Here is a 57,671-nt window from a genome sequence, read left to right on the forward strand (position 1 = left end):
GCACCACGCAGACCGGCATGCCCCGCCGTCGGTCGCGCACGGTCGACCCCGCCGCCGCCGCGCCGAGCGCGTCCTTCGCGTCCGGAGTCCCGAACTGCCCGGGCACTGCGACCGGCCGGACCGGCGGAGGAGCGTCCGGCGCCGGTCCGTACGCCGGTCCGTACACCGGGCCGGACGCGGGGCCACCGGCGGACGGCGTGGTGACGGGCGCGGCCGGCGCACTCACCGAGTCCGTCCGCACGGTCACCGGCCCACCTCCGCCACCACCACCCGCACCGCCACCGCCACCGCCGTGCGCGGAGGCCGCGGGCGCCTGGAGCGGGTAGTCCCCGTCCGCCCGGACCGCCGGCCCGCCGCCCTGCCGGACCGGCGCGACCGCGGACGGCGCGGACGGCGCGGACGACGCCGGTGGCGACCAGTCACCGCCCCCGCTCCCCGTCGCCCGGTGCTGCCCCGGCGGGCCGCCGGCGGCGGCGTACCCGCCCCCGGCCCCGCCCGCCGACGCCCCCGCCGACGCCCCGGCCGTCACGTTCGCCGCGACCGCCACGTCCGGCCCACCGACGACCGCCCCCGGATCCGCCACCGCGACCGAGGCCACCGTCACCACGCCCGGCGTCCTCGGGTCCGCCGGCCCGCCGGGCGTCCCACCCGCGCCCGGCCCCCCGGCGCCCGGCCCATCCGGTCCCCCCGGTCCCCCCGGTCCCCCCGGTCCCCCCGGTCCCTCCGGCCCGCCCGCCCCCGGCGTCAGCCCGGCGAGCGGCACCCCGCGGACCGCCTTGCCGTTCTCGTCTGTGAGCACCGGCTGCCCGTGCTCGTCGAGCCGGACGGCGAGGTCCGCCACCCCGACCACCGGCTTGCCGTCCGGCCCGGGGACGACCAGCAGCCCGGTGGCGTCGGCCACCGGTGTGCCGTCGGCGCGGAGGATGACCGGCTGCCCGTCCTGGCCGAGGACGGGCGTGCCGTGCTCGTCCACCTTGACCGTCAGCCCGGGCACGCCGACCAGCGGCTTGCCGTCCTTCCCGGCGAGCAGGACCAGCCCGGAGCCGTCCGCGCCGAGCACGCCCGGTTCGCCGAGGGCGGCGGGCAGCCCGGCGGCGAGCGGGTCGAACGCGCCGCCGCGGTACGAGGCGGCGGTGATCCCCGTCCCCTGCGCGGTGCCGAGCTTCAGCAGGGCGACGGCGGCCGGTTCCTTGAGCACGCCGGACAGGGCGTCCTTCATGGCGCGGCCGAGTTCGGCGAGCAGTCCGCCGATCTTCAGCCCGGCGGCCTCGACGGCGACGGCCGCCCCGCCCGCCGCGACCTGCTCGGTGGCGGTGTTCCTCAGCTTGGACGCGAAGCCGCCGACGGCCTTCTCCAGTCCGCCGACCACCCCGCTCCGCGCCGGGTCGCCGCCTGCCGTCGCGGCGACCTCGGCGACCTCGGCGGCCGTCTGCTTGGCCTTGGCCGCCTGCTCCTCGGCGTGCCGGAGTTCGGCGGCGAGCTGCTGCAGGGTCGCGACGATCTCGGCCTTGCAGGTGTCCACGGCGCGCGCGGCGGTGTCGAAGGCCCCGGCGACCAGCCCGACCGCGCCGTGCGCGTCGTCCAGGTGGCCCTTGTTGCCGGCGCTGAAGCTCTGCCAGTACGTGCCGAAGGCCTCGACCGCGTGGCCGGAGTTGTCGGCGGTGACCCGCCGGACGGACTCGCCGCAGCGGCGGGTGAGCCGGTCGGCCTCCTTGCCGAACTCGCGCCAGACCCCGGCGGCCCTGCGCAGGCCCTCCTCGTCGGCCTGCGGCCACTGCTGGCCGGTCCGGGCCAGCACCGGGACCAGTTCCTCGGGCAGTTTCCGGGACACGCGCTTCCCCCTTCGAGCCGGGTCCGTCAGACCGACATGTCCTTGGGGACGGCGGGAGCCGCCCCCGGGGTTGCCCCCGGCGCCGTGGAGTGCACCGCGGGCGCCACCGGCGAGGCCCCCGGCACCCCTGCAACCGCCGCCGGCCCCGGCACCGCCGCGCCTGCCGCGGCCCCCGGCACCACCGAACCTGCCGCCCCCGGCACCGCCGTCGCCCCGAACCCGCTCGCCGCCGAGTTGTCCGCGTCGGCCGTCCGCGCGGCCATGGTGTGCAGCCCGGCCCCGACCCCGGTCACCCTCCCGGCCAACCCGCGCAGCCCGCCGACGAGTTCACCGCGCGCCTGCCCGTACACGGCGGCGAAGCCGCTGCCCGGCCGGTCCGTCCCCCAGGGCGCGCCGAGCGCGGCGAGGCCCTGTTCCAGGGCGGTGACGGCTTTCGCCAGCTCGCCGCCGAGCTTCTCGAACTCCCGCCCCTCGCCGTGCAGTTCCCACGGCTTGAGGACGAACTCCCCGCCCGCGCGGCCGGACGCCCCGGTGCTGCCGCCTGCCATCCCCGTACCTCCCCGTCACGGGCCGGTGGCGGCCCGGTAGCGGTCCGTGGCGGACCGGCCGCCATCGTAGGCCCGCCTCCGGACCCGCCCGCAGGGCCCGCCGGACCTCTTCACCCCGCCTTCACGCCGTTCGGCCCCGCCGCTCAGGCCCCGCTTCGGCCCCGCTTAGGGCCCGCTTCGGGCCCCGCCACCGGTCCCGCCACCGCGCTCCCGCCGCCGAAAGCTCTACCCTTGCCGGGTGGCACCAGCAGAAACGTCCAAGAAGAAGTCCAAGGCGAAGCCCGAGGCCGCCCCCGCCCCCGCCCCCGTCGATCTCGCGATGCCGACCCTGCGGCGCGAGATCCCTCGCGACGAGGTCCCGCTCGACTTCCCCCGCGCCTGGGTCGAGTTCGCCGACCCCGCCGACGAGGAGCAGGTCTTCCGCTGCGACCTCACCTGGCTGACCTCCCGCTGGTCCTGCGTCTTCGGCCAGGGCTGCCACGGCATCCGCGAGGGCCGCGGCGAGTCGGACGGCTGCTGCACGCTCGGCGCGCACTACTCGGACGAGGACGACGAGAAGCGCGTCCTGGGGCACGCGGCCCGGCTGACCCCCGAGCTGTGGGAGAACTTCGCCGAGGGCACCGACGCCGAGGGCCGGATCACGTCCGACGGCGGCATCACCATGCTGGACGAGGACGGCGACCGCCAGACCCGCCGGGTCGGCGGCGCCTGCATCTTCGTGAACAGCCCGGACTTCGCGGGCGGGGCCGGCTGCGCGCTGCACGCGCTCGCGCTCAAGGAGGGCCGCGAGCCGCTGGAGACCAAGCCGGACGTCTGCTGGCAGCTGCCGGTCCGCCGCACCTACGACTGGATCGACCGCCCCGACGACACCCGCTACCTCCAGGTCACGATCGGCGAGTACGACCGCCGCGGCTGGGGCCCGGGCGGCCACGACCTGCACTGGTGGTGCACCGGTGCCCCGGCGGCGCACCAGGGCGCGGAGGCGGTGTACGTCAGCTACCGCCCCGAGCTCACCGAGCTGATGGGACGGAAGGGGTACGAGGTGCTGGCCCGGCTGTGCGAGGAGCGGATCGCCACCAAGGGCGACCGCAAGGTGGCCCCGCACCCGGCGGACCCGGTCAGGAAGTCCAAGAAGGACCGACCGGCGAAGGACTGACCGGCCCCACCCGCCGGCACCGGCCCACCGGTCGGCACCACCCCCGCCCGCCGGCCCCGGCCCACCCGCCGGCACCGCCCTACTTGTCGATGTCGCCGACCACGAAGAACATCGACCCCAGGATCGCCACCATGTCCGCGACCAGCGTCCCCGGCAGCAGCTCGGTCAGCACCTGGACGTTGTTGAAGGACGCCGAGCGCAGCTTGAGCCGCCACGGCGTCTTGTCGCCGCGCGAGACCAGGTAGTAGCCGTTGATCCCGAGCGGGTTCTCGGTCCACGCGTAGGTGCTGCCCTCGGGCGCCTTGAGCACCTTGGGCAGCCGCTGGTTGACCGGGCCGGGCGGCAGCGTGGCGAGCTTGTCGAGGCAGGCGTCGGCGAGGTCCAGCGAGTTGAGGGTCTGCTCCAGCAGGCACTCGAAGCGGGCCAGGCAGTCGCCCTCCTCGCGGGTGACCACGGTGAGCACCTGGCGCAGTTCCTCGGAGCCGTACGCGAGGTACGGCTCGTCGCGGCGCAGGTCGAGGTCGAGGCCGCTGGCCCGGGCGATCGGGCCGCTGACGCCGTACGCCTCGGCCTGCGCCCGGGTGAGGATGCCGACGCCGGCGGTGCGGGCGCGGAAGATCTCGTTGCCGAGGACGAGGTCCTCGAAGACCGGCAGCTGCGAGCGCACGGTGGCGACGGCGGTGCGGACCCGGCCGAGCCAGCCGGCCGGCAGGTCCTCCTTGAGGCCGCCGACCCGGTTGAACATGTAGTGCATCCGGCCGCCGGAGGCCTCCTCCAGCACGTGCTGGAGGTCTTCGCGGCCGTTGAAGGCGTGGAAGACCGGGGTGATCCCGCCGAGCTCCAGCGGGTACGAGCCGAGGAACATCAGGTGGTTGAGCACCCGGTTGAGCTCGGCGAGCAGGGTGCGGATCCACACCGCCCGCTCGGGGACCTCCATGCCGAGCATCCGCTCGACGGCCATGACGACGCCGAGCTCGTTGGAGAAGGCGGAGAGCCAGTCGTGCCGGTTGGCCAGCATGATGATCTGCCGGTAGTCCCGGGCCTCGAACAGCTTCTCGGCGCCCCGGTGCATGTAGCCGATCACCGGCTCGGCGCTCACGATGCGCTCGCCGTCGAGCAGCATCCGAAGCCGCAGCACGCCGTGGGTGGCCGGGTGCTGCGGGCCGATGTTGAGCACCATGTCGGTGGTGCCCGCCGCGCCGGTGAAGTTCTCGGCTCCCGCCCCGATGCCGACCGTGGTCTCCCTCATGCCCCCAGAGTCTGCCATCCCGGCAGGGGCGCCAGGCTCGCAGGTTCCGACATCCGGACGGCCTGTACCAGCCACCCGAACCCGCCCAGCCCGCCCGGGTCGGTCAGTTCGGCCCCCTCCCCCGCCCCGCTCAGCGCCCGCAGGTAGCCGGCCGGGTCGCTGGTGGCCAGCGCGAGCGCCGGGCGCCCGCCGCTCACACCGAGCGCGCGCAGGGCCTCCCGCTGCGTTGTCCACAGGCTGTGGAGAGCGGGCGCGGCGACGGCGTCCAGCGCGACGTGCGCGGTGACGTCGCAGGAGCCGTCCGGAACCGGGGCCACCTCCCGGCCGTCGCGGAAGCCGGCGTACGTGCCGAACGGCGGCCGCCGCCCGGCGGTGTGCCCGTAGTCGACGGCGACGGCCAGGCCGCGCTCCAGCCCGGCCACGGCCCGCGCCCAGGCGGCGTCCCGGGGGCCGCCGAACTCCACCACCTCGCCGGGCTCCGCGACCGGCCACCAGCGGGCGGCCCAGGCCGCGTCGGCCTCCGACACCGGCTCGCCGAGCCGCTGCTCCCCGGTCGCGGTGTCCACCTCGACGTAGCGCAGCACCCCGTCCTCGTCGACCTCGCCGGCGTCCAGCGGGACGTTGTCCAGCCACTCGTTGGCGAACAGCAGCCCGGTCACCCCGCGCGGCGGCTCGTCCGTCCACAGGACTGTGGACGGCAGTCCGGCCGGGCGGTCGGCGATCTCCACGCCGTACGGGCGCAGCCGCGCCAGCACCTGCGCGGGCAGCTCGGCCAGGACGCCGGTGAGCAGTTCGCCCCGCCCGGCCCCCAGGTCGACCAGGGCCAGCTCCTCCGGACGACCGAGGGCCGCGTCAACCTCCAGCAGCAGCCGGGCCACCGCACGGGCGAACCTCGGCGAGGCGTGCACGGAGGTGCGGAAGTGCCCGGCGGGGCCCTCCGGCCTGCGGTAGAAGCCCCGCCCGGGGTCGTACAGGGCTTGTTCCATGGCGGGCGCCCACCGCATCCAAGTCATGGGGTGGGACGCTACCCGGCGCCGGACCGCCCCTCCCCATCGGATCAGGTGCTTCTCCGACCTACGGAGTAGGACGGATCGCCCTACCGGCGGACCTGGGCACGCCGGGCGACTGCCTACGCTGGACACGTGCATCGACTCAACGCCTGGCTCCGCCGTCACCCCATGGTGGTCGACGCCGCCTGGGCGTCGATGGTGCTGTTCTTCGGCCTGCTGCCGAACGACGCCTCCCTCGACGAGGGCTGGCGCTCCGACGCCTCGATCCTGGTCGCGGTGCTGCTGCCGCTGCTGATGGTCTTCCGGCGGCGCTACCCCGACCTCACGGTGGCCGCCGCCGCGGGCATCGGTGTCGGCCAGGTGGTCGCGAACGTGTCGCCGGGCGGCTCCTCGATCGCCTACCTGGTCTTCGCCTACACCGGCGCCGCCTTCGGCCAGAAGTGGACCTCCCGGCTGGCCCTGGTGGCCGGCCTGGCCGCCGGGCCGCTGGTGTTCTGGCAGATGAAGCCGGTGAAGACGGTCTTCGACCGGGCGGGCGACGCGCACACCCGCCCGTACACCTTCGGCGAGGCGGCGCTGATCACGCTGCTGATGAGCACGCCGTTCATCCTCTGCTGGGCCTGGGGCCGGCTGACCAGGGTGCGCCGCGCCTACCTGACCGAGCTGGAGGACCGCGCCGCCCGGCTGGAGCGCGAGCGGGACGCCCAGTCCAAGGTGGCGGTCGCCGCCGAGCGGGCCCGGATCGCCCGCGAGCTGCACGACGTGGTCGCGCACAACGTCTCGGTGATGATCGTCCAGGCCGACGGCGCCGCGTACGTCCTGGACAACTCCCCGCAGCAGGCGAAGGAGGCGCTCGGCACGATCGCCTCCACCGGCCGCCAGGCGCTGGTCGAGATGCGCCGCCTGCTGGGCGTGCTGCGCACCTCCGACACCAAGGCCGAGGAGTACGTGCCGCAGCCGGGCGTCGAGGAGCTGCCGGAGCTGCTGGAGCAGGTCCGCACGGCCGGACTCGACGTGGACTACGCCACCTCCGGGCAGCCGCGCGAGCTGCCGCGCGGCGTCGAGCTGACCGTCTACCGGATCGTCCAGGAGGCGCTCACCAACGTCCGCAAGCACGGCGGCCCCGACGTCCACGCCCGGGTCGCGGTCGACTTCGGCGAGCGCGAGCTGGCCGTCCTGGTGGAGGACGACGGGCGCGGCAGCACCGACGAGCAGCTGGTCGCCGGCGGCGTGGACGGTCTCGGCCACGGCCTGATCGGCATGCGCGAGCGCGTCGGCATGGTCAGCGGCAGCCTCGACGTGGGCCCCCGCCCCGGCGGCGGCTTCCGGATCCGCGCCGTCCTGCCGCTCAGGACGGCCCACTAGCCCCTCCGTCCGGCCCCCGCCCCCAGCCCCCAGCCCCCGTCCAGTCCTCAGCCCCCGTCCGCCGTCCATCCCCCCAAGGAGTCCCACCTTGACCATCCGCGTGATGCTCGTCGACGACCAGGAACTGCTGCGCACCGGCTTCCGGATGATCCTCCAGTCACAGGGCGACATCGAGATCGCCGCCGAGGCGGGCGACGGCGCGCAGGCCCTGGAGCAGCTGCGGCGCACCGAGGTGGACGTGATCCTGATGGACGTCCGCATGCCGCGGCTGGACGGCGTGCAGGCGACCCGCCGGATCTGCCTGGCCGAGGACGGCAGCCCGCTGCCGAACGCCCCGCACGTGCTCATCCTCACCACCTTCGACCTGGACGAGTACGCCTTCGCCGCGCTCAAGGCCGGCGCCAGCGGCTTCCTGCTCAAGGACGTCCCGCCGACCGAGCTGGTGGCCGCGATCCGCGCGGTGCACGGCGGGGACGCGGTGGTCGCCCCGACCACCACCCGCCGGATGATCGACCGCTTCGCCGAGGTGCTGCCCACTCCGCAGAGCGCACCCGGCTCGGACGTCCTCGGCCCGCTGACCGAGCGCGAGCGGGAGGTGTTCCTGCTGGTCGCCCAGGGGCTGTCGAACGGCGAGATCGCGGCCCGGCTGGTGCTCTCCGAGGCGACCGTGAAGACCCATGTCGGCCGGATCCTGGCCAAGCTGGGCCTGCGCGACCGGGTCCAGGCCGTGGTGCTGGCGTACGAGGCCGGGCTGATCCGGGCCGGGGCCACCGACTGAGCCGCCGAGGCGGATCCGCTCCGGCGTTCGGGCGCGCCCGTAGACTGGGGCGGTACGTCCGGTACCCGTCGAGTGGACTGGAACGGTCATTCAGGACAAGGCAGGACAAGGGTGGACGTGAATCCGTCCGGCTTCGCCGACTCCGGCGAGTTCGCCCCGCTCGCCGACGGTCTCGGCGACCAGGTCTTCGGTGCTCCCGGCGACCCCGGCAACCGCCCGGCCCGGCTGGCCGTCGGCGTGGTCGGCACCGGCCGGGTCGGGCCCGCGCTGGGCGCGGCGCTGCAGCTCGCCGGGCACACCGTGGTCGCCGCCTCCGGGGTGTCCGCCACCTCCCGCCGCCGCGCCGAGGCGCTGCTGCCGGGCGTGCGGATCGTCACCCCGCCGCAGGTGCTGGCCGCCGCCGACCTGGTGCTGCTGACCGTGCCGGACGACGCGCTGGCCGATCTGGTGACCGGGCTGGCGGCCACCGGCGCGGTCCGCCCCGGACAGCTGCTCGTGCACACCTCCGGCGCGCACGGCGTCGCCGTCCTGGAACCCGCCACCCGGGCCGGGGCGCTGCCGCTGGCCCTGCACCCGGCGATGACCTTCAGCGGCACCTCGGTGGACCTGGCCCGGCTGGCCGGCTGCCCGTTCGGCGTGACCGCCCCCGAGGAGCTGCGGCCGGTCGCCGAGGCGCTGGTGGTGGAGATGGGCGGCGAGCCCGAGTGGGTGCCCGAGGAGGTCCGCCCGCTCTACCACACCGCCCTCGCCCACGGTGCGAACCACCTGGTCACCCTGGTCGCGCAGGCGATGGACCTGCTGCGCACGGCCGGTGTCGCCGAGCCCGGCCGGATGCTCGGCCCGCTGCTCGGCGCCGCCCTGGACAACAGCCTGCGCTCCGGCGACGCGGCCCTCACCGGCCCGGTCGCCCGGGGCGACTCGGGCACCGTGCGGCGCCACCTGGCGCAGCTCAGTACGGTGTCCCCGGACATCCCGGCGGCCTACCGTGCGATGGCCCGCGCCACCGCGCAGCGGGCGCTCGCCAACGGAACGATCGACGAAACGTCGGCGGCGGCGCTGCTGGACGTACTGAACGAGGAGAAGCGCTAGATGGCACGCGGCAAGCAGTCGAACAAGCCCCAGCGGACGCCCAAGGTCCACCGGGCCGTCGTGACCCGCACCGTGGACGAATTCGAGGCCGCGTTCTGGCCGGACGAGCAGCCGGTGGACAACGCCGTCGTGATGACCATGGGCGCGCTGCACGAGGGCCACGCCGCGCTGATCCGGGCCGCCCGCAAGCAGGTCGGCCGGGACGGCCGGGTCGCGGTGACGGTCTTCGTCAACCCGCTGCAGTTCGGCGCCGGCGAGGACCTGGAGCGCTACCCGCGCAGCCTCGACGAGGACGTGCGGCTGGCCGAGGAGAACGGCGCCGACGTGGTCTTCGCGCCGTCCGTCGAGGAGGTCTACCCGAACGGCGAGCCGCAGGTGCGCATGGCGGCCGGCCCGATGGGCGAGCGCTACGAGGGCGCCACCCGGCCCGGCCACTTCGACGGCGTGCTGACCGTGGTCGCCAAGCTGCTGCACATCACCGACCCGGACTTCGCCTTCTTCGGCGAGAAGGACGCCCAGCAGCTGGCGATCATCCGGCGGATGGTCGCCGACCTGGACTTCGACGTGGAGATCGTCGGCGTGCCGACCGTCCGCGAGGAGGACGGCCTGGCGCGGTCCTCGCGCAACCGCTACCTCTCGGAGCAGGAGCGCGCGCAGGCGCTCGCCCTGTCCAAGGCCCTGTTCGCCGGCCGGGACGCCGCCGCGCAGGGCCCGAAGGCCGTCCGCGAGGCCGCCGCGGCCGCCCTGGACGGCGCCGAGGGCGTCACCCCGGACTACCTCGCCCTGATCGACCCGCACGACTTCTCGGAGGCGGCGGACGACTTCCAGGGCGAGGCGGTGCTGGCCGTCGCCGCGAAGGTGGGCGCCACCCGCCTGATCGACAACGTCCACGTCATCTGCCGCTGAACCACCGGCACCACCCCCCTTCCGGCATGCACTCACAGGAGGCGTGACCCGCAATGCTCCGCACCATGCTCAAGTCCAAGATCCACCGGGCCACCGTGACCCAGGCCGACCTGCACTACGTGGGATCCGTCACGGTGGACGAGGACCTGCTCGACGCCGCCGACCTGCTCCCCGGCGAGCTGGTCCACATCGTCGACATCAACAACGGCGCCCGGCTGGAGACGTACACGATCGCCGGCCCGCGCGGCTCCGGCGTGATCGGCATCAACGGCGCCGCCGCCCGTCTGGTCCACCCGGGCGACCTGGTCATCCTCATCGCCTACGGGCAGATGGACACCGCCGAGGCCAAGGGCTACGAGCCGAAGGTCGTCTTCGTGGACGAGCGGAACCGGATCACCGGCCTGGGCGGGGACCCGGCCGAAGCCCAGGAGGGCACCGGACTGCTGCGCGGCGACGCGGCGTACGGTGGCGGCAACGGCGCGGCCGACGCCGCCTCGCGCTGAAGGAGCCACCCACCGATGTCCACGCACCGCCTCACCGCCCCGGCCCCCGGCTGGACCGCCACCACCGACGTGGTCGTGGTCGGTTCCGGGGTCGCCGGCCTCACCGTCGCGCTCAACGTCCGCAAGGCCGGCCTGCGGGCCATGGTGGTCACCAAGGCCGTGCTGGACGAGGGCTCCACCCGCTGGGCCCAGGGCGGCGTCGCGGCCGCCCTGGGCGACGGGGACACCCCCGAACAGCACCTGGACGACACCCTGGTGGCCGGCGCCGGCGTCTGTGACGAGGAGGCCGTCCGCACCCTGGTCACCGAGGGCCCGGACGCCGTCCGCCGGCTGATCGCCACCGGCGCCCTGTTCGACCGGGGCGAGGACGGCGAGATCCTGCTGACCCGCGAGGGCGGCCACCACCGCCGCCGGATCGTCCACGCGGGCGGGGACGCGACCGGCGCCGAGATATCGCGCGCCCTGGTCGCCGCCGTCCGCACCGACCCGGACATCGAGCTGATCGAGCACGCGCTCGTCCTCGACCTGCTGACCGACGCGGCGGGCCACGCCGCCGGACTGACCCTGCACGTGATGGGCGAGGGCCAGCGCGACGGCGTCGGCGCCGTCCGGGCCCGCGCGGTGGTGCTCGCCACCGGCGGCATGGGCCAGGTCTTCTCCGCCACCACCAACCCGGCGGTCTCCACCGGCGACGGCGTGGCACTGGCCCTGCGGGCCGGCGCCGCCGTCACCGACCTGGAGTTCGTCCAGTTCCACCCCACCGTGCTCTGGCTCGGTCCGGAGGCCGAGGGCCAGCAGCCGCTGGTCTCCGAGGCGGTCCGCGGCGAGGGCGCCCACCTGGTGGACGCGGACGGCGTCCGCTTCATGGTCGGACAGCACGAGCTGGCCGAGCTGGCCCCGCGCGACATCGTCGCCAAGGCGATCACCCGGCGCATGCAGGAGCAGGGCGCCCAGCACATGTTCCTGGACGGGCGGCACTTCGGCGCCGAGATGTGGGAGCAGCGCTTCCCGACCATCCTCGCCTTCTGCCGCGCCAACGGCATCGACCCGGTCACCGAGCCGATCCCGATCGCCCCGGCCGCGCACTTCGCCTCCGGCGGCGTCCGCACCGACCGGCACGGCCGCACCACCGTCCCCGGCCTGTACGCGTGCGGCGAGGTCGCCTGCACCGGCGTGCACGGCGCCAACCGGCTGGCGTCCAACTCGCTGCTGGAGGGCCTGGTCTTCGCCGAGCGGATCGCCGCCGACCTGGCCGGCCGCGACCGGTCCGGCGAACTGCCCGAGCGCGCGGTGGACGTCGCCGCCGCGCGCGCCGCGCAGCCCGTCCCGCTGCCCCCGTCCGAGGCGCGCGCCGAGATCCAGCGGCTGATGTCGCGCGGCGCGGGCATCCTGCGCTCCGCCGCCTCGATGGCCGACACCGCCGCCGGGCTCGCACTCCTCGCCGAACAGGCCTACGCCCACGTCGCCGAGGAGAAGCCGGCCGACCCCCGGGTGGAGACCTGGGAGGCCGCCAACCTGCTGCTGGTCGCCACCGCCCTGGTCGCGGCCGCCGCGCAGCGCGAGGAGACCCGCGGCTGCCACTGGCGCGAGGACTTCCCCGAGCGCGACGACGCCCACTGGCGGCGCCACCTGATCACCACCCTCGCCGCCACCGGCGGTCCCGTCAGCACCCCTGAGGAGCAGTAGAACCATGACCCACTCCCACGAGGAACTCCCCCTGGCCGACCAGGGCGGCTGCGGCGACGGCTGCGCCTGTGGCGACGGCGAGGGCTACGAGACCGGTCTTGACCCGCAGCTGGCCGAGCTGCTGGAGCAGGCCGGGCTGGACCCGGTCGAGGTCGAGGACATCGCCACCCTGGCGCTGGCCGAGGACCTGGCCGGCGGCGAGGACGTCACCTCGGTGGCGACCGTGCCCGCCGACGCCGTCGCCACCGCCGACTTCACCGCCCGTCAGGCCGGCGTGGTGGCCGGCCTGCGGGTCGCCGAGGCGGTCGTCTCGCTGGTCTGCGAGGAGGAGTTCGAGGTCGAGCGGCACGTCGAGGACGGCGACCGAGTCGAGGCCGGCCAGGTGCTGCTCTCGGTCCGCTCGCGCACCCGCGACCTGCTGACCGCCGAGCGCAGCGCGCTCAACCTGCTCTGCCACCTGTCCGGCATCGCCACCGCGACCAGCGCCTGGGCGGACGCCCTGGAGGGCACCGGCGCGGTGGTCCGGGACACCCGCAAGACGACCCCGGGCCTGCGCGCGCTGGAGAAGTTCGCGGTGCGCTGCGGCGGCGGCGCCAACCACCGGATGGCGCTCTCGGACGCCGCGCTGGTGAAGGACAACCACGTGGTCGCGGCCGGCGGCGTGGCCGAGGCCTTCCGGGCCGTCCGGGCCGCGTACCCGGAGCTGCCGGTCGAGGTCGAGGTGGACACCCTGGAGCAGATCACGCCGGTGCTGGAGGCCGGGGCCGACCTGATCCTGCTGGACAACTTCACCGTCGGGCAGCTGAAGGAGGCCGTCGCGCTGGTGGCCGGCCGGGCGAAGCTGGAAGCCTCCGGCGGACTGACCCTGGCCAGCGCGCGCGAGGTCGCCCAGACTGGTGTCGACTACCTGGCCGTGGGCGCGCTCACCCACTCCTCGCCGATCCTGGACATCGGCCTGGACCTGCGCGCCTGACCGTCCGGACCCGCGCAGCCCCGTCCCGACTCGCAGAAAGCGGCCCATGCTCCTCACCATCGACGTCGGCAACACCCAGACCACGCTCGGCCTGTTCGACGGCGAGGACGTGGTGGAACACTGGCGGATCTCCACCGATCCGCGCCGCACGGCCGATGAACTGGCGGTGCTGCTGCAGGGGTTGATGGGCAACCACACCGCGGTCAAGGAGGCCGCGGTGGAGGGCCTGGCGATCTGCTCGTCCGTCCCCGCCGTGCTCCACGAGCTCCGCGAGGTGACCCGCCGCTACTACGGCGACGTCCCCGCGGTGATCGTGGAGCCCGGCGTGAAGACCGGGGTGCACGTCCTGATGGACAACCCCAAGGAGGTCGGCGCCGACCGGATCGTCAACGCGCTGGCCGCCAACCACCTGTACGGCGGCCCGTGCATCGTGGTCGACTTCGGCACCGCGACCACCTTCGACGCCGTCAACGCGCGCGGCGACTACGTCGGCGGCGCGATCGCCCCCGGCATCGAGATCTCGGTCGAGGCGCTCGGCGTCCGCGGCGCCCAGCTGCGCAAGATCGAGCTGGCCCGCCCGCGCAACGTGATCGGCAAGAACACCGTCGAGGGCATGCAGTCCGGCATCCTCTACGGCTTCGCCGGGCAGGTCGACGGCCTGGTCGAGCGGATGGCCCGGGAGCTCTCCAAGGACCCGGACGACGTCCAGGTGATCGCCACCGGCGGTCTCGCCTCCCTGGTCCTCGGCGAGGCCGCCACCATCGACGTGCACGAGCCGTGGCTGACCCTGATCGGCCTGCGCCTGGTGTACGAGCGCAACCGCCCCGCGAGCTGAGCGGCGCTCAGCGGCCGGGGGTCGGGAGGCCCGGCAGGGCCGACGTGGCCCCCGCCACCGCGTCGGAGGGCCGCAGGGTGGTCAGGCCGGTCGGCGCGGGTGTCGGGACGGTGAGCAGAGTCGCTCCCGGCTGCGGGGTCGGGAGCGGTTTACCCGCCCGCGGGTCCTTCGGGATGGCCGCCACGACCTTCTTCCAGCGCGGGTCCTTCACCACCGCGGCGAGTCCGTCCGGCGTCAGCGGCGGGTCGGTGCGGGTGATCGGCGTGCCCTGGTCCAGCGGCTTGCGGTTCCACTCCTGGAGCAGGATCTCGTAGCCGGGCCCGGTCAACGTGGCGGACCAGGTCTTGGAGCCGGCCGGCTCGCCGGGGCGCGTCCCCGCCTGGTAGAGGGTCAGGTGCTCGCCGCCGGGGAGGTCGGTCTCGCTGCAGGCGTCGCCCGGAAGCGGGCCCAGGCAGCCGGGCTCGACGCCGTTGCGCATGATCCAGAACAGGTACTGGACCGGACCGTTCCCGTCGTCCAGCACCAGCCGCAGCTGCGGGGTGTCGCTCTCGGTCCCCCGCGCCTCGCCCACCTGGACCGTCCCCGGCGGGAGCAGTTCGGTGAGCATCCGCTGGAACTCCGGGCCGGAGACCGGCGGGCCCGCCGCCGCACCGGAGGAGGCCGAGCCGGCGGACGCCGGGCCGCTCGGCACGGGGCCGGGCCCGGGCAGCAGGCTGCCGATCCCGGCCGCGCCCACCCCGACCAGGGCCAGCGCGGCGACGCCCGCCACGGTGCCGATCCGCCGCCTGCGGCGCAGCCGGCGCCCGTACGACCAGCCGGTGTCGACCAGCCGGGTGGCCTCGGCGTCGTAGGACCCGCCCGCCCGGCCGAGGGCCTCGGTGAAGGACTGCTCGAACCGCTCGTCGGGCCCGTCGTGCTCAGCGGACATGCTGAACCTACCTCTCTACCAATCGAGTTGACGTGAGTAGTGCGGAGACGCCGCCTTGCCGCGCCGCGCCGTGCCGTGCCGGCCGGCTCAGCGCTCGGCCAGCTCGTCGAGGCTGCCGCCGAGCAACGCGCGGATCCGGCCGAGCGCCCGGAAGGACTGGGTCCGGACCGCCCCCGGGGTGAGCTGGAGGATCGCCGCGGTCTCCTCGACGCTGCGGTCCTCCCAGTAGCGCAGGACCAGCACCGCGCGGTCGCGCGGCGCGAGCCGGCCGAGCGCGTCCACCAGGGCCAGCCGCAGTTCCGGGTCGCCCTGCGGGGCCTCGCCGTCCGGCACCGCGTCGACCGGCCGCTCGCCGCTGGAGCGGCGGCCGCGGTGCGAGAGGAAGACCCGCACCAGCACGGTGTGCGCGTACCCGGCCGGGTTGTCGATCCGGCGCTTGGCCCCGAACGGGAAGGTGCGGTGCCACTGGACGTAGATCCGCCCGAACGCCTCCTGCACCAGGTCCTCGGCGAGGTGGGTGTCCCCGCCGGCGAGCAGGCAGGCCGACCGGTAGAGCGGTCTGGCGCGGGCGGCCGCGAAGGCCTGGAAGTCCTCGTCCCGCCGCCCGCCCCGGGACGCCTTCCCCTGACCGTCCGGTTGCATCCTGCCCGGCCCCCTCGCTCGTTCTCCCCTGACACCTGGATGACCAGCTGGCCCCCGGATGGCGTTACAGGTGGCGGCGAAAGGTTTTTTCACCAGGCCGAACATGGGTGGTTCGGCGCGACGTTACCGACAAATCGGATATTCCTCACGTAGTGTCAGCCCATGCCTACGCCACACGGATCGCGCGGCGGTATGGCCTTCAGCGCCGACGAAGTCCGCGTGTTGCGCCGAGCCCTCGCCCAAGCCCTGCACCCCGCCGTCCCCCTCCACCTCCGGCCCGACCGGCCGGCCCTCGCCGGGCCGGGCGCCGAACTCTGGGCGGAGGACGTCCAGGACGCCCTGCGCCTGACCGAGGCGATCGACGAGGCCGTCCAGGAGGGCGGCCGACTGCGCGCCTTCCTGCTCGCCGACCTCGGACGCTACCGCTCCGCCCTGCCCGGCAGCGCCCCCGGCTACCTGGAGCGGCTGGAGGACGCGGTGTCCGACGGGTACCTGCCCGGGCCCGAGGACCTCACCGCGCTGCGCGGGCTGAGCCGCCAGCCCTGCGGCCAGGGCGAGCGGGCCCGCCGCTCCCGGCTGGCCGGGCGCTGCCACGCGCTGGCCGAGGCCGCCGTCCGCGAACGGCTCGCCCTCCACACCGGGCAGCCCCGCCACCTGGTGGCCGTACCGAGCCCCGCCGCACCGCCGCACAGTCACCCCACCCCCGTAGGAGGACGGACCACCATGAGCAGCACCGAGTCCCGCCCGGAGCAGCCCGCCGCCGCGAAGACCCCGCCCCGTCCGCACCGGATGCCCACCCCCGCCGAGCTGTTCGGCCGCCGCCCCAAGCCCCCGGCCCGGCCCGCCCCGCCCGCCGACCTGTCCCCCGAGGAGACCGAGGACGTCGAACTCGCCACCGGCACCGGCTGAACCGGCCCATCCGCCGAACGGAGGGGAGACCGCCACCGCGGTCTCCCCTCCGTTCGTGCGCCGCCCTCCGCCGGCACGCCGGCCCATCGCCCGCAGGCCGGTCCATGTGTCGACAATGCCGTGATCCCGCCGGCCGCCGTCGATCACGTCTTCATAACCTTCACCCCGATGACCAGGCCGTTCGATCCCGTCCTGGGCGAATTGGCCACTGATCAACCGGGTTGACGACCGTTCAACAATCCCTAGGGTGCGGAGCCTCACCACTCCAACCGCGGGGGATTCACATGCTTTCGACTCGCACGCGCCGGATCCTCGGCGCGGGCACGGCCACGATCGTGGCCGCCCTGGCCGCCGGCACCGCGACCGTCCCGGCGCACGCCGCCGGCACCCAGCTCCGGATCTTCCCGACCGGCACGATCCAGATCTCGACCCAGCCGGCCCCTCAGCCCCAGTTCGGCGAGAACATCCACCTGCGGATCGGCCGGACCGGCACCGACGTCGTGACCGGCGCCAAACTCGCGTTCGACACCATCGGCATCGACGGGCTGGCCACGCTCGCCGTCCCGGGCTGCGCCACCGCGGGCAAGGTGATCACCTGCGACATCTGGCGCCTCGACCTGGAGAACATCAACATCACCAGCCACCCGTGGCTGAGCGCCGTCGCGGGCGTCCGCCCCGGTTCCACCGGCACCGTCCACGCCACCCTCAGCGCCCCCGGCGCCGAGACCGCCGAGGCCGACATCCAGGTGGAGATCGGCGGTGCCGGCTTCCGCACCAAGGAGCCCTCGGAGCAGCGTGACGTCAAGGTCGGCAGCACGCTCCCGTCGACTCTCGCCTTCGCCAACCACGGCGAGGTCGCGGCCCGGCGGGCGGTCGTCGAGGTCTACCTGACCCCGGGCCTCGACGTGGCCACCTGGCCCTCCAACTGCGAGTACGCGAAGGACAAGGGCGACTGGGCGGGCCACGGCTTCGGTTCCCCGATGCCCACCGTGCACGGCATCTGCACCATCGACGGCGAGATCGCCCCCGGCCAGGCCGTCAAGCTGAACGGCCTCGACCTCACCGTGGGCGCGGACGCCCGCTACGCCTTCGCCGACTACTCCGTCTTCCCCGCCGAGGGAGCGAGCGGCAGCAGCGCCGCGGACCTGCGCAAGCGGATGTCGTTCCAGCGCGGCACCGGCGCTCCCGCCACCCTGGTGCCGACCTCCGGCGAGGGGATCCCGGACGGCCTCGACATGAACGCCTACTCCACCGAGCAGGAGGTCCTCGCCGACAACGACGCCGACTTCGCGGTGAACGGCGCCTGGGCACCGGACGCCTCCGGCACCACCGGCACCTTCACCCTCGGCGCCGTCAGCGGCGGCCCGGCCTCGATCATGGACCGCAGCGGCGGCGAGAGCGCGCCCGAACTCCAGGTGCAGTTCCCGGAAGGCGTCACCGTCACCGGCCTGCCGTCGACCTGCCGGCCGAACGACTACGTCCTCGGCCAGAAGTCCGACAAGCCGCTCAACAAGTTCAACTGCGAGGGGCTGGGCGGGTTCTTCATCCCGGCCGGCGCCACCAACTCCCACAAGCTGACCCTCTCGGTCCCCGCGGGCACCGACGAGCTCACCGCGACGGTCTCGCTGCAGAACATGGCGAGCGACTACGAGCCGGGCCACCCCAGCGCCGTCATGAGCTGGGACCGCAACCCCGCCAACGACCTGCTGAAGGTCTCCCTGCGGGCCGCCCCGGCCACCACCCCCGGCACCGGCGGCACCCCCGCCCCGACCCCGACCGGGACGCCCACCACCGCGCCCGTCACCGACCCCTCCCCCGCGCCGACCACCGCGGTCGTCCCGGCCGGCCTCAGCGACAAGGACTCCACGAGCCCCGTCCGGGAGACCGGCACGGGCACCGGCGGCACCGGCACCGGCGGCACCGGGAGCGTCCGGACCTCCGGCGGCCCGCTGGCCGCCACCGGCAGCTCCGCCGCCCTGCCGCTGGCCGCGACGAGCGCCGCCGCCGTGGTGCTCGGCACCGCCGGTCTGGTCACCGCCCGCCGGCTCCGGGCCCGCCGCAACGGCTGACCCGACCGCTCGTTCCCCGGGGGAGGCCGCCGTCACGGCCTCCCCCGCGGGAATCCCGGCGCGGAGCACCGTGTGTGGCTGGCTACCCTTGTGGGGTGAGCGATCAGAGCCTTGTTCCCGCGACCGACGACCTTCCCGAGCAGATGCGCGTCCGGCGCGAGAAGCTGGACCGGCTCCGGGCGGCCGGCGTCGACCCGTACCCGGTCGGATTCCCCCGCACCACCACCATCGCGGACCTGCGTGCCAAGCACCCGGACCTGGAGCCGGACACCGCGACCGGCGAACGGGCCGGTGTCACCGGCCGCGTGATCCTCTCCCGCACCGGCGGCAAGCTCTGCTTCGCCACCCTGCGGGACGGCACCGGCGACCTCCAGGTGATGTTCTCGCTGGACAAGCTGGGCGCGGAGCGGCTGGCGGCTTGGAAGACCGACATCGACCTCGGCGACCAGGTCGGCGTCGAGGGCGAGGTGATCACCTCCAAGCGCGGCGAGCTGTCCGTGATGGTGGACCGCTGGGAGCTCACCGCCAAGTGCCTGCGCCCGCTGCCGGACAAGCACAAGGGCCTGACCGACCCGGAGGCCCGGGTCCGCCAGCGCTACGTGGACCTGATCGTCAACCCCGAGGCCCGCGAGATCCTGCACCTGCGCAGCAAGGTCGTCCGCTCGATCCGCCGCACCTACGAGGACCGCGGCTACATCGAGGTCGAGACCCCGATGCTGCAGCCGGTGCACGGCGGCGCCAACGCCCGTCCGTTCAAGACGCACATCAACGCGTACGACATCGACCTCTACATGCGCATCGCCCCCGAGCTGTACCTCAAGCGGCTGGTGGTCGGCGGCGCCGAGAAGGTCTTCGAGATCAACCGCAACTTCCGCAACGAGGGCGCGGACTCCACCCACAACCCGGAGTTCACCTCGCTGGAGTCGTACGAGGCGTACGGCGACTACGACACCCAGGCCGAGCTGATCCGCGAGACGATCGTCAACGCGGCCCGGGACGCACTGGGCACCACGGTCATCAAGGGCGTGGACGCGCACGGCGTCGAGCACGAGATCGACCTGGCCGAGCCGTGGGAGGAGGTCGCGGTCTACCCGGGCATCTCCGCCCACCTGGGCGTGGAGGTCACCCCGGAGACCGGCGTCGAGGAGCTGCGCAAGCTGGCCGCCGAGCACGGCATCCCGTTCGAGAAGGACTGGGGCCACGGCCAGATCGTGCTGGAGATGGTCGAGCGCCTGCTGGAGGAGAACGCCGTCCGGCCGACCTTCATCAAGGACTACCCGACCGAGGTCTCCCCGCTGACCCGCCAGCACCGCTCGCAGCCCGGCGTGGCCGAGAAGTGGGACCTGGTGATCTTCGGGACCGAGATCGGCACCGCCTACTCCGAGCTGGTCGACCCGGTCGAGCAGCGCGCCCGCCTCACCGCCCAGTCGCTGCTGGCGGCCGGCGGCGACGTCGAGGCGATGCAGGTGGACGAGGACTTCCTGCGCGCCCTGGAGTACGCGATGCCCCCGACCGGTGGCCTCGGCCTCGGCGTGGACCGCCTGATCATGCTGCTGACCGGCAAGAACATCCGGGAGACGGTGCTCTTCCCGCTGGTGAAGCCGGAGCCGAAGGCTTCCGCCGCGACGGCGGAGAAGACCGAGGAGGAGTGACCTGATGGACTACGTCAGCGCGATCGTGCCGCCGCTGGTCATGGCGATCGGCTTCGGATTCCTGGTGCGGGCCATCGTCCGCAGCCAGGGCGGGGCCCAGCGGGCCAAGGAAGACGTCGACTGATCCCGCGCGGGCCGACGGGCCCCGCGAGGACCGGCGGGCGGAACCCGCGACCGACGCCGTCAGCCGCCCCGAACGACCGGCGCGCCGCCATTCCCGATTCCCGGGGGTGGCGGCGCGCCGGTTTGGCGTACTTCACAAGATTTGCCCCATTCACTCCCTATCCTGGCCGCACTATGGTCCGGCAACTCGGCGAACTTGAGAACGCCATCATGACCCGGGTGTGGCAGTGGAACCGACCGGTCACGGTTCGCGAGGTTCTCCTGGATCTGCGGTCGGAACGCGAAATCGCGTACACCACGGTGATGACCGTCCTGGACAAGCTCCACAGAAAGGGCTGGCTGCGCCGCGAGCGGGTCGGCCGGGCCTATCGATATGAACCGGTCTCCTCGCGTGAGGCGTACACGGCGGCACTGATGAACGACGCCTGGGCCACCAGCGACAATCCGGCGGCGGCCCTGGTGCACTTCTTCGGCCTGATGTCCCCCGAGCAACGCGAAGCGCTCCGGGACGCCTTGCGGGTGGCCGCTCTGTTCCCGCCCGATCCGACCGGGGCGGATTCCGCGGACGACGGACCCGATACCGGTGCGACGGAACCGGGAGCGGCGCGATAACGTCCGGGACCATGGAGGTCACCATCCGCCGGGCGCGGACCACGGACGTGCGGGCAGTGCGCAGGCTCATCGACACCTACTCGCGCGACGGCATTCTGCTGGACAAGCCCACAGTCACACTGTTCGAATCCGTCCAGGAGTTCTGGGTCGCGGAACGCGACGACAACGGCGTGGTGGTGGCCTGCGGCGCGCTGCACGTGATGTGGGAGGACCTCGCCGAGGTCCGCACGCTCGCGGTGGATCCGGTCGTCCGGGGCACCGGGATCGGGCACCTGCTGTTGGAGAAGCTGGTGCAGACGGCACGCTGGCTGGGCGTCCGTCGGATTTTCTGCTTGACGTTCGAGGTCGCGTTCTTCGCGAAACACGGTTTCGTCGAGATCGGCGAGCTCCAGGAAACCGATGATGGTACGACAGACCCGGCGGCGATCGCTACGGATGTCTATGAAGAACTCCTCCGCTCGTACGATGAAGGCGTCGCCGAGTTCCTCGACCTGGAGCGGGTGAAGCCCAACACACTGGGCAACTCGCGCATGCTGCTGCACCTCTGAGCCGCTCCACCCGGGTCAAGGGTTTGTGTTTTCCGGAGAAAGGCGCTTTCCTTTCCTTAGGCAATGGGTCGTTTAGCGGAAAGGGAAGCCCGTGGCACAGAGGGTGCAGGTCATTCTTGAAGACGATCTCGACGGCGGTTCGGCGGACGAGACGGTGACGTTCGCGCTCGACGGCGTTGCCTACGAGATCGACCTGAAGAGCGCCAACGCGGACAAGCTGCGCGGTCTGCTGGCGCCGTACGTGGAGAAGGGCCGCAAGCAGAGCGGCCGGCTCGCCGGCGCCCGTCGTCCGGGCCGCAGCGCCGCGGCGCGGCCGTCCGGCGGCGGCGCCCCGGACACCGCCAAGATCCGCGCGTGGGCCAAGGAGCAGGGCCTGGAGGTCAACGACCGCGGCCGCGTTCCGAGCAACGTCCGCGAGGCCTACGAGAAGGCCAACGCGTCCTGATCCCGGCTCCGCAGGCCCGCCGGAGCGGGTGCGGGGCCCCGGCGGCCGGAGGCGGCGCCGCCATCACACGCACGGGGCGCGGAGGAGTCTCCTCCGCGCCCCGCGGCGCGTGCCCGCGGGGCCGCCGCACCGGGGGCCTGCGGAGCACGGGCTCGGGCACGGGCTCGGGCGGCGGAACAATCACGGGCTGTGCAACGCTGTAAGGGCGAAGCGGTAACGAGGACACCCGGGACGGCGTACCCGGCCCCGGCCGCCGTTGAACCGCCGTCACCACGGCCCGACTTCTCGCCAGGCGAACACCGCCACCGCGGAAACTGCGCGAGAACCGCCCCGATACCGGGTATGAATGCAGGTGGACGGGTTCTTCGGCCCGTCCAGGGGCAGTATGTGCGACCGGCCGGACGGTTCCGGCCGCGCCCCGGCGGCGCGTGTTCGCCGATGGCGTAGCGGAATCCGGTGCATCCGGCCCGCCTGCGGGAACACCGTTTCCCAGCATCAGGTTGGGATTGGTGTCGGCTGGTCGCGCAGCATCTCGCTCCTCTACCGGGGAGTGAATCCGTGGGCCGCGCCGCTGAGCGGGACTAGCATGCGGAAGGACAGGGCGGGGACGGACCCCGAACTGCCCGACCGCTCTGAGGAGCGATAAACGATGTTCGAGAGGTTCACCGACCGCGCGCGGCGGGTTGTCGTCCTGGCTCAGGAAGAAGCCCGGATGCTCAACCACAACTACATCGGCACCGAGCACATCCTCCTGGGTCTGATCCACGAGGGCGAGGGCGTCGCCGCCAAGGCCCTGGAGAGCCTCGGGATTTCTCTTGAGGCCGTTCGCCAGCAGGTCGAGGAGATCATCGGCCAGGGCCAGCAGGCCCCGTCCGGTCACATTCCCTTCACCCCCCGGGCGAAGAAGGTGCTGGAGCTGTCGCTCCGCGAGGCCCTTCAGCTCGGCCACAACTACATCGGCACCGAGCACATCCTGCTCGGCCTGATCCGCGAGGGCGAGGGCGTCGCCGCCCAGGTCCTGGTGAAGCTGGGCGCCGACCTCAACCGGGTGCGCCAGCAGGTCATCCAGCTGCTCTCCGGCTACCAGACCGGCGGCGGCAAGGAGTCGGCCACGGCCGGCGGGCCCGCCGAGGGCACCCCGTCGACCTCCCTGGTCCTGGACCAGTTCGGCCGCAACCTCACCCAGGCCGCCCGCGAGGCCAAGCTCGACCCGGTCATCGGGCGCGAGAAGGAGATCGAGCGGGTCATGCAGGTGCTGTCCCGCCGCACCAAGAACAACCCGGTGCTGATCGGTGAGCCCGGCGTCGGCAAGACCGCCGTGGTCGAGGGCCTGGCCCAGGCGATCGTCAAGGGCGAGGTCCCGGAGACGCTCAAGGACAAGCAGCTCTACACGCTGGACCTGGGCGCCCTGGTGGCCGGCTCGCGCTACCGCGGTGACTTCGAGGAGCGCCTGAAGAAGGTGCTCAAGGAGATCCGCACCCGCGGCGACATCATCCTGTTCATCGACGAGCTGCACACCCTGGTCGGCGCGGGCGCCGCCGAGGGCGCCATCGACGCCGCCAGCATCCTCAAGCCGATGCTGGCCCGCGGCGAGCTGCAGACCATCGGTGCCACCACCCTGGACGAGTACCGCAAGCACCTGGAGAAGGACGCCGCGCTGGAGCGCCGCTTCCAGCCGATCCAGGTCGCCGAGCCCTCGCTGCCGCACACCATCGAGATCCTCAAGGGTCTGCGCGACCGCTACGAGGCCCACCACCGGGTCTCCATCACGGACGCCGCCCTGGTCGCCGCCGCCACCCTGGCCGACCGGTACATCTCGGACCGCTTCCTGCCGGACAAGGCGATCGACCTGATCGACGAGGCCGGCTCCCGGATGCGCATCCGCCGGATGACCGCGCCGCCGGACCTGCGCGAGTTCGACGAGAAGATCGCCGACGTGCGCCGCGAGAAGGAGAGCGCGATCGACGCGCAGGACTTCGAGAAGGCCGCGTCCCTGCGCGACGACGAGAAGCAGCTCCTGCAGGCCAAGGCCAAGCGCGAGAAGGAGTGGAAGGCCGGCGACATGGACGTCGTCGCGGAGGTCAACGAGGAGCTCATCGCCGAGGTCCTGGCCACCGCCACCGGCATCCCGGTCTTCAAGCTGACCGAGGAGGAGACGTCCCGCCTGCTGCGCATGGAGGACGAGCTGCACAAGCGCGTCATCGGCCAGAAGGACGCCATCAAGGCGCTCTCCCAGGCCATCCGGCGCACCCGTGCGGGCCTCAAGGACCCGAAGCGCCCCGGCGGTTCGTTCATCTTCGCCGGCCCGTCCGGCGTCGGTAAGACCGAGCTGTCCAAGACGCTGGCGGAGTTCCTCTTCGGCGACGAGGACGCGCTGATCGCGCTCGACATGTCCGAGTTCTCCGAGAAGCACACCGTCTCCCGGCTGTTCGGCTCCCCGCCCGGCTACGTGGGCTACGAGGAGGGCGGCCAGCTGACCGAGAAGGTCCGCCGCAAGCCGTTCTCGGTCGTCCTCTTCGACGAGGTCGAGAAGGCCCACCCGGACATCTTCAACTCGCTGCTGCAGATCCTGGAGGACGGTCGCCTGACCGACTCCCAGGGCCGCGTGGTCGACTTCAAGAACACCGTCATCATCATGACGACCAACCTCGGCACCCGGGACATCTCCAAGGGCTTCAACCTGGGCTTCGCGGCCACGGGTGACACCCAGACCGGGTACGAGCGGATGAAGGCGAAGGTCGGCGAGGAGCTCAAGCAGCACTTCCGCCCCGAGTTCCTGAACCGCGTCGACGACATCGTGGTGTTCCACCAGCTGTCCGAGGACGACATCATCCAGATCGTCGACCTCATGATCGACAAGGTGGACGAGCGACTCAAGGACAAGGACATGGGCCTGGAGCTCAGCGTCGAGGCCAAGAAGCTGCTGGCCAAGCGCGGCTACGACCCGATCCTGGGTGCCCGTCCGCTGCGCCGCACCATCCAGCGCGAGATCGAGGACCACCTCTCCGAGAAGATCCTCTTCGGTGAGCTGCGGGCCGGCCACATCGTCGTCGTCGACGTCGACGGTGAGGGCAAGGAGGCCAAGTTCACCTTCCGCGGCGAGGAGAAGTCGGCCGTCGCGGACACCCCGGCCGCGGTCGCCTCGTCCGGTCCGGACCTGACGAAGTAGCCCAACTTTTAACAGACAACTTCACAGCCACCGAGCCCCCGGCGTTCGCGCCGGGGGCTCGGTGCGTTCCGGCCCCTCCGCGGTCGGCACCGGTACGGACCGGGACGACGGCTTCCGCATGGGCTGGTACGGGTGCGCTCGGTTTCTCAGCGAGCTTTAACCAACATACGGTTGACAGATGGTCAGGTGATAGGGAGTCGCGGAGCATAGCGCCGTGACCATGTCACGGTCAAGGTCTATCTTTTCTGTGCACGCTTGTATCAAATGACGTCCACCTGTCTTTCATTTTGGTTTGCCGGGCTTTGGCCAAGAGCTGGGCCCCGGTCGGGGAGGACGTCACAACGTTGAAGAGCACCAGGAGAACCGCTGCGGCTGCCACGGCCGCAGCGGTCATAGTCACGCTCGGCGCGGGCCTGTTCCCGGGCACCGCCGTCGCCGCCGGCTCGGCCCCGGTCCCGCGGGACCCGGCCGAAGCCGTCCAGAACACCGAGCACAACCTTCCGGGCCCGCTGACGGCGAAGGTGGAGGCGGAGCAGAAGGCCGCCACCGAGAAGCTGCTCAACGGCACCGCCGAGGTCGAGCAGCACAACGGCAGCACCAGCGTGAAGCTCGGCAAGGACAAGTACGTGGAGCTCGCCCGCGAGCGCACGGACAAGATCTTCACCATCCTGGTCGACTTCGGTGACCAGGTGGACAACACCACCAAGACGCCGGACGGCAAGGTCAAGTACGGCGGCGAGGCCGGCCCCAAGCACAACGAGATCGAGAAGCCGGACCCGGCCACCAACAACTCGACCCAGTGGCAGGCCGACTACAACCAGCAGCACTACCAGGACCTGTACTTCGCCAAGGACAAGCCCTCGCTGAAGACCTACTACGAGAAGCAGTCCTCGGGCCGCTACTCGGTCGACGGCGTGGTCCAGGACTGGGTCCGCGTCCCGTGGAACGAGGCCCGGTACGGCTCCGACTACTGCGGCTCCAACGTCTGCGCCAGCGCCCAGGACCTGATCCGCGACGCCGTGGACATCTGGTACAAGGACCAGCAGGCCAAGGGTCAGACCGAGGCCCAGATCAAGGCGACCCTGGCCTCGTACGACCAGTGGGACCGCTACGGTTCGCACCACGACGGGAACTTCAACCAGCCCGACGGGTACATCGACCACTTCCAGATCGTGCACGCCGGCGAGGACAAGTCGGCCGGTGGCGGCAAGCAGGGCACCAAGGCCCTGTGGGCGCACCGCTCGTACGTCTACGGCAACCTGCAGGGCTCGGCCGGTCCCGAGGGCAACAAGCTCGGCGGCGTCCAGGTCGGCAACAGCGGCCTGTGGATCGGCGACTACACGATGCAGCCCGAGAACGGCGGCCTCGGCGTCTTCGCCCACGAGTACGGCCACGACCTCGGTCTGCCGGACCTCTACGACACCGCCGGCAAGGGCATCGACAACTCGGTCGGCTTCTGGTCGCTGATGTCCTCCGGTTCCTGGCTCGGCGAGGGCAAGAACAGCATCGGCGACATGCCGAACGACCTCGACGGCTGGAGCAAGTACCAGCTCGGCTGGCTGAAGGTGGACCGCGCCAAGGCCGGCACCGAGTCGACCCACCACATCGGCCCGGCGGAGTACAACAGCAACCTGCCGCAGGGTCTGATCGTCGACCTGCCGAAGAAGAGCATCACCACCGACATCAACAAGCCGTTCGGCGGCACCGGTGAGTGGTGGAGCGGCAGCGCCGACAACCTGAACGTCACGCTCACCCGCGACATCGACCTGACCGGCAAGGCCAAGGCCAGCATCAACGCCAAGGCCTGGTACGAGCTGGAGCAGGACTTCGACTACGCGTTCGGCGAGGTCTCCACCGACGGCGGCAAGAACTGGACCGTCGTGGACGGCACCTGGAACGGCACCGCCCTGCCGCGCGAGAACGGCCGTCCGGCCCTCAGCGGCCAGGTGGCCGCCTGGGGCGACCTGTCGTTCAACCTGGACGCCTTCGCGGGCCAGAAGGTCAAGTTCCGCTACCGCCACACCAGCGACGGCGGCCTGCACTTCCGCGGCCTGACCCTGGACAACGTCGCGGTCGTCGCCGACGGCGCCACCGTGTTCAGCGACGACGTCGAGAACGGTGACAACGGCTGGGTGGCCGACGGGTTCTCCCGCTTCAGCGGCTCGTACACCAAGGACTACGCGCAGTACTACATCGCGGAGAACCGGCAGTACGTGTCCTTCGACCAGACCCTGAAGACCGGCCCGTACAACTTCGGCTTCGCCGACAAGCCGGGCTGGGTCGAGCACTACTCGTACCAGCCCGGCCTGCTGATCTGGTTCTGGGACGAGTCGCAGACCGACAACAACGTCAGCGCCCACCCGGGCCACGGCCTGGTCCTGCCGGTCGACTCGCACCCGGCCCCGCTGAAGTGGTCCGACGGCGCCCTGATGAAGCCGCGCGTCCAGGGCTTCGACTCCACCTTCGGTTCCCGTCGCGTCTCCCCGCTGACCCTGCACAAGGCCGGCGTCGAGACCGTCATCCCGAAGGCCAAGGGCGTCGACGAGTTCAACGACCTGAAGTCGTGGTGGAGCAAGGACAACCAGTACGCCGGTGTCGACGTCCCGAAGACGGGCACCAGCATCGAGGTCGAGAACGAGTCCTCGAACTACCTGGAGACCTGGATCCGGGTCCGCCCGGTCGACAACTGATCGTCACCCCCCGGGTAGCGATCGGCCTGTGACCAGGCAGCTCTGACAACTCCACGTCCGGCCCGTCCCCGCAGCGCGCGGGGGCGGGCCGGACGCTTTGTCAGGCCCGGTCGGCCGCCAGCCGGTCCAGGAAGGCGGCGGCCGCCACCGTGACGTCGGCGGCGGTCCAGTCGAGGGCGGGCGCCGCGACCGTGACCTCGGTCATCGACAGCCCGGGCGGCCCGCCCGCGCGCCAGGCGCCGAACAGCCCGATCCCGGTGTCCTCGGCCAGCCCCAGTCCGGCCTCCTCCAACTCCCCGACCGGGTGCGGCAGCCAGAGCTGGAACTGGTGGGTGTGCGGCGGGGCCGGGTGCACCCGGGCGCCGGGGACGGCGGCGAACGCCCGGTCCAGCGCCGCGGCGACCGTCCGGGCGTGCGCCACGTACCCGGGCAGCCGCGGCAGTTCGCGCTCCAGTCCGGTCAGCGCGGCCAGCGCGAACGGCCACTGCTGGTAGAGCTGCCCGCCGTAGCGGTGCCGCCAGGCCCGGGCGGTGCGGACGAAGCCGCCCGGACCCGCCAGCGCGGCGCCGCTGATCCCGCCGAGCGTCTTGTAGAAGGAGACGTAGACCGAGTCGGCCAGGGCGGCGACCTCCGGCAGCGGCCGGCCGAGGGCGACCGCGGACTCCCAGATCCGGGCGCCGTCCAGGTGCAGCGCCGCACCGTGCTCCTCCCGCACCACCGCGGCCAGCTCCACCAGCTCCGCCCAGCCCGGCAGCACGAACCCGGCGTCGCGCAGCGGCAGCTCCAGGCTGAGCGCGGCGTACGGCTCGTCCAGGGCGCGCAGTTCCTCGGCGGTGGGCTGGCGCGGCTCGGTCGTCGGCCAGAGGCTGCGCAGGCCGGACAGGACGCCGAGCGCGTGCCGCTCGTGCCGGTCGGTGTGGGCCAGCGGGTGGGTGACCACGGTGCGCGGGCCGGCCGCCTCGGCGTGGATCCGCAGGGCGATCTGCTGGGCCATGGTGCCGGTCGGGAAGAAGGCCGCGTCCTCGGTGCCGAGCAGCTCGGCGACCCGGTGCTCCAGGGTGCGGACCACGCCGTCGCCGTACTGGTCCGGGCGGCCGTCCAGGTCGGGGACGGCGTGCGGCCCGGGGGCCGCGTCCGGCCCGGGGGCGGCGCCCGAGCCGGGAGCGGCGTCCGGCCCGGGGCCGGCGTCCGGGAGCGGGCCGGCCAGGTCGGCGAGGCGTTCGCGGATGCTCTGCGGCCGGACGCCGGACAGCAGCCGCTCGCAGCCGCGCAGGGCGGCGAAGCGGCGGTCCGGCAGGCTCGGGCGGTCACTGGCGTCGGGGTCTTCGCTCCTGTTGCCATACATGGCTCGATGGTGCCGCAGCGGGCCGGACCGGTCAGCGGTCCGTACGAAAGCGGTTCGAGCCCGCCAAACCCGGGCCGCGCGTGGCGCTGATCACAGGCCCGCGGCCCGGTACGACCGGCGGTAGTAGCGCACCCGGGGGCACCGGCGGGCGCGCCGGAGCGGACCTGGACGATCGGATCTCATGATCGGTACTCCATCGGTTTGAATCTCCGGCGCCACGCCGACTACACGCCGTAGTACGTCACCCCGTTTGGGACTCCGCTCGGTGACCGTTACACCTGAGTGGTCCCCCGCTCAGCACGCGCCCGAACGGGCCCTTCGTGCTGCCCTCGTACGACCCGTGAGGTACGGCAAGCGATGTCCAACGTCCCGCCCTTGGCGCCGGCCCTGCGCCGGCTCGCCGCCCGTGCGGCGGCCCGGGCCGCGGCCTGGCAGCCCCGGCTCGACCACGCCGTCCGTACCCACGCCGCACCGCTGCACACGCTCGCCGCCCGTGCGGCGGCCCGGGCCGCGGCCTGGCAGCCCCGGCTCGACCACGCCGTCCGTACCCACGCCGCGCCGCTGCGCACGCTCGGATCGCCCCGGCACACCACGCTGCCCGGCAGCCGGCAGCGGGCCGAGCACGACCACGCGCTGGTCTCGGCCGGAGCGGCCGCCGTGCTGCTCGCCGGCGTGCTGCTGGTCGCCACCCCGGGCTCGGCCTCGGCGCAGACCGTGCTGCCCACCACCCCGGGCAGCTCGGCCTTCACCGTGCCGAAGGTGGACGTGCCGAGCGCGGGGCTGGTCCAGGTGGCCGGACCCAGCGCCTACAAGCTGCCCGACGACGGCGACTCCGCGCAGCAGTCCGTGGCCGTGGCGGCCAACCTGCTGCCGTTCGACCCGCCGGCACCGGAACCGGAACCGGCACCGGAAGCCGCCGCCGAGCCGGCCCCCGGGCCCGACCCCGGCCCGGCCCCGGCCCCGGCCCCGGCCCCGGCCCCGGCCCCGGCTCCCGGATGGTCGGCGCCGGTGCCGAACGCACCGACCAGCAACCCGTACGGGAAGCCCAACCGCAGCTACGCGGCCGGGTACCACACCGGGGTGGACTTCGCGGTCGCCCCGGGCACGCCGCTGCTGGCGGTCGGCGACGCGACCGTGGTGTCGGCCGGCTGGGACGGCGCGTACGGCAAGGAGGTCGTGCTGCGGCTGGCGGACGGGCACTTCGCGCAGTACGCCCACATGTCCTCGGTGGCCGTCTCGGCGGGCGAGCGGGTGTCGGCGGGCGAGCGGATCGGCATGTCCGGGAGCACCGGCAACTCGACCGGGCCGCACCTGCACTTCGAGATCCGCACCAGCAACCGCTACGGCGCGGTGGTCAACCCGATCGCCTACCTCGCGGGGCACGGCGTCACGAACTTCTGAGCCGCCCCGCGGCGCTCAGCCGGCGCCGGGCGCGGGGTGGCTGATCCGGGCGCCGATCTCCAGCGCGATGTCCCGGGCCGCGCCGATCGCCTCGTCCAGTTCGGCGGGGGGCAGCCGCTCGCCCCACACGTTCGGGGCGTGACCGCAGTTCGCGCTGTCCTGCTTGACCAGGAACAGCGACGAATGGACGGTGAACAGCGCCATCGCGGCCCGCAGCCGGTCGTGGAAGTCCGCGTCCGGCCCGTGCACCAGCTGCATCATGGTGATCATGCGATCCCTGAAGGCCAGCCCGGCGGGGGACTCGCGCAGCGCGGGCTGGTTCTCGTGGAAGAAGCGCAGCAGCGGGGCCCGCTCGGCCATCCCGTCCGCGAAGCGGCGGATCAGCTCGTCGCGCACCTCCGGGCTCCAGACCTGCTGGCGGCCCCACGCGACGGTCTCGTCGATCGGCGCGGCCATCCGCTCGACGATGCCCAGGACGATGTCGTCCTTGGTCTTGAAGTGGTAGTAGAGCGCGGCCTTGGTGACGCCCAGGCGGTCGGCGATCTCGCGCAGTGAGGTCTGCTCGTAGCCCTGCTCGGAGAAGAGCTCCAGCGACACCTCGATGATGCGAGCCCGGGTGTCGCTGCGGGGGCTGTGCGGAGTGCCCATGGCCTGCCTCATGACTGCGTCGGTTGACTACTGCGGACCCCGGGACGGCGGCCGCCCCGGACTCATTCTCCCTGCCCAGAAGGCCGGTCGGGAAACTGGCTTGACGACCGGCTAGTAAACAACCTACCGTGCCGACGGTCGATAAACTAGCCGGGCGACAAGTAAGTGAGCCGCCGCACGGCACGACGCTCCGTCCGAACCACGCTCCGGGAGACCCCACCCCATGTCACAGTCCAAGACCGCCGGCCCGGTACCGGAGGACAAGACGGCCGAGGAGGAGCAACCGCGGTCGCCCCGCGAGATCCGCCTCGTGATGGTCGGTCTGGTCGTCACCATGCTGCTGGCCATGCTCGACAACCTGATCGTCGGCACCGCGATGCCGACCATCGTCCACGACCTCGGCGGCGGCGAGCACCTGTCCTGGGTGGTCACCGCCTACACCCTGGCCACCGCCGCCTCCACCCCGGTCTGGGGCAAGCTCGGCGACATGTACGGCCGCAAGGGCACCTTCCTCACCTCGATCGTGATCTTCCTGGTGGGCTCGGCGCTGTCCGGCCTGGCGCAGAACATGAACGAGCTGATCGGCTTCCGCGCCGTGCAGGGCCTGGGCGCCGGCGGTCTGATGGTCGGCGTCATGTCGATCATGGGCGCGCTCGTCCCGCCGCGCGACCGCGGCAAGTACCAGGGAATGTTCGCCGCGGTGATGGCCCTCGCCACCATCGGCGGCCCGCTGGCCGGCGGCTTCATCACCGACCACCTGAGCTGGCACTGGACCTTCTACATCAACCTGCCGCTCGGCGTGATAGCGCTCGCCGTGGTCGTCGTCACCCTGAAGCTGCCGAAGGTCCGCAACACCGCCAAGATCGACTACGCGGGCGTCGTGCTGCTCACCACCGGCATCACCTCGCTGGTGCTGATCACCACCTGGGGCGGCCAGCAGTACGCCTGGGGCTCCAAGGAGATCCTGGGCCTGACCGCGCTCGCCGCCGCCTCGCTGATCGCCTTCTGCTACGTGGAGCAGCGGGCCGAGGAGCCGATGCTCCCGCTGAGCCTGTTCCGGAACCTGAACTTCACCCTGGTCTCGATCATCGGCTTCATCGTCGGCTTCGTGATGTTCGGCTCGACCGTCTTCCTGCCGCTCTACCAGCAGACGGTCCAGAGCGCCTCGGCGACCAACTCCGGTCTGCTGCTGATGCCGATGATGTTCGGCATGCTGATCGTCTCGCTGGTGGTCGGCCAGGCCGTCACCAAGACCGGCAAGTACCGGATCTACCCGATCATCGGCACCATCGTGATGACCGCCGGCCTGATCCTGCTCTCCACCATGGGCATCGGGACCAGCAGGTTCACCTCGGCCTGCTGGATGGTCGTGCTCGGCGCCGGCATGGGCTTCCTGATGCAGATCACCATGCTGGTCGCGCAGAACAGCGTCGAGCTCAAGGACATGGGCGTGGCCAGCTCCACCGCCACCCTGTTCCGCACCATCGGCGGCTCCTTCGGTGTCGCGCTGTTCGGCGCGCTGTTCAACAACCGAGTGACCGACACCATGGCGGAGATGCTGGCCGGGAAGCCGATGCCCCCGGGCGGCATGAAGGACCCGCAGCAGAGCAGCCTGGAGGAGCTGCACAAGCTGCCGGACTACGTCCAGGACGCCTACAACCACGCGGTGTCCAACGGCATGCACACCGTCTTCCTGTGGGGCGCGGGCGTGGCCGTGATCGCGATCGCCGCGGCGGTGTTCCTGCGCGAGGTGCCGCTGCGCGGAACCGGCAAGGGCGAGAAGCCGGCCGAGGCCTCGCTGGAGGCGGCGGCCGTCTGACGGCCCCCGCACACGACGGCGCCCCCGGGAGGTCCTCTCCCGGGGGCGCCGTCGTGTTCCGCCGCTTACTGGGGCAGCCGGTAGACGCCCTGCTCGACCGGCTCGACCAGGCCGTCCGCCACCAGGCCGTCCAGCGCCCGGGCCCGCTGCACCGCGTCCGGCCAGACCACGTCCAGCCGGGCCTGCGGCACCGTCCCGTGCGCCTCGCGCAGCACCGCGAGCAGCTTGCCGCGCACCTGGCGGTCCGTCCCCTCGTAGGACTGACCGCGCCGGGCCGGGCCCTCGTACGGCGGGCGGCCGGCCCGCTGCCAGGCGCAGGCGGTGAACAGCGGGCAGTCCCCGCACTCCGGGCCGCGCGCGGTGCAGACCAGCGCGCCCAGCTCCATCACGCCGACCGCCCAGGTGGCCGCCGTCTCCGCGTCGTCCGGCAGCAGCGCGGTGGCGGTGCGGCGCTCGGCCGCGGTGGTCGCCTGGGGCGGGTACTCGACCCCGGTCACCGCGCGGGCGAAGACCCGGCGGACGTTGGTGTCCAGCACCACGTGCCGCTGGCGGAAGGCGAAGGAGGCGACGGCGGCGGCGGTGTACTCCCCCACCCCGGGCAGCGAGAGCAGCGTGGCGTGGTCGTCCGGGACCTCGCCGCCGTGCTCCTCGGTGATCGCCACCGCGGCCGCGTGCAGGCGCAGCGCCCGGCGCGGGTAGCCCAGCCGGCCCCACATCCGGACCGCCTCGCCGGACGGCTCGGCGGCGAGGGCGGCCGGGGTCGGCCAGCGGGTGAGCCAGGCCTCCCAGGCGGGCAGCACGCGCTTGACCGGGGTCTGCTGGAGCATGAACTCGCTCACCATGACCGCCCAGGGCGTCGCGTTGGGGGTCCGCCAGGGCAGGTCCCGCTTGCTCGCCTCGTACCAGTCCAGGACGGTCGAGTGGAACAGCGGCAGGGGCATCGGCAGCCGGGCGGCGTCGGCGGCCGAGACAGGGAGGGCGGGGGTGGTGATGGCAGTCATGGCCCTTCGATCCTCCCATGCCCGCCGACCGGGCCGAAGTGGATCAGGCCACTCCGGATCCTCCCGGGGAGGCTCCGGAAATCGTCCGATTGGAGCTCGCTCGAACGGATCAAATGGCGGATCATGTGAAGGAAGGGGCGACTGTGCGGTGTTGGTGAGTCAATCGCCACACACAGTCTCGTAGAGTTTGATCGTGCCTTCTCTGCGTCAACCCGTCGGACCACTGCCGGCCTCGATCTACTGGCGTCGGCGCATCGTCGTGCTCGTCGCCGCCGCGGCGGTCGTCGCCCTGATCGCCTGGCTGATGATCGACCCGGGCGGGGGCGGTGACGGCGGCTCACCGGGCAACGCCGCACAGGCCGTTCCGTCCCAGTCCCAGAACCAGACCCCGGCCCAGGCCATCACGCCCGGCGCCTCCCCGAGCGGCCCCGCGGCGCGCCCCGGCGGCGGCACCGGCGGCCCGGTGGCGGGCGGCGGCGGCACCGAGGTCAACCTCAGCGGCGGCACCGGCACCGGCGGCGCCAACCCGGCCCCCGGAGGCGGCGCGGCGCCGGCGACCGGCGGCGGTACGGGCGGCTCCGGCGGTACGGGCGGCGGCGGCACGGGCGGTGCTCCGGCCGTGAACACCCCCGAGATCATGGCGCTGCCGGTCTGCGCCTCCTCGCAGGTGGCGCTGGAGCTGGCCGGTACCCAGAACTCGTACCAGCCCAAGGACAAGCCCCGGCTGGCCCTGACGGTCAAGAACTCCTCCGGCACCAACTGCCGGGTGGACCTGGGCCGCACCGCCTCCGTGATCACGGTGAGCGGAAGCACCAACGACCGGGTCTGGTCCTCCGGCGACTGCCCGGCCGACAAGGGCAACATCTGGGTGCAGCTCGGCGCGAACGGCAGCCAGACCGAGACGTTCACCTGGGACCGCAGCCGCAGCAAGCCGCAGTGCGCGACCGCCGACCAGACGCCGCCGCCGAGCGGCACCTACGTGGTGCTCGCGGAGCTCACCGGGCTCTCCGGGGACAAGGTCTCGGCGCGGGCCTCGATCCGGCTGGACAGCTGAGAACCGGTCAACTTTTCCTGGAGCCCCCGGCCGCCGCGCGGCCGGGGGCTCCGTCGCGTTCGGGGGCTCCGTCGCGTTCGGGGGCTCCGTCGCGTTCGGGGGCGGGTTCGGTGCGGTGCTCCGCGCTTCGGCGCGGCACGGCTCCCGTTCGGTGCGGCTCCGGTTCGTGCGGACGTGCGACGGCCCCCGGGGAGGTCTGTCCCCCCGGGGGCCGTCGCCGAGTTCGGGCGTCCGTACGGCTGCGCGTCAGGTCAGACGTAGCGCTCCAGGATGGACGATTCGGCAAGGCGGGACAGGCCCTCGCGGACCGAGCGGGCGCGGGTCTCGCCGACGCCCTCGACGGTCTGCAGGTCGTCGATGCTCGCGGCGAGCAGCTTCTGGAGGCCGCCGAAGTGCTCGACCAGGCGCTCTATGACCGTGTTGGGCAGGCGCGGGATCTTCGCCAGCAGGCGGTAGCCGCGCGGCGAGACGGCGGAGTCCAGCGACTCCGGCGAACCCGAGTAGCCGAGCGCCTTGGCGACGGTCTGGAGGTCCAGCAGCTCGGCGTGGGTGAGCGCCTCCAGGTCGGCCAGCACCTCGGTGACCGTCCGGCCCTTCTTGGCGGCCCGCTCGGGGAAGTAGTCCCGGGCGACCAGCTCGCGCTCCGGCTCCACGCCCGCGATCAGCTCGTCCAGCTGGAGCGAGAGCAGCCGGCCGTCGATGCCGAGCTCCAGCACGTAGCCGGCGATCTCGGTGGCGATCAGCCGGACCATCTCCAGGCGCTGGGCCACGGCGGTGACGTCCCGGACCGTCACCAGGTCCTCGATCTCCAGCGCGGAGAGCGTGCCGGCCACCTCGTCCAGGCGCAGCTTGTAGCGCTCCAGGGTGGCCAGCGCCTGGTTGGCGCGGGACAGGACGGTGGTGGAGTCCTCCAGCACCCGGCGGGTGCCGTTGACGTACATCGCGATCAGCCGCATCGAGTGCGAGACCGCGACCACCGGGTAGCCGGTCTGCCGGTTGACCCGCTCGGCGGTGCGGTGGCGGGTGCCGGTCTCGTCGGTGGGGATGGTCGAGTCCGGCATCAGGTGCACGCCGGCCCGGACGATCTTGGTGATGTCCTTGTCGAGCACCACCGCGCCGTCGAGCTTGCACAGCTCGCGCAGCCGGGTGGCGCTGAACTCGACGTCCAGGACGAAGCCGCCGGTGCACAGGGACTCGACGGTCTTGTCGAAGCCCAGCACGATCAGACCGCCGGTGTTGGCCCGCAGGACCCGCTCCAGGCCGTCACGAAGCGCGGTACCGGGCGCGATGGCGGTGAGGGAGGCCCGCAGCAGGGCCTCCTCGCGGAAGGCCTTGTCCGCCCCCCGGTCGCTGGCTGCCACGTGACTCCTCCGGTCGACCCGTGCCGCGCGCCTCACGCCGTGCGCCGGTCCGCGGTCTGTTGCTCTGTCGCTCAGTACCGCTCGGTACTGCCTTTTGGCCAATGAGACTGGGGAAAGTCTAACTGTGTGTGGCTTCGGCAGGGCTTGGGTCAGCGCAGTTCGTCGGAGTCCAGCGGCTCCCAGCCCTCCATCAGCTCCTCGGGGTACGCCGCGGGGCGGTCCGCGGCCCGGGCGGAACGCGGGGCCGGCGGCGCCGACGGTGCCTCACCGCGCGGCTCGGTGCGCGGCTTGGCGGCCGATCGGCGGCGGCCCGGGATGGCCCGCAGCGCCTCGCCGATGTCGGCCACCTCGACCACCTTCATGCCCGGCGGGACCTTGCCCGGGTCCGGCGGGACGAGGGCGTGGGTGAAGCCCAGCCGGTGCGCCTCGGCGAGCCTCCGCTGCACACCCGTCACCCGCCGCACCTCGCCCGCCAGGCCGACCTCGCCGATCGCCACCAGGTTGCTGGGCAGCGGGGTGTCGGTGGACGAGCTGGCCACCGCGAGCGCCACCGCGAGGTCCGCGGAGGGCTCGGTCAGCTTCACCCCGCCGACCGTCGCGGTGTAGATGTCCTGCTTGCCGAGCTTCACCCCGCCGTGCCGCTCGACCACGGCCAGGATCATCGCGATCCGGGGGGACTCCAGGCCCGAGGTGGTGCGCCGCGGCGAGGGGATCTGCGAATCCACCATCAGCGCCTGCACCTCGGCCACCAGCGGGCGCTTGCCCTCCAGGGTGACGGTGAGGCAGGTCCCGGGAACGGGCTTGTCACGCCTGGTCAGGAAGAGGCCGGACGGGTCGGCCAGGCCGACGATGCCCTCGTCGTGCAGCTCGAAGCAGCCCACCTCGTCGGTTGCGCCGTAGCGGTTCTTGACCCCGCGGATGAGCCGCAGCCGGGCGTGCCGGTCACCCTCGAAGCTCAGCACCACGTCCACCAGGTGCTCCAGCAGGCGCGGGCCGGCGATCTGGCCGTCCTTGGTGACGTGGCCGACCAGCAGGGTGGCCATGCCGCGCTCCTTGGACGCCCGGATCAGCGCGCCCGCCACCTCGCGGACCTGGGCCGGGCCGCCAGGGGCGCCGTCCAGCTCCGCGGAGGCGATGGTCTGCACCGAGTCCAGGATCAGCAGGCCGGGGTTGACCGCCTCGATGTGCCCGAGCACCGCACCGAGATCCTGCTCGGCGGCGAGGTAGAGGTGCTCGGAGAGGGCGTTGATCCGGTCCGCGCGCAGCCGGACCTGGCCGGCCGACTCCTCGCCGGTGACGTAGAGCGTGCGGTGCTGCGCGGTGGCCGCCTTGGCGGCGACGTCCAGCAGCAGGGTGGACTTGCCGACGCCGGGCTCGCCCGCCAGCAGCACCACCGCGCCGGGCACCAGGCCGCCGCCGAGCACCCGGTCCAGCTCCGGCACGCCCGTCGAACGGGCCGTCGCGACCTGGCCGTCCACCTGGGCGATCGGGCGGGCGGGCGCGCTGACCGGACCGGCCGCCGTCGTGCGGATCGGCACCGCGCCGTACTCCTCGACCGTGCCCCAGGCGTTGCACTCCGGGCAGCGGCCGACCCACTTGGGCAGCTGGTTGCCGCACTCGGTGCATCGGTACGCCGGGCGGGGCTTGGCGGTGGTCTTGGAACGCGGAGGCATGCGGCCCACCGTAGCGCCTGGGTGTGACAACGGCGGGCCGCCGGCGGGCCCGCCGCGCATCCAGACAGATGGACGATGTTGTTACCCGAAAGAAGTACATACGCGGCGAATGGTCGGAGTCAGCCGTCCGCGTTCTCTACCGTCGGACGGGTGACGACGAGAACTGTTGGGCCGACCGGGGCGGTCGGGCCGGGGTGGTCCGGCCGGCCGGGGAGGCCTCGGTGGCTGACCGGACCGGTCAGGCCCGCCGAGTCGGCCGGGGCCTCGGGATCGGCCGGGGCCGCAGGCTCGGCCGATCCCGTCGAGCAGCGGACCGGCGCCGCGCTCGCGGCGTACGACCGGCAGGTGGACGGCCTGTTCACCTACTGCCTCTCGGTGCTCTGCGAGCACGACGCGGCCGCCGACGCCCTGCGCGAGGTCCGCGAACTCGCCCGGCGGCACGGCACCCGGCTCACCGAGCCCGGGCTGCTGCGCGCCTGGCTGTTCTCGCTCGCCCGGTACTGCTGCCTGCGCCGGCTCGCGGACGGTGGCCCGGCCGTGGCGGGTGCCGGAACCGGAACCGGGACCGGGACGGGGACGGGGCGGGCGGCGGCGATCGGCGCCGCACCGGACGAGGCCGAGACGGACGAGACCGAGGCCGAGGCGGCCCGGCGGCGGCGCGAGCTGTCCTCACTCGCCTGGCCCGAGGCGGCCGGCACCGACCCGGAACAGCGCGAGGCACTGGAGCTGTCCGTCCGGCACCGGCTGACCCCGCTGGAGGTGGCGGCGGTACTGGGCCTGCCGTTCGAGCGGACCCGCGCGCTGCTGGCCGGAGCCGAGGCCGAGGTCGCCCGGACCAGGGCGGCGCTGCTGGTGCTCGGCGTGGGCAGCTGCCCGGAGCTGGACCGGCTCGGCGGCGCCGGGGCGGAGTCCTGGCGGGACTGGGTGCTCGGCCCGGCCCTGCGACGGGAACTGGTGCAGCACGTGCTGGACTGCCCGACCTGCCGGGGTACGGCGGAGCGGGTGGCCGCGCACGAGGCCGCCGAGGGTGCGGCCGGGCTGTCGGGGCTGGCGCTGCTGCGCGCTCCGGTGGACACCTCCGGGGCCGCCGCGGTCACCGGCCCGCTCACCGCTGCGGTCACCGGCGCGGCGACCGCCCGGGCGGCTGCCGTTCGGGCGGCGGATGCTCCGGCGACGGCTCGGGTGGCGGCGGCTCGGGTGGCGGAGCCGGGGCTGCGGTTCGACCAGAGCGGCTTCCCCCGGCACCGGGCGCCGGACGCGGGGCGCGGGCTGGCGGTGCGCCGGCGGGTGGTGACCACCGGGGTGCTCGCGGCCGTCCTGGCGGCGCCGGTGATCGCGCTCTGGGCCGGGCACCGGGGCGGTGGCGGCTCGGGTTCCGCGGCCTCGGTGTCGGCCGTACGGGTGGACGGGGCCGGGCGGCCCGCCGGGCAGGAACCACGGCCCGCGGTGGACGGCCCGACGGGGTCGGGTGCGCCCGGCATGCCCGGGCTGGAGCTGGCGGGGGCCGGGGCTGGGGCCGGAATGGTCGCGGATGGTGCCGGTGCGGACGGTGCAGAAACGTTGCTTCCCGGGTTTCCGCGGCTCACCTTCCAGGGCTCGGTGATCCCGGTCCCGGCCCACGGCGCGACCCCGCTCGACAGCCCGGCCCTGGTCGCCGCACCGGCCCCATCCGTCGACCGGGCCTCCGCGACGGGCACCGGAGAACCCGCCCCGGCCGGGCTGCTCACCGTCGAGGCCGGCGAGTACGGCAGCCGGACCATCCTCACCCTCACCAACTCCGGTACCACCGAGATCCGTTGGCACGCGGTGACGGAGGCCGGCTGGCTCCGGCTCAGCCGCGACTCCGGCACCCTGGCGCCCGGCCAACGGATCACCGTGATCGTCACCGTGGACGAGGACCAGGCGCCGACCGCGCACTGGACCGCCCGGATCGCGCTGCCGCCCTCGCAGGCGGTGGTCACCCTGGAGGGCGGGCCGCACAACCGCGGCGGCTCCGCCTCCTCCCCGGCCGATCCGTCGCCGTCCTCGATACCGGCGCCGACGCCGACGCCGACCGGTTCCGCCGCCACCTCGCCCACGGCGGCCCCCACCACGTCGAGCCCGCCCACGTCGTCCCCCTCGCCGTCCGGCCCGCCGACCGGCTCCCCGTCCCCCTCGGGCACGGCCACCACCGCCCCCGGCACGGCCACCCCACCGCCACCTCGCTGACACCACAGCCCGCCGGGGCACCCGGGCGCCGTGAGAAGTCGGCCCGGTCGACTTCTCACGCACAGCAGCGGCGGGCACCAGCCGAGTACGGCGCCCCGGCCCTCCCACCCCTCGCGGAATTCGGCGAAGGGGTGCCCTGAGAAGTCGGCCCAGTCGACTACTCACGCGCGGCGAGTCAGGCATCGGCGGGCATGAAGGCCGGCCTGCCACTGCCACCCCCTGAAGCCGGGCCAAGGGCGCACGAAAAGTCGAGCGGGCCGACTTCCTGCGCGCAACAGGGTCAGCCCAGCAGCGCGTAGGCCGGCCTGCCCGTCCCGGCCGCGAGCCCGGGCAGGAAGGGACGCGTGAGAAGTCGAGCGGGCCGACTTCTCACGCCCAACGCGTCGGGCATCGGCGGCCAATGCAGACCGACCTGCCACTGCCGCCCCCAGAAGCCGGACCGAGGATGCACAAGAAGTCGACCAGGCCGACTTCCCAAGCGAGGCGCGGAGCCAGCGCGCCAGCGGGAGAGACCGAGGGCGTGGTGAGCGTGCCGCGGGGCGCCAGGGCGCCGGCGATTGCCGGCCAGGACCGCAGGCACGGGACGGCAGCTGCCCGCCCCCGGGCAGGAAGGGATGCACAAGAAGTCGACCAGGCCGACTTCCCGCGCGAGGCGCTTAGCCAGCGCGCCAGCGGGACAGGCCGAGGGCGTGGTCGGCGTGCCGCGGGGCGCCAGGGGGCCTGCGGTCGCCGGCCGGGACGGCGGGCACGAGCTCTCCGGGCGGGGGCGGGTTGCGGGGCGTCAGGCCCGGTGGATCGGCGGGGGCTGGTAGCTGCCGTCCAGGACGGCGGGCTCGGGCTGGTAGATGCGGAGGATGGGGCGGAACTCGCCGGGCGGGGTGGGGAGCCAGTTGGCGGCGGCGGCCGGGTCCTCGGGCTGGTCGTGCTGGAGGGCCAGGGTGAGGGAGCCGTCCTCGGCGTGCGCGAGGCCGGGGGTGCGGTCGCCGATCGAGTAGCGGTCGATCGGGTTCTCCACCAGGTAGTAGTCCGGGACGGAGTACATCGTGACGGACCAGAAGGCCCCGGCCGGGGGCGGCTGGTCGAAGCGCAGGGTGTAGTCGTGGGCCCCGGTGAGGGGTCGGCCGTCGGAGTCGTCGTAGGTCATCGCGTACGAGGCCTCGTAGGCGTGGTTGCCCCAGAGGCCGGCCCGGGCGGCGGCGGCCCGGCTGAGGTAGGCGGCGCGGCGGTCGGGGATGCGCCACTCGGGGTCGTCCAGGGTGCCGGGGCCCAGGTGGTCGGTGTTGTAGTCGAACAGGTGGAGCGTGCTGCGCCACTCGCCGGGCGGGTGGTCCTCGGGCGGGCGGGTGGCGTCCTCGACCCGTTCGCGGCCGGCGGCCAGGCCCTTGGCCAGCGTCAGCGTCCATTCGGGGGCAGCCGAGCGGTACGGCGAGGCGCCGTCGTCCAGCAGGCCGAGCGGGGCGAAGCGGCGCTGGTACTCGATGTCCGCGGTGGCGGGCGGGAAGGCCTGCATCCAGACCCGCAGCCGTTCGAAGAAGGCCAGCCGCTCGGGGACGTCCCCGTCCGGCTCGGGGAGTCCGGCGACCAGGCCGCCGGGTTCCAGCGGCTCCAGTTCCAGGGCGGACTGGAGGGCCCGGACCCGGGGCAGGTCCTCCGGCCCGGTGCAGGCGAAGCGGCCGACGAGGGTGCCGACGGTGGTCGGCAGCTCGATCACCCGGTTCGGGTCCGGCGGGGTGCCGTGCCAGCCTGGTGGGACGATCAGCCAGGTCTGCGCGCCGGTGCCGGTGGCCCGGCGGCCGAGGTAGGCGACGTTGTCCGTCCAGGCGTCGATGATCTGCAGCACGTAGTAGGCGCCCGCGGTGTCCGGGACGCGCAGCACCTGGGGGCCTTCGGAGAGGTCGAGCTGGGCGATCGAGTAGATCGTGTCGTTGTTGACCGAGACGAAGCGGTCGGCCGGACCGGCCAGCCGGGTGGCGTGGCTGATGTGGTTGAACGGCGCCGCCGGCAGGGTGCCCAGGCCGCCGCGGGCGAAGCGCTCGACCATGGTGAGGCCGGCGACCAGCGGATAGCCGTAGACGTACGCGTCGGCGGCCAGGGCCTCCAGCTCGGGCTGGTTCATCGCGGGTCCTTCGTCCGGGGCGGGCAGCCGGTCGGCGGAGTGCTCGGCGTCGGCGGGCCGTTCGTCACCGGCGGCGGCCGGCGGGTCCGCCGTCCGGGCCGTGCTCCGGGCCGTGCTCCGGGCGGGCGCCGGACCGGGGTTCGGTCGCCGACCGCGGTACACCTCGGATGCTAAGCGGGGCCGGGTGGGGCGGCATGTCGGACCGGACGCCCCGCGGCATCCGGCGACCCGACGCCCGTGACCGGACGCCCGTGACCCGACACCCGTGACTCGACTTCTGCGGCCCGACTTCTCCGGCCCGGCATCTGCTGACCGCGAATCCGGGCGTACGGGCGGTGCGGCCCGGAGAGGGTCCTCGGTATGAAGATCCTCTTGCTTGGGGGCTCGTCCTTCCTGGGACGGGCCTACGCTGCCGAGGCCCTCGCCCGGGGCCACCGGGTGACCACCTTCAACCGCGGTCGCAGCGCCGCCGACCTGCCCGGCGTCGAGGCGGTCCGGGGCGACCGCGACAGTGCCGGGGACCTCGCCCGGCTGGTGGACGGCCGCAGCTGGGACGCCGTCGTCGACACCTCCGCCCAACAGCCCGCCCAGGCCGCGCTCAGCGCCCAGCTGCTGCGCGAGCGGGCCGGCCACTACACCTTCGTCTCCTCCGTGCACGCCTTCGCCGACTGGCCCGCCCGGGCGGTCGACGAGGACTCCGCACTGCACCCCTGCCCCGCCGACACCCCGCCCGGCCAGCCGCCCGCCTCCGCCCTGAAGGCCGGCTGCGAGCGCGCCGTGCTGGCGGGGTTCGGCGCCGGGCGCACGCTGGTGCTGAACAGCGGACTGCTCGTCGGACCGTACGAGTTCGGCGGCCGACTGCCCTGGTGGCTGGAGCGGATGGCACGCGGTGGTCGGGTGCTGGCCCCGGGGGATCCTCGGCGGACCATGCAGGTGATCGACGTCCGGGACTTCGCCGGCTTCGGGCTGGACCTGCTGACGGCCGGGACGACGGGGCGCTGCATCACCACGGCGCCGCCCGGGCGGCTGAGCTTCGGCGAGTGGCTGGCGACCTGCCGGGAGGTCGCGGGGGCCGCGGACACCGAGCTGGTCTGGGTGCCGGACGAGCCGCTGCTCGCCGAGGGGCCGGACCAGGTGGGCGCGTGGACCGAACTCCCCCTCTGGGCGCCGGACCTGCCCGAGATGGCGGGCGCCTGGCTGGCCGACACCGGCCGGGCGGAGGCGGCCGGGCTGCGCTGCCGCCCGTTCGCCGAGACGGCGCGGGACACCTGGGAGTGGCTGCGGCGGCGCGGGCCGGTCGAGGACACCGACGCCGAGGGGCGCAAGGGGCGGCCGGGGGCGGCGGTGCGGCAGGGCCTCGAACCCGCCAAGGAACGGCGGCTGTTGGCCGCCCTCGGCTGACGGCGGCGCCGGTCGGCAGCGGTGCCCGGGCACCACTCCCGGCGACACGCCCGGCAAGACCCCTTGGGACGCTCCGCAGAGCGCTCCGGGGACGCGTTCGACGCGCGCCGCCTCCGGCGCGGGCGCCCCGTTCAGTGCTTGCGGCGGGTGACCAGTTCGGCGAGCGCCAGCAGTTCGTCCGCCGCGGCCGGCTCCGGGACGGCGGCGGCCAGCTGCGCCATCGCCGCGGCCATCCGCTCGCAGGACTCGCCCTGCGCCCAGCCGCGCCCGCCGGCCGCCTCGACGGCCGCCGCGCACTGCGCCAACTCATCGGCGTCCAGCGGGCGTTCGATCGCGTACAGCTCGGCCAGCAGCTTGCCCTCGACGGTGCCGGATCCCAGCGCCGCGACCACCGGCAGCGACTTCTTCCGGGCGACCAGGTCCGCGCCGACCGGCTTGCCGGTGACCGCCGGATCCCCCCAGATGCCGATCAGGTCGTCGATCAGCTGGAAGGCCAGGCCGATCTCCCGTCCGAAGCAGTCCAGCGCCTGCGCCGCCTCCTCGGAGGCGCCCGCGTACAGGGCGCCCATCGCGCAGGCCGCGCCCAGCAGCGCGCCGGTCTTGGCCTCCGCCATCGCCAGGCACTCGGGCAGCGAGACGTCGTTGCGCCGCTCGAAGGCGCAGTCGATCTGCTGGCCCTCGCAGAGCTCCACCACGCAGTCGGCGAGCCGGCGGATCGAGCCGTGGGCGGCCGGGTGGGTGTCCTCGGCGAGCAGCCGCAGCGCGAGGGAGTGCATGGCGTCCCCGGCCAGGATGGCCTCGGTGGTGCCGAACACCCGCCAGGCGGTGGGCCGGTGGCGCCGGGTGTCGTCCCGGTCGATGACGTCGTCGTGGAGCAGGGTGAAGTTGTGCACCAGCTCCACCGCGGCGGCCGCGGCGACGGCCTCGTTGGGTTTGCCGCCCAGGGCCTGGGTGGCGGCGAGGACCATGGCCGGTCGGATCGCCTTGCCTGCGGAGGCCTGGGCGGGAGTGCCGTCCGCCTCCCACCAGCCGAAGTGGTAGCCGGCCACCTTGCGCATGGTGCCGGGCAGCGAGTCGACGGCGGCCCGCAGGACCGGGTCGACCAGGGCGCGGGTCCGGGCGAGGATGTCGGCCGCCTCGTGGCCCTCTTTGTGGTCCCGCTCCAGCGTGGGACTGGTCATGGGTGTTTCCCCCTGTCGGGCGCCTGTCGTGGGACGGCCCGCCGACGGCGGGCCGGGGTTGCGCTGTGCCGGTGCGCGCCGGGCCGGTGCACAGCAGGTACGCACTGCGCCGGTACGCAGCAGGTATGCACCGGGCTGGTGCGCAGCACGTACGCGTCGGGCCGGCACGCATCCGCCCGGCCGGGGCCGGTGGACGGCCCCGGCGGACGGCGCGGCTCTGCGAGCGGCCCCGCGAACCGTCGGTACTGCGCGATCCGTCAGTACTGCGCGATGTCCACGTTCTCCAGGACACCGACCGCGTCCGGCACCAGGATCGCGGCGGAGTAGTAGGCGCTCACCAGGTAGGAAATGATGGCCTTGTCGTCGATTCCCATGAACCGCACCGAGAGGCTGGGCTGGTATTCATCCGGAATTCCGGTCTGGTGCAGGCCGATGACGCCCTGGTTGTCCTCCCCGATTCGCATCGCGATGATCGAGCTGGTGCTCCCGACGATCGGGATCTTGTTGCACGGGAAGACCGGGACCCCGCGCCAGGACAGGATCTGCTTGCCCTCGACCTCGACCGTCCCCGGGTAGAGGCCGCGCTTGTTGAGCTCCCGGCCGAAGGCGGCGATGGCCCTGGGGTGGGCCAGGAACATCCTGGTGCCGCGGCGGCGGCTGAGCAGCTCGTCCATGTCGTCCGGGGTGGGCGGGCCGGAGTGGGTCTGGAACCGCTGCTCGTACGCGGCGTTGCCGAGCAGGCCGAACTCGGGGTTGTTGACGAGCTCGTGCTCCTGGCGCTCGCGCAGGGCCTCGATGGTCAGCCGCAGCTGGTGCTCGGTCTGGTTCATCGGCTGGTTGTAGAGGTCGGCGACCCGGGTGTGCACCTTGAGGATCGTCTGCGCGACGCTCAGCTCGTACTCGCGCGGCTTGAGCTCGTAGTCGACGAAGGCGCCGGGCAGCTCGTACTCGCCCTGGTGGCCGGCGGCGAGGTCGATCGCGGCCTCGCCGTGCTTGTTCTGCGCCTGCTGGAAGCCGTTCAGGTACTCGATGACCTGGAGCTGCAGCGCCTCGGAGCGGTCGTGCAGCTCCTGGAAGGAGGGCCAGGACAGCGTCAGTACGGTGCCGGAGGTCGCGGCGCGGACGGTGTACGGCCAGGCGCCGCCGTCCTGCCGGATCGCCTCGTCGCCGAGGTGGTCGCCGTCGGCGAGGGTGCCGATCACCGTCTCCTCGCCGTACTTGCCGGTGCCCAGCCGGTCGAGCTTGCCGTGGGCGATCAGGAACACCTCGGTGATCGGCGCCCCGGCCTGGACCAGGACGTCGCCCGCGCCGAAGTCCCGCTGCACGAAGCGCGAGGCCAGTTCCTCCAGCACGGCCTCGTCCTGGAAGCCGCGCAGCACCGGCACCTCGGCCAGCGTGGGCGGGACGATCCGCACCTCGGCGCCGGTCTTGACGAAACCCACCCGGCCGCGGCCGACCGAGTGGCGCAGGCGGCGGTTCACCCGGTAGGTGCCGCCGGACACCTGCACCCAGGGCAGCCTCCTGAGCAGCCAGCGCGGGCTGATGCCCTGCATCTGCGGCGCCGACTTGGTGGTCGTCGCGAGGTTCCGCGCGCCCGCCGTGCTCAGACTCTGCTGCTGCCGGATCTCCGGTTGCGCACCGGGCGCGGGAATACCGGCATTCGTTTCGGTCGACATGAGGGGAGCCCTTCGCATATCCCAATGAAGCGTCGCCTTGCACATGCGTGTTGCAGCTTCATGGTGGGCCCATTCAGGGGCGCCCCGCAATCACTCGTTCGAGTGGTTCCGAATGGCCGAACAAATAGTACGAATGGATCACCCGATCGATATTTGTTCGACTATTTATTCGAACATATCGGAGTGCCGCGCCCCATCCTCCCCCATCGAAGCCCCGACCCGCGCCACCCCGCGCCACCATCCGCCCACGGCGCCCCTGCCGTCCGGGCCGTTCGAACAGGCCGCTAGGGTGCCCTGACCCTTCGTCAACTTCCCTCCTGGGAGGGTCACATGAGTGCACCCGTACGTGTCTGGCTGAACCGCACCTACGCCGAGAACGTCTTCTTCATCGAGCAACTGCGCGCCGCCCCGCGCCCCGTCGTGGTCCACGCGACCCACGGCGACCCGGACTCCCCCGTGCTCGCCGCCGCCGACCACGGCACCCCGGAGCCCGCCGGCCTGGCCGCGGACGGCTACGTCGGCTACGCCCTGGACTACTGCGCCCGGCACGCGATCGACGTCTTCGTCCCGCAGCTGCACCAGCTCGCCATCGCCCTCGCCCGGCCGGAGTTCGAGGCGATCGGCACCACGCTGCTCTGCCCGCCGGCCACCGCGATAGCCGCCTTCACCAGCAAGGCGGACGGCTACGCCACGATCGCCGGGGCCGGGCTGCCCACCCCGCCCTGGTGGCGGGTGCGCACCCCCGCCGAGCTGTGGGACGCCGTCGAACGGATCGAGGGCACCGGCCGCACCGCCTGCCTCAAGCCCACCACCGGAGCCGGCGGCGCGGGCTTCCGGGTACTCACCCGGGAGCCCTACAACGCGCGGCGGCTGGCCGGCTGGGACCACCGGGTGCAGGTCGAACAGGTCGCCGCGGCACTGGCCGGGGGCAGCCCGGACGGCGAGCCGGTGGACCTGCTGGTGATGCCCCACCTGGACGGGCCGGAGGTCTCGGTGGACTGCCTCGCCGACCGGGACGGCAGCCCGCTCGCCGCGGTCGGGCGCACCAAGGAGGGCCGCCGCCGGGGCTTCACCACCGAGGATTGCTACCTGGAGCCCGTCCGGCGGCTGGTCCGGGCGACCGGGATGGCGTACCTGTCCAACGTCCAGTTCCGCCGCCTCGACGGCCTGCCGGTGGTCATCGACGTCAACACCCGCCCCGCCGCCGGGCTCCACCAGCTGCGGCTGTGCGGACTCAACCTGCCGTGGGACGCGGTGCGGCTGGCGCTCGGCGAGCGGCCGGAGTGCGCGGGGGCGGAGCCGGACGTGCGCGGCATCGAGTACACCCTGGTACCCGGCATCCGGCCGGTGCACCCGCAGCAGGAGCCCGGGCGGGTGTCTCCGGGGGCGCAGCCGGCGGCGGCCCGGGCGTGACGACCGGCGGGAGCGGCGGGCCGGGCGCGACGACCGGCGGGAGCGGCGGGCCCACTGCCGGCCGCGGGCCGCTCGCCGCCGCCCGCGCCCCCGCCCGCACCCCCGCCGCTACAGCGGGCCGTTCCAGTCGAGGGTCGGCTCCAGCACGCCCTCCAGGGTGAGCAGCCAGCGCTTCACCTCGATGCCGACCCGGCCGCCGCCGAAGCCGCCGATCCCGTCCGCCGCCACCACCCGGTGGCAGGGCACCAGCAGGGGGACGGGGTTCGCGGCCATCATCTGCCCGACCGTGCGGGCGGCCAGGCCGGGCTCCGTGATGTCCTCGAACACCCCGCTGCGGGCGGCCAGTTCGCCGTAGGTGATGGTCCGGCCGTACGGCACCTCGCGCCAGAGCGTCTGCAGCACCGCGCGGTGCGGGCCGGAGCTCAGGCTCCAGTCGACCGGCAGGCCCAACTCGCGGGTGCGGCCCGCCAGGTAGGCACCGATCCGCTCGGTGACGGCGGTGATCTTCGACTCGTCGGTGCACGCCGGCAGCTCGCCCTCGCGCGGCCCGGTGTAACCGGCCGACGCCACGCCGAGCGGGGTCACCGCGATGCGCATCGGCCCGCTGGGCAGCGGCGTGGGCACGGTCAGCCAGGACATCGACCAGGACTGCGACACGCTCGGGCCCCCGCCCTCCGCCGGACCGGCCGCCGGCCACCCCGGCACCCGGGGGGCGTCCCCGCCCCGCGCGCCATCGTACGGCGGGCGGTCGCGCGCCGGGCGGTCGCGCGGCAGGCCGTCGGGCGGCGGGTGCCGGGGCGGCAGGCCGTGGCGCGGCGGTCCGCCGGACGACGGCCCGCCTGCGGCACGGGCGGCTCCGGTCAGAGCTGCGTCTTCAGCCCACGGGCGAGCGAAGCGCACCAGTGCACCAGATCGGCGCGGTCCGGGGACCGTCCCTCGCACAGCACGGCCAGCTGGTCGTCACTGAGCCGGTTCGACCCCGGGATCTCCAGCAGGTACGCCAGGTCCGCCAGTACGGTGGCGAGCCGCTCCGCGTCCGCGTGGTCCAGGGTGACCGCGGTCCCGTGATGGCTGATGGTGAGCGAGCCGGGCATGATCGACCTCCTCCGTCTCCCCCGTCCTCCACCGTACGACCGGGTCGGCCGCCCCGCCCGCCGCGGAGGCCTGCGTGCGCGGGAGGGGCAGCCGGTCGCGCTCCGGGGCCGGCCGGGCGCGGTGCGCGGTGGGCCGGGGGTGCGCCCCGAAGCCGTCCGAGGGGTTGGTCAGCTGTCCGGGCCCTCCTCCCAGCGGCGGTTCCGTACCGCCGGTACGGCCAACACTACGGCCCCGGCCGCCAGTTGCCAGACCGCCCCGACGAGCAGCACGGTGTCCGCGCCGAACCGGCCCGCCAGCGGACCGGCCGCCGCCAGTCCGAGCGGGCCGAGGGCGAAGGCGCCCAGGACGCCGAAGGCCGTCATCCGGCCGAGCAGCTCCACCGGCACCCACTTCTGCAGGGTGGTGTTGTAGAGCGTCCCGCAGACCGCCGAGCCGGCCCCGGCCACCAGCGCGCCGGCGGCCACCCAGGGCAGCCCCGCCCCGGCCGCGAGCGCCCCGGAGGGCAGCGCCCAGGCCAGCGCCGCCGCGGACGCCACCGCGAGCGGACGGGCGGGCGCCCGGCCGAGCATCAGCAGGCCGCTCAGCACCGCCCCGGCGCCGTACACGCCCATCACCAGGCCCCAGGCCCGGGCGCCGCCGAGGCCCCGCTGCGAGAGCAGCGGGCCCAGCACCAGGAAGGGGGCCCAGACCAGCAGGTTGAACAGGCCCATCTGCGCGGTGGTGATCCACAGCCACGGGCGGGAGACGAACTCCGACCAGCCGGCCCGCACGTCCCGGATCATCGACTCCTCGCCGCCCGCCGCCCGTACCGGCAGCCGCAACCTGGCCAGCGCGAAGGCGCCGACGCCGTACGTCACCGCGTCGGCCAGCAGCACCGTCGCCGGTCCCCAGGCGGCGGTGACCAGCCCGGCGGTGGCGGGGCCGACCACGGTGGACACCGAACGGGCCAGCCCCAGCAAGGTGTTGGCGTCCGCCATCAGCTCCTTGCGGCGCACCAGATCGGGCACGATCGCGCCGAAGGCCGGCATGAACAGCCCCTCGCCGACCCCCCAGAGCGCCACCAGCACGACCATCGCCCAGACCGGCGCGTGCCCGGCCGCCAGCAGTCCGGCGAACAGCGCCTGGACCAGGCCGCGCAGCAGGTCCGAGCCCAGCATCACCCGGCGGCTGCCGAGCCGGTCCGCGATCACCCCGCCGGCCAGCAGCACCAGCACCACCGGGAGGATCCGGGCCGCCATCACCCACCCCAGGGCGGTGCCGCCGCCACCGCCGGCTCCCCCGGCGCCGCCCTCGCCGTCGAGCACCGCGAAGGCGACCGCGACCGGCGCCATCGAGGAGCCGATCAGGGAGGTCGTGTATCCGATGAAGAACCACGTGAATTCGCGCTCGCCGAGCACGGCGAGACGGTCTCCCAGTCGCCTTCTGCGGGCCGGGATCCGTTCGGTCTGCATTGCCATGTGCAGCAAGTCTGCGGTCCGAAGGGAAGCGCTTCAAGGGATTCCGGCGAAAAAGTTGAGCCTTTTGGAGTCAATTTTCCGGGCGGAGCGAACTGCCGCAGTAAATTCGTCTTTCAATGGCTCCCGACCTGCCCTTTACTGCGATTCTTGGCTAGGGTTCGAGCGGCTTGGCGGAATTGATTTACTGCGGAAGAAGGCGATCGTGACAGAAACCGCGGCAGGACTCCCACCGGTCGAGTACGCCGTCGCCGTCGAGCGCTACCTGGCCGCCTCCGGGCTCGCCGACGGCTCCCGGCGGATCTACCGGATCGCGCTGGACACCTGGGCCTGGGCGCTCGCCGACCGGCCCTCCCCCACCGGCCCCGAACGGCGGCGGGCCCGGCCGCCCGTCCTGCCGCTCGCACTGCTCGACCACCCGGACGCCGCCGAACGACTGCGCGACGCGGCCGCCCGGCGCGCGGCCGACACCGACCCGCGCACCCTCAACCGGGAACTCTCCACCCTGCGCGCGGCCGTGGCCTGGTGGCGGGCCAGGGGCTGGCTCGACGGCGACCCGACCACCGGCCTGCTCGCCCGCCCGCTGCCCGAACCCGCGGCGGCCGCAGGCCCGTTGACCCCCGAGGAACTGCACGCCCTGTTCACCCTCCGCGCGCCGCTGCGCGAACAGGCGCTCTGGCACCTGCTGCACGAGTCCGGCGCCGCGATCGAGACGGTCCTCGCCCTGGACACCGACCACCTCGACCCGCCCCGCCGCCGCACCCGCCCCGGGCAGGCCACCGTCCACTGGCAGTCCGGCACCGCCCGGCTGCTCCCCCTCCTGGTGGCCGGCCGCGCCACCGGCCCGCTCTTCCTCACCGACCGCCGCGCCCCCGCCGGCACCCCCGCCCGCGACCGCTGCCCGTACACCGGCCACGCCCGCCTCTCCTACCGCCGGGCCGCCGAGCTCTTCACGGCCCACACCCGGCCGCTCGGCCCGGGCTGGACCCTCCGCCGGCTGCGGGCGGGGCGGTAGCCGCGGGGCGGCGGCGCGCGGCGGGCAACGGGCAACGGGCAACGGGCAACGGGCAACGGGCAACGGGCAACGGGCAACCGCAACGTCGGCAGCGCCGCGCCGTTACGCAGCCGATGAACGGCCGTGACACGACCGGCCGAGGACCGCGACACGGCCCTCCTACCGTCATCCACGACGCCACCGGCCGAACCGGTCGAACCGGATGAGCCGGCCGGAGGGCGTCCTCGACGAGGACGTACGCGTCCGGCGCCGACGACGGACGTCCCGCGACACCGGCACGCCGGGGCCCGCGAACCGCACCGCGGACCGGCGGCCACCACCTACCGACCGATGCAGATGGAGACACCCCGCATGAGCAGGAGCCGTACCCACCACTCGCCCGCCCGCCGCGTCCTGGCGGTCTGCGCCCTGACCGGCGCCGCGCTGCTGGCCACCATCAGCGGCGGGCAGGCCTGGGCCGACGGCGTGCCGAAGCCGGCCGCCCCCAGTGTCGCCGCCCCGAACGGCGACGCGGCGCCGAGGACCGCCGTGCCCACGCCGTCCGCCGCCCCGAAGACCGACGCCTCGCCGGCCGTGGCCGCCCCCAAGGGCGTCGCCTCGCCCGCCCCGGTCGCGCCCGGTGGCGCCCAGCCGCAGGTCCGCGAGGTGCCCAAGGGCGCCGCGCAGGCCGGTGACGGCTCCGCCGCCTCCGAGGGTTCCGGCCTGATGCTCGCCGGTGGCGGCACCGTCGCGGCCGTCGGCGCCGCGGCCCTGGGCTTCGCCGTTCTGCGCCGCCGCTCCGGTGCGCGCGGCTGACACCGGTCCCGAGTCCGCCGGGGCCGTCCCGGTGGCGGGGACCGACACCCGCCGTCGCGCCAAGGACCACCGGCGGGGCCGCCGACGCGCCGCCCGGCCCGCTCCGGGCCCGCTGCGCCGCACCGCCTTCGGCACCGCGGGCCTGCTCTGCCTGGTCCTCGGCACCTCGCTCGCGCTGTCCGGCCGGGAGACCCCGGTGGTGCGGGTCGAGACCTCCGCGCACGGCACCGGCACCGGCACCGGCACGGACGCCCCGGCGATGGCCCCGGGCACCCCGGCCACGGCCGGCGCCGCGTCCACATCCACGTCCACCGCCCCGAAGCCGTACGCGTCCTCGCCGCCGACCCGCCTGCTGGTCCCCTCCGTCGGAGTGGACGCACCGGTGACCGACCTCGGCCTGAACCCCGACGGCACGGTCGAGGTGCCGACGGCCGACCGGGGCGAGGAGGTCGGCTGGTACCGCAACGGCCCCACGCCCGGCGAGAACGGCCCCGCCGTACTCATCGGGCACTACGACACCGCGCACGGCCCGGCGGTCTTCAAGCAGCTGCCGAAACTGCGGCCCGGCGAGCTGATCCGGATCCGGCGCGCCGACGGCAGCACCGTGGACTTCAAGGTCCGCACACTGCTCCAGGCCGCCAAGGACCACTTCCCGACCGAGCAGGTGTACGGCGACACGCCCGCGCCCGCACTCCGGCTGATCACCTGCGGCGGGCGGATCGGCTCGGACGGCCACTGGACGGACAACATCATCGTGCTGGCGGACCTGGCCTGACGGCCGGGACGGGTCGTACGGACCGCATGAACCGCATGAACCACCTGGACCGTACGAGCCGTACGACCCACGTGGTCCGGACTACCCGGACTACCCGGACGGCCCGCACGGCCCGCACGAAGTCACCGTCGCGGAACCGCCGACCACCGACCGCGCGACCTACCACCGGGGCGGTGACGGGAGCGACGACCGGAACGACGACCGGAGCGACGCCGCAGAGCAGGAGGACGAACACCGACCGTGGCAGCAACACCACCACCCCGCCGCCGGCCCGGCGCCGTCCAGCTCGCCACCCTGGCCGGCCTGGTCGTCGTCCTCGCCCTCGCCGGCCTGGCCTTCGGCCGCGCCACCCCCGGCGACCTGCGCGACCAGGGCCCGGTCCGGGCCGTCACGCCGCCGCCGGTGCTCCAGCCGCTCTGGCCGAAGCTGCCCACCTCCCCGCCGCCGTCCGCCGCCGCGGCCGGCGTCACCCAGGAGCCGCCGCAGCCCGTACCGGACCTGACCGTCCCCGGGCACGACATCACCGCGGTCGACGTGCGCACCGTCCTCGCCAAGGACCCGAACGTGGGCCCGGAGGAGCGTCAGGCGCTCGGCTCCTGCGCCGGGTGCGAGGTCCGCGCCCCCGAGTTCCGCGACCTCTCCGGGGACGGGCAGCCCGAGCTGATCACCGTCGTCACCACCCCCGGGCGGGTCGTGCTGCACGTCTACGCCCTCGCCGAGGAGCACCTGCTGCCCGTCCTCCAGGTGCAGGTCCAGCCGGCGTTCAGCGCCGCTACCGTCGGCACCGACCTGTGGCTGTTCGAGCCCACCAGCGCCTACGCCCGGACCACCAGCCTCTACCAGTGGAACGACAACAGGCTCGTCCTGAAGGAGCGCAAGGACGAGGGCGTCGGCCTGCTCCCGCGCACCGGCGCGGACACCGCCGCCCCCGAGTCCGGCCCGGCAGTGGCACGCCCCACCCCGTTCGCGCCGAGGCAGGCGGCCCCCGAGGCCGTCGTCCCGTCCCCGCGCCCCGTCCGGCCGTCCTCCGGGCCCGCCGCGCCCTCCACCCCCTCGGGGCCCTCCGCCCCCGCCGTGCTCCCGGAAGCCAAGCGATGACCCCCGCCACCACCCCCGCCCACCCGCACATCCTCCTGGTCGAGGACGACGAGGTGATCCGCGAGGCCACCCGGATGGCCCTGGAACGCTACGGCTTCCCGGTCACCACGGCGGCCGACGGCCTGGAGGGGCTGGAGGCGTTCCACGCCGTCCGGCCCGACCTGCTCCTGCTGGACGTCATGCTGCCGCTGCTCGACGGGGTCGGCCTCTGCCGCCGGATCCGGGAGGAGAGCCAGCTGCCGATCCTGATGATGTCCGCCCGGACCGACCCGGTGGACGTGGTCTCCGGGCTGGAGGCAGGGGCGGACGACTACGTGGTCAAGCCTTTCGAGAGCGCCGTCCTGGTCGCCCGGATCCGTACGGTGCTGCGCCGCGTCCGGGTCGTCCCGGCGACCGACGCCCCACCGCCCCCGGACGCCCCGGCGGCCGACGCCCCGCCGTTCCCCGGCACCCCCGGGGTTCCCGGAGTTCCCGGAGTTCCCGGGGTCCCGCAGCCGGCGGTCCCGCCGACCGCCCCCGCCCCCACCCCGTCCGTCCGCAGCTTCGACGGCCTCCAGGTGGACACCGACAGCATGGAGGTCCGGGTGGACGGCCGCCTCGTCCCGCTCACGCCCACCGAACTGCGGCTGCTGCTGGAGTTCACCGCCGCGCCCGGGATCGTGCTGGAGCGCTCCACCCTGCTCGAACGCGTCTGGGACTACGAATGGGGCGCCGACACCCGGGTCGTGGACGTCCACGTGCAGCGGCTGCGCGCCAAGATCGGCTCCGGCCGGATCGAGACCGTCCGCGGGTTCGGCTACAAGCTGCGGCGCCCGGCATGACCCTGCGCCGCCAGATCGCCACCGCCGTCGCCGCCATCGCCGTCCTGGTCGCGGTGGCCGTCGGCCTGCTGGTCCACCAGGCGATGATCCGTCAGCACGTGGACCAGGCCCGCTCCTCCGCACTCGCCGCCCTCGACTCGGCCCTGGCCGGCTACGGGCGCGACGGCGAGGTGGCCGGCCACGGCGCCGCCGTGAACGACCCGGCCCTGCCCGACCGGCTGCGCGCCCTCGCCGACGGCGGCCGGCACGGCTCGCTGCTCGCCGCCGACGGCACCGGCGAGTCCATGTGGGCGGCCGGCCCGGTGCAGAACGGGGTGCTGTCCGTCCGGGTGGACTTCACCCAGGACCGGCAGGCCATCGCCGACCTGGACCGGATCATCCTGCTCACCGTCGTCGCCGCGGTCTTCACCACCGTGCTGGCCGGCGTGCTCGTCGCCGACCGGATCAGCCGCAGGCTGCGCACCGCGGCCACCGCCGCCCGGGGCATCGCGGCCGGCGGGACGGACACCCGGATCGGCGAACTCGTCGACGGCAAGGACGAGGTCGCCGACCTCGCCGCCGCCGTCGACCTGATGTCCCGCACCCTGCACCGGCGCCTGGAGGACGAGCAGCGCTTCACCGCGGACGTCGCCCACGAGCTGCGCACCCCGCTCACCGGGCTGGTCACCGCCGCCGAGCTGCTGCCGCCCGGACGCCCCACCCAGCTCGTGCAGAACCGGGTCCAGGCACTGCGCGGCCTGGTCGAGGACCTGCTGGAGGTCTCCCGCCTGGACGCCGACGCCGAGTCCCCCGACCTCTCGGCCGTCCCCCTGGAGCGCGCGGCGCGCCGCACCGTCTCCCTCACCGGCCTGGACGTCACCGTCGACATCACCGCCGACCGGCAGGTCCGCACCGACCTGCGCCGGCTGGACCGCATCCTCGGGAACCTGATCCTCAACGCCCACCGCCACGGCGCCGGCCCGGTCCACCTGCACGTCGACGGCCTGCGGATCACCGTCCGCGACCACGGCCCCGGCTACCCCGAGGACCTCCTCCGGCACGGCCCGCAGCGCTTCCGCACCAACGCCCCCGAACGAGGCCGCGGGCACGGCCTCGGCCTCACCATCGCCACCGGCCACGCCCGCGTCATCGGCGCCGCCCTGACCTTCACCAACCATCCCGACGGCGGCGCCGTCGCCACCCTCGCCCTCCCCCCGGACTGACCCCGCCCACGCGAAAGGGCCGGCCCGACACCCCGTCGGACCGGCCCTTCCCTCGTACACCTGAGCCCCCTGTCGGGTTCGAACCGACGACCCCCGCTTTACAAGTTTTCCTCCCGGCAAGCCCGTGACCTGCAAGGATGCAGCCGACAAGGCGGCTGGCCTGCTGAGATCACTCTCAGTGTCTCTTCCGACCGCCGGTCGCTTCTCACCCTCATGTGTGCCAAATCCGTGCAGCGAACACGGTTCACCCGACGGCGCATCAGGCATACCCGCAGCACAACTTGTCTTGGCTGCGCCAGCTACCTTCGCCTTCCCGCACGATGCCCGCGGCCAACGCTGGAACCTCTGTCCGCGAGGGCTGTCGGTTCTCTCGTCCATCATCAGTGCCCATGATCAGTCTGTTGGCATGGATCGCAGTCGGCACAGCCCTCTATCTGGTTATGGCCGCAGCATTGACCTCTTCTGGTTGGGGTAGCTCCGCGAAGCGAATCCCCGGACAGTTTCTGGCCCGCATCCCCTTCCTGAGCCGGCTCCCTGGGACAGCCACCCGACGACAGGCCGAACGTGCCATCACCGTGCTGCTTGAGCAGGGAGTGACTGCGCCAGTCCTACTCGACCGGACAGCCGTGCAGAAGGTCGTAACCAGAAGAGCTCTGGCAACTTGGGGCCTGGCCCTGGTGTGGGCGCCACTTGCCATCGCCTCACTCATTTCGTTCGAGGTAGTGATGTTGGCAACGCCTGCTTCATCCGCCAACACACGGCATCACTTCAGTGCCGCCCCGTTCCTGCCCTGGCTACTGCTGGCCCTCACGATCGTCCTGGCAGAAGCCGACCGCCGAGGCGCAGCGCGCAGTGTTCCCCACCAATGGACTGCCCACGCCACTGTGGTTGCAGCCCTGTCCTACGCCAATGACGCGCCTGAACGCCGCGGCACCAGTCGGGACGAGGCCATCTGCGAGGCCGTTCAGACACTTTCAGGCGCACCGCACTGCTGCGCCAGGCCGCCCACAGCCCCAGGAAGGCTGATCACCAGCTACGTCGCAATATCCAGGAGCAGGCTGCACTGACCGTCCGCAACCTGCATGCCGCCAAGGCCCGGCTTCTAGACGTAGATCCGCACCAGACCGGCCAGGCTGCCCCAGAGGAGGAAGCGCAGCGATCCCTCGCTCAACTGCTTGCGTCCGTTCTCCAGCATGTCTCCGTACCTACCAACGTACGCCGTGCCACCACTCGCCTGGTTCACCCCTCCCTGCTCGATCCTGAACCCGCGTGGGACTTCGATGACCGCCCCGCGTCCCCTATGCGAACCGCCGCCGCCTACGCCGGACTCGGCACGGTCATGGCCGCCGTCTGGCTGCTGCTTGCCAATGTCGGTCTACCCGACGCCGCCAACGCCGTCATCA

The 57,671-nt window shown here is 73.6% G+C and carries 46 protein-coding genes and 1 pseudogene; 30 read left to right on the top strand and 17 right to left on the bottom strand.

Annotation, left to right across the window (positions count from 1 at the left end; genetic code table 11):
* Positions 1-1,831 (bottom strand): annotated as a pseudogene (locus ACFVGO_RS20445) (hypothetical protein); the annotation flags it as partial.
* A 26-nt stretch (positions 1,832-1,857) separates the two neighbouring features.
* Positions 1,858-2,379, bottom strand: coding sequence for a hypothetical protein (locus ACFVGO_RS20450; RefSeq protein ID WP_380633228.1), 522 nt, complete (start codon positions 2,377-2,379; stop codon positions 1,858-1,860).
* 319 nt (positions 2,380-2,698) lie between these two features.
* Here ACFVGO_RS20450 and ACFVGO_RS20455 point away from each other — a divergent pair, with 319 nt between their 5' ends.
* A complete protein-coding gene (locus ACFVGO_RS20455) occupies positions 2,699-3,535 on the top strand; it encodes a hypothetical protein (RefSeq protein WP_359910527.1) in 837 nt (278 codons plus the stop codon).
* Positions 3,536-3,614: 79 nt separating this feature from the next.
* Here the strand turns inward: ACFVGO_RS20455 and ACFVGO_RS20460 are convergent, their stop codons facing one another.
* The gene (locus tag ACFVGO_RS20460) at positions 3,615-4,784 is read right to left on the bottom strand and encodes an NADH-quinone oxidoreductase subunit D (protein WP_380357499.1); all 1,170 of its coding nucleotides are present in this window, start codon (positions 4,782-4,784) and stop codon (positions 3,615-3,617) included.
* A complete protein-coding gene (locus ACFVGO_RS20465; RefSeq protein ID WP_380633230.1) occupies positions 4,781-5,797 on the bottom strand; it encodes an SAM-dependent methyltransferase in 1,017 nt (338 codons plus the stop codon). The genes ACFVGO_RS20460 and ACFVGO_RS20465 overlap by 4 nt, the downstream gene beginning before the upstream one ends.
* Before the next feature lie 165 nt (positions 5,798-5,962).
* Between ACFVGO_RS20465 and ACFVGO_RS20470 the strand changes: the two genes are divergently transcribed.
* From ACFVGO_RS20470 to ACFVGO_RS20505, 8 genes are all read left to right on the top strand, one after another.
* Positions 5,963-7,159 (top strand): sensor histidine kinase, encoded by a 1,197-nt coding sequence (locus ACFVGO_RS20470; protein WP_380357510.1) that lies wholly within the window; start codon positions 5,963-5,965, stop codon positions 7,157-7,159.
* A gap of 88 nt (positions 7,160-7,247) precedes the next feature.
* Positions 7,248-7,937 (top strand): response regulator transcription factor, encoded by a 690-nt coding sequence (locus tag ACFVGO_RS20475; protein ID WP_359910511.1) that lies wholly within the window; start codon positions 7,248-7,250, stop codon positions 7,935-7,937.
* 225 nt (positions 7,938-8,162) lie between these two features.
* Positions 8,163-9,026 (top strand): Rossmann-like and DUF2520 domain-containing protein, encoded by an 864-nt coding sequence (locus ACFVGO_RS20480; RefSeq protein WP_380357507.1) that lies wholly within the window; start codon positions 8,163-8,165, stop codon positions 9,024-9,026.
* On the top strand, positions 9,027-9,932 hold the full coding sequence (panC, locus tag ACFVGO_RS20485) for a pantoate--beta-alanine ligase (protein WP_380357493.1): 906 nt from the start codon (positions 9,027-9,029) through the stop codon (positions 9,930-9,932).
* A 53-nt stretch (positions 9,933-9,985) separates the two neighbouring features.
* On the top strand, positions 9,986-10,435 hold the full coding sequence (panD, locus tag ACFVGO_RS20490) for an aspartate 1-decarboxylase (RefSeq protein WP_359910502.1): 450 nt from the start codon (positions 9,986-9,988) through the stop codon (positions 10,433-10,435).
* A 15-nt stretch (positions 10,436-10,450) separates the two neighbouring features.
* Entirely contained in the window at positions 10,451-12,121 is a 1,671-nt protein-coding gene (locus tag ACFVGO_RS20495; protein ID WP_380633233.1) for an L-aspartate oxidase, read from the top strand.
* A gap of 4 nt (positions 12,122-12,125) precedes the next feature.
* A complete protein-coding gene (gene nadC / locus ACFVGO_RS20500; RefSeq protein WP_359910497.1) occupies positions 12,126-13,094 on the top strand; it encodes a carboxylating nicotinate-nucleotide diphosphorylase in 969 nt (322 codons plus the stop codon).
* Positions 13,095-13,140: 46 nt separating this feature from the next.
* Complete coding sequence (locus ACFVGO_RS20505) at positions 13,141-13,929, top strand: type III pantothenate kinase (protein ID WP_359910494.1); 789 nt, start codon at positions 13,141-13,143, stop codon at positions 13,927-13,929.
* 7 nt (positions 13,930-13,936) lie between these two features.
* Here ACFVGO_RS20505 and ACFVGO_RS20510 read toward each other — a convergent pair whose 3' ends face one another.
* Positions 13,937-14,857, bottom strand: coding sequence for a hypothetical protein (locus tag ACFVGO_RS20510; RefSeq protein WP_380633235.1), 921 nt, complete (start codon positions 14,855-14,857; stop codon positions 13,937-13,939).
* A gap of 87 nt (positions 14,858-14,944) precedes the next feature.
* Complete coding sequence (locus tag ACFVGO_RS20515; RefSeq protein WP_359910488.1) at positions 14,945-15,499, bottom strand: SigE family RNA polymerase sigma factor; 555 nt, start codon at positions 15,497-15,499, stop codon at positions 14,945-14,947.
* Positions 15,500-15,661: 162 nt separating this feature from the next.
* Here ACFVGO_RS20515 and ACFVGO_RS20520 point away from each other — a divergent pair, with 162 nt between their 5' ends.
* From ACFVGO_RS20520 to ACFVGO_RS20555, 8 genes are all read left to right on the top strand, one after another.
* Positions 15,662-16,408 (top strand): hypothetical protein, encoded by a 747-nt coding sequence (locus ACFVGO_RS20520; protein ID WP_359910485.1) that lies wholly within the window; start codon positions 15,662-15,664, stop codon positions 16,406-16,408.
* Between the two features lie 284 nt (positions 16,409-16,692).
* A complete protein-coding gene (locus tag ACFVGO_RS20525) occupies positions 16,693-18,477 on the top strand; it encodes a hypothetical protein (RefSeq protein WP_380633238.1) in 1,785 nt (594 codons plus the stop codon).
* 95 nt (positions 18,478-18,572) lie between these two features.
* Positions 18,573-20,129, top strand: coding sequence for a bifunctional lysylphosphatidylglycerol synthetase/lysine--tRNA ligase LysX (lysX, locus tag ACFVGO_RS20530; protein ID WP_359910479.1), 1,557 nt, complete (start codon positions 18,573-18,575; stop codon positions 20,127-20,129).
* Positions 20,130-20,426: 297 nt separating this feature from the next.
* Positions 20,427-20,864 carry a BlaI/MecI/CopY family transcriptional regulator gene (locus ACFVGO_RS20535; protein WP_359910476.1) on the top strand — a complete coding sequence of 146 codons (438 nt, stop codon included), beginning with the start codon at positions 20,427-20,429 and terminating at the stop codon, positions 20,862-20,864.
* An 11-nt stretch (positions 20,865-20,875) separates the two neighbouring features.
* Positions 20,876-21,412, top strand: a complete 537-nt coding sequence (locus ACFVGO_RS20540; RefSeq protein ID WP_359910474.1) for an amino-acid N-acetyltransferase — start codon at positions 20,876-20,878, stop codon at positions 21,410-21,412.
* A 91-nt stretch (positions 21,413-21,503) separates the two neighbouring features.
* Positions 21,504-21,857 carry an Lsr2 family protein gene (locus tag ACFVGO_RS20545; RefSeq protein ID WP_359910471.1) on the top strand — a complete coding sequence of 118 codons (354 nt, stop codon included), beginning with the start codon at positions 21,504-21,506 and terminating at the stop codon, positions 21,855-21,857.
* A gap of 649 nt (positions 21,858-22,506) precedes the next feature.
* Complete coding sequence (locus ACFVGO_RS20550) at positions 22,507-25,026, top strand: ATP-dependent Clp protease ATP-binding subunit (RefSeq protein ID WP_359910468.1); 2,520 nt, start codon at positions 22,507-22,509, stop codon at positions 25,024-25,026.
* Positions 25,027-25,370: 344 nt separating this feature from the next.
* Positions 25,371-27,716 carry an immune inhibitor A domain-containing protein gene (locus tag ACFVGO_RS20555; RefSeq protein ID WP_359910465.1) on the top strand — a complete coding sequence of 782 codons (2,346 nt, stop codon included), beginning with the start codon at positions 25,371-25,373 and terminating at the stop codon, positions 27,714-27,716.
* A 100-nt stretch (positions 27,717-27,816) separates the two neighbouring features.
* On the opposite strand, the gene ACFVGO_RS20560 is transcribed toward ACFVGO_RS20555, so the two are convergent.
* On the bottom strand, positions 27,817-29,061 hold the full coding sequence (locus ACFVGO_RS20560) for a beta-eliminating lyase-related protein (protein ID WP_380633242.1): 1,245 nt from the start codon (positions 29,059-29,061) through the stop codon (positions 27,817-27,819).
* A 357-nt stretch (positions 29,062-29,418) separates the two neighbouring features.
* Here ACFVGO_RS20560 and ACFVGO_RS20565 point away from each other — a divergent pair, with 357 nt between their 5' ends.
* Positions 29,419-30,462 carry a M23 family metallopeptidase gene (locus ACFVGO_RS20565; RefSeq protein ID WP_380633244.1) on the top strand — a complete coding sequence of 348 codons (1,044 nt, stop codon included), beginning with the start codon at positions 29,419-29,421 and terminating at the stop codon, positions 30,460-30,462.
* A 15-nt stretch (positions 30,463-30,477) separates the two neighbouring features.
* Here the strand turns inward: ACFVGO_RS20565 and ACFVGO_RS20570 are convergent, their stop codons facing one another.
* Positions 30,478-31,110 (bottom strand): TetR/AcrR family transcriptional regulator, encoded by a 633-nt coding sequence (locus ACFVGO_RS20570; RefSeq protein WP_380633246.1) that lies wholly within the window; start codon positions 31,108-31,110, stop codon positions 30,478-30,480.
* A 223-nt stretch (positions 31,111-31,333) separates the two neighbouring features.
* Here ACFVGO_RS20570 and ACFVGO_RS20575 point away from each other — a divergent pair, with 223 nt between their 5' ends.
* Positions 31,334-32,929: an MDR family MFS transporter gene (locus ACFVGO_RS20575; protein ID WP_380358603.1), complete on the top strand. Its 1,596-nt coding sequence runs from the start codon at positions 31,334-31,336 to the stop codon at positions 32,927-32,929.
* Positions 32,930-32,994: 65 nt separating this feature from the next.
* Here the strand turns inward: ACFVGO_RS20575 and ACFVGO_RS20580 are convergent, their stop codons facing one another.
* The gene (locus ACFVGO_RS20580) at positions 32,995-33,930 is read right to left on the bottom strand and encodes an A/G-specific adenine glycosylase (protein ID WP_380633248.1); all 936 of its coding nucleotides are present in this window, start codon (positions 33,928-33,930) and stop codon (positions 32,995-32,997) included.
* Between the two features lie 193 nt (positions 33,931-34,123).
* On the opposite strand from ACFVGO_RS20580, the gene ACFVGO_RS20585 reads away from it, so the two are divergent.
* Complete coding sequence (locus tag ACFVGO_RS20585; RefSeq protein ID WP_359910447.1) at positions 34,124-34,984, top strand: hypothetical protein; 861 nt, start codon at positions 34,124-34,126, stop codon at positions 34,982-34,984.
* A gap of 251 nt (positions 34,985-35,235) precedes the next feature.
* Here the strand turns inward: ACFVGO_RS20585 and disA are convergent, their stop codons facing one another.
* Together disA and radA are read right to left on the bottom strand one after the other, a co-directional pair.
* The gene (gene disA / locus ACFVGO_RS20590) at positions 35,236-36,294 is read right to left on the bottom strand and encodes a DNA integrity scanning diadenylate cyclase DisA (RefSeq protein WP_188306273.1); all 1,059 of its coding nucleotides are present in this window, start codon (positions 36,292-36,294) and stop codon (positions 35,236-35,238) included.
* A 200-nt stretch (positions 36,295-36,494) separates the two neighbouring features.
* On the bottom strand, positions 36,495-38,018 hold the full coding sequence (gene radA, locus ACFVGO_RS20595) for a DNA repair protein RadA (RefSeq protein ID WP_359914589.1): 1,524 nt from the start codon (positions 38,016-38,018) through the stop codon (positions 36,495-36,497).
* A 150-nt stretch (positions 38,019-38,168) separates the two neighbouring features.
* On the opposite strand from radA, the gene ACFVGO_RS20600 reads away from it, so the two are divergent.
* Positions 38,169-40,226, top strand: coding sequence for a sigma-70 family RNA polymerase sigma factor (locus ACFVGO_RS20600; RefSeq protein WP_380633251.1), 2,058 nt, complete (start codon positions 38,169-38,171; stop codon positions 40,224-40,226).
* A 781-nt stretch (positions 40,227-41,007) separates the two neighbouring features.
* Here the strand turns inward: ACFVGO_RS20600 and ACFVGO_RS20605 are convergent.
* Entirely contained in the window at positions 41,008-42,342 is a 1,335-nt protein-coding gene (locus ACFVGO_RS20605; protein WP_359914583.1) for a DUF1254 domain-containing protein, read from the bottom strand.
* 360 nt (positions 42,343-42,702) lie between these two features.
* Here ACFVGO_RS20605 and ACFVGO_RS20610 point away from each other — a divergent pair, with 360 nt between their 5' ends.
* Positions 42,703-43,743: an NAD-dependent epimerase/dehydratase family protein gene (locus tag ACFVGO_RS20610; protein ID WP_380633253.1), complete on the top strand. Its 1,041-nt coding sequence runs from the start codon at positions 42,703-42,705 to the stop codon at positions 43,741-43,743.
* Positions 43,744-43,874: 131 nt separating this feature from the next.
* Here the strand turns inward: ACFVGO_RS20610 and ACFVGO_RS20615 are convergent, their stop codons facing one another.
* Entirely contained in the window at positions 43,875-44,924 is a 1,050-nt protein-coding gene (locus ACFVGO_RS20615; RefSeq protein ID WP_380633255.1) for a family 2 encapsulin nanocompartment cargo protein polyprenyl transferase, read from the bottom strand.
* Positions 44,925-45,181: 257 nt separating this feature from the next.
* On the bottom strand, positions 45,182-46,600 hold the full coding sequence (locus ACFVGO_RS20620) for a family 2B encapsulin nanocompartment shell protein (protein ID WP_359914574.1): 1,419 nt from the start codon (positions 46,598-46,600) through the stop codon (positions 45,182-45,184).
* Positions 46,601-46,930: 330 nt separating this feature from the next.
* Here ACFVGO_RS20620 and ACFVGO_RS20625 point away from each other — a divergent pair, with 330 nt between their 5' ends.
* Complete coding sequence (locus ACFVGO_RS20625; RefSeq protein ID WP_359914572.1) at positions 46,931-48,013, top strand: ATP-grasp domain-containing protein; 1,083 nt, start codon at positions 46,931-46,933, stop codon at positions 48,011-48,013.
* 108 nt (positions 48,014-48,121) lie between these two features.
* On the opposite strand, the gene ACFVGO_RS20630 is transcribed toward ACFVGO_RS20625, so the two are convergent.
* The 3 genes from ACFVGO_RS20630 to ACFVGO_RS20640 all read right to left on the bottom strand — a co-directional run bounded on the left by ACFVGO_RS20630 (position 48,122) and on the right by ACFVGO_RS20640 (position 50,565).
* Positions 48,122-48,670, bottom strand: coding sequence for a methylated-DNA--[protein]-cysteine S-methyltransferase (locus tag ACFVGO_RS20630; protein ID WP_380353551.1), 549 nt, complete (start codon positions 48,668-48,670; stop codon positions 48,122-48,124).
* 203 nt (positions 48,671-48,873) lie between these two features.
* Entirely contained in the window at positions 48,874-49,107 is a 234-nt protein-coding gene (locus tag ACFVGO_RS20635) for a hypothetical protein (protein ID WP_359914569.1), read from the bottom strand.
* A 168-nt stretch (positions 49,108-49,275) separates the two neighbouring features.
* Positions 49,276-50,565: an MFS transporter gene (locus ACFVGO_RS20640; protein ID WP_359914566.1), complete on the bottom strand. Its 1,290-nt coding sequence runs from the start codon at positions 50,563-50,565 to the stop codon at positions 49,276-49,278.
* A 202-nt stretch (positions 50,566-50,767) separates the two neighbouring features.
* On the opposite strand from ACFVGO_RS20640, the gene ACFVGO_RS20645 reads away from it, so the two are divergent.
* From ACFVGO_RS20645 to ACFVGO_RS20675, 7 genes are all read left to right on the top strand, one after another.
* The gene (locus ACFVGO_RS20645; RefSeq protein ID WP_380551222.1) at positions 50,768-51,577 is read left to right on the top strand and encodes a hypothetical protein; all 810 of its coding nucleotides are present in this window, start codon (positions 50,768-50,770) and stop codon (positions 51,575-51,577) included.
* Positions 51,578-51,928: 351 nt separating this feature from the next.
* Positions 51,929-52,372 (top strand): sortase-dependent protein, encoded by a 444-nt coding sequence (locus tag ACFVGO_RS20650; protein ID WP_359915299.1) that lies wholly within the window; start codon positions 51,929-51,931, stop codon positions 52,370-52,372.
* Positions 52,373-52,403: 31 nt separating this feature from the next.
* The gene (locus ACFVGO_RS20655) at positions 52,404-53,147 is read left to right on the top strand and encodes a class F sortase (protein ID WP_380633259.1); all 744 of its coding nucleotides are present in this window, start codon (positions 52,404-52,406) and stop codon (positions 53,145-53,147) included.
* 240 nt (positions 53,148-53,387) lie between these two features.
* Positions 53,388-54,245, top strand: a complete 858-nt coding sequence (locus tag ACFVGO_RS20660; RefSeq protein WP_359915303.1) for a hypothetical protein — start codon at positions 53,388-53,390, stop codon at positions 54,243-54,245.
* Positions 54,242-55,066: a response regulator gene (locus ACFVGO_RS20665; RefSeq protein ID WP_380633261.1), complete on the top strand. Its 825-nt coding sequence runs from the start codon at positions 54,242-54,244 to the stop codon at positions 55,064-55,066. The genes ACFVGO_RS20660 and ACFVGO_RS20665 overlap by 4 nt, the downstream gene beginning before the upstream one ends.
* A complete protein-coding gene (locus ACFVGO_RS20670; RefSeq protein ID WP_359915306.1) occupies positions 55,063-56,268 on the top strand; it encodes a HAMP domain-containing sensor histidine kinase in 1,206 nt (401 codons plus the stop codon). The genes ACFVGO_RS20665 and ACFVGO_RS20670 overlap by 4 nt, the downstream gene beginning before the upstream one ends.
* 389 nt (positions 56,269-56,657) lie before the next feature.
* Positions 56,658-57,335: a hypothetical protein gene (locus ACFVGO_RS20675; RefSeq protein WP_380633263.1), complete on the top strand. Its 678-nt coding sequence runs from the start codon at positions 56,658-56,660 to the stop codon at positions 57,333-57,335.
* Positions 57,336-57,671 lie beyond the last annotated feature (336 nt).

It is taken from the genome of Kitasatospora sp. NPDC057738 (assembly GCF_042798815.1).
Lineage (GTDB): Bacteria > Actinomycetota > Actinomycetes > Streptomycetales > Streptomycetaceae > Kitasatospora > Kitasatospora lactacystinica.

Excerpts from the sequence above, each read along its gene's own strand:
- ACFVGO_RS20450 (WP_380633228.1), bottom strand. The coding sequence starts at position 2,379 with ATGGCAGGCGGCAGCACCGGGGCGTCCGGCCGCGCGGGCGGGGAGTTC.
- ACFVGO_RS20455 (WP_359910527.1), top strand. The coding sequence starts at position 2,699 with ATGCCGACCCTGCGGCGCGAGATCCCTCGCGACGAGGTCCCGCTCGAC.
- ACFVGO_RS20460 (WP_380357499.1), bottom strand. The coding sequence starts at position 4,784 with ATGAGGGAGACCACGGTCGGCATCGGGGCGGGAGCCGAGAACTTCACC.
- ACFVGO_RS20465 (WP_380633230.1), bottom strand. The coding sequence starts at position 5,797 with ATGACTTGGATGCGGTGGGCGCCCGCCATGGAACAAGCCCTGTACGAC.
- ACFVGO_RS20470 (WP_380357510.1), top strand. The coding sequence starts at position 5,963 with ATGGTGGTCGACGCCGCCTGGGCGTCGATGGTGCTGTTCTTCGGCCTG.
- panC (WP_380357493.1), top strand. The coding sequence starts at position 9,027 with ATGGCACGCGGCAAGCAGTCGAACAAGCCCCAGCGGACGCCCAAGGTC.
- panD (WP_359910502.1), top strand. The coding sequence starts at position 9,986 with ATGCTCCGCACCATGCTCAAGTCCAAGATCCACCGGGCCACCGTGACC.
- ACFVGO_RS20495 (WP_380633233.1), top strand. The coding sequence starts at position 10,451 with ATGTCCACGCACCGCCTCACCGCCCCGGCCCCCGGCTGGACCGCCACC.
- nadC (WP_359910497.1), top strand. The coding sequence starts at position 12,126 with ATGACCCACTCCCACGAGGAACTCCCCCTGGCCGACCAGGGCGGCTGC.
- ACFVGO_RS20505 (WP_359910494.1), top strand. The coding sequence starts at position 13,141 with ATGCTCCTCACCATCGACGTCGGCAACACCCAGACCACGCTCGGCCTG.
- ACFVGO_RS20510 (WP_380633235.1), bottom strand. The coding sequence starts at position 14,857 with ATGTCCGCTGAGCACGACGGGCCCGACGAGCGGTTCGAGCAGTCCTTC.
- ACFVGO_RS20515 (WP_359910488.1), bottom strand. The coding sequence starts at position 15,499 with ATGCAACCGGACGGTCAGGGGAAGGCGTCCCGGGGCGGGCGGCGGGAC.
- ACFVGO_RS20520 (WP_359910485.1), top strand. The coding sequence starts at position 15,662 with ATGCCTACGCCACACGGATCGCGCGGCGGTATGGCCTTCAGCGCCGAC.
- ACFVGO_RS20525 (WP_380633238.1), top strand. The coding sequence starts at position 16,693 with ATGCTTTCGACTCGCACGCGCCGGATCCTCGGCGCGGGCACGGCCACG.
- ACFVGO_RS20535 (WP_359910476.1), top strand. The coding sequence starts at position 20,427 with ATGGTCCGGCAACTCGGCGAACTTGAGAACGCCATCATGACCCGGGTG.
- ACFVGO_RS20540 (WP_359910474.1), top strand. The coding sequence starts at position 20,876 with ATGGAGGTCACCATCCGCCGGGCGCGGACCACGGACGTGCGGGCAGTG.
- ACFVGO_RS20550 (WP_359910468.1), top strand. The coding sequence starts at position 22,507 with ATGTTCGAGAGGTTCACCGACCGCGCGCGGCGGGTTGTCGTCCTGGCT.
- ACFVGO_RS20560 (WP_380633242.1), bottom strand. The coding sequence starts at position 29,061 with ATGTATGGCAACAGGAGCGAAGACCCCGACGCCAGTGACCGCCCGAGC.
- ACFVGO_RS20565 (WP_380633244.1), top strand. The coding sequence starts at position 29,419 with ATGTCCAACGTCCCGCCCTTGGCGCCGGCCCTGCGCCGGCTCGCCGCC.
- ACFVGO_RS20570 (WP_380633246.1), bottom strand. The coding sequence starts at position 31,110 with ATGGGCACTCCGCACAGCCCCCGCAGCGACACCCGGGCTCGCATCATC.
- ACFVGO_RS20575 (WP_380358603.1), top strand. The coding sequence starts at position 31,334 with ATGTCACAGTCCAAGACCGCCGGCCCGGTACCGGAGGACAAGACGGCC.
- ACFVGO_RS20580 (WP_380633248.1), bottom strand. The coding sequence starts at position 33,930 with ATGACTGCCATCACCACCCCCGCCCTCCCTGTCTCGGCCGCCGACGCC.
- radA (WP_359914589.1), bottom strand. The coding sequence starts at position 38,018 with ATGCCTCCGCGTTCCAAGACCACCGCCAAGCCCCGCCCGGCGTACCGA.
- ACFVGO_RS20605 (WP_359914583.1), bottom strand. The coding sequence starts at position 42,342 with ATGAACCAGCCCGAGCTGGAGGCCCTGGCCGCCGACGCGTACGTCTAC.
- ACFVGO_RS20610 (WP_380633253.1), top strand. The coding sequence starts at position 42,703 with ATGAAGATCCTCTTGCTTGGGGGCTCGTCCTTCCTGGGACGGGCCTAC.
- ACFVGO_RS20615 (WP_380633255.1), bottom strand. The coding sequence starts at position 44,924 with ATGACCAGTCCCACGCTGGAGCGGGACCACAAAGAGGGCCACGAGGCG.
- ACFVGO_RS20620 (WP_359914574.1), bottom strand. The coding sequence starts at position 46,600 with ATGTCGACCGAAACGAATGCCGGTATTCCCGCGCCCGGTGCGCAACCG.
- ACFVGO_RS20625 (WP_359914572.1), top strand. The coding sequence starts at position 46,931 with ATGAGTGCACCCGTACGTGTCTGGCTGAACCGCACCTACGCCGAGAAC.
- ACFVGO_RS20635 (WP_359914569.1), bottom strand. The coding sequence starts at position 49,107 with ATGCCCGGCTCGCTCACCATCAGCCATCACGGGACCGCGGTCACCCTG.
- ACFVGO_RS20640 (WP_359914566.1), bottom strand. The coding sequence starts at position 50,565 with ATGGCAATGCAGACCGAACGGATCCCGGCCCGCAGAAGGCGACTGGGA.
- ACFVGO_RS20650 (WP_359915299.1), top strand. The coding sequence starts at position 51,929 with ATGAGCAGGAGCCGTACCCACCACTCGCCCGCCCGCCGCGTCCTGGCG.
- ACFVGO_RS20665 (WP_380633261.1), top strand. The coding sequence starts at position 54,242 with ATGACCCCCGCCACCACCCCCGCCCACCCGCACATCCTCCTGGTCGAG.
- ACFVGO_RS20670 (WP_359915306.1), top strand. The coding sequence starts at position 55,063 with ATGACCCTGCGCCGCCAGATCGCCACCGCCGTCGCCGCCATCGCCGTC.
- ACFVGO_RS20675 (WP_380633263.1), top strand. The coding sequence starts at position 56,658 with ATGATCAGTCTGTTGGCATGGATCGCAGTCGGCACAGCCCTCTATCTG.